Origin of the sequence: Thermomonas sp. (assembly GCF_046293095.1) — a bacterium.
Lineage (GTDB): Bacteria > Pseudomonadota > Gammaproteobacteria > Xanthomonadales > Xanthomonadaceae > Thermomonas.
Genome location: NZ_JBKBPN010000005.1, coordinates 112994 through 165916 on the forward strand (window position 1 = coordinate 112994; position 52923 = coordinate 165916).

The following is a 52923-nucleotide window of genomic DNA, read 5'->3' on the forward strand; positions in this document are numbered from 1 at the left end:
CGAGGCGCGGCTGGACGCGATCCGCCGCGCAGGTGGCAACCCGTTCCGCGACGAGCAGCTGCCGCAGGCAGTGATCGCACTCAAGCAGGGCGCCGGCCGGCTGATCCGCACCGAAACCGACCGTGGTGTCCTGGTGCTGTGCGATCCGCGGCTGGTCGGCAAGACCTATGGCCGCACCTTCCTCGAGTCCTTGCCGCCGCTGCCCAAGACCCGCGAACTCGCGGATGTGCAGGCGTTCTTCGCGGATAATTGAGCGATGAGACTGCTCGCGTTCGAAACCTCCACCGAAGCCTGCTCGGTCGCCATCTACGTCGATGGCGAGGTGCGCGAGCGCTTCGCCGTAGCACCGCGCCGGCACGCCGAGCTGTCGCTGCCGTGGGCCGAAGCAGTGCTGGCCGAAGCCGGCGTTGCGCGGTCGCAGCTGGACGCAATCGCGGTGGGGCGCGGGCCCGGGGCATTCACCGGCGTGCGGCTGGCCATCGCCATGGCGCAAGGGATCGCGCTGGCGCTGGATCGGCCGGTGGTACCGGTGTCCACTCTGGCGGCGCTGGCCCTGCAGGCCGGCGGCGAGCGCCGGCTGGCGGCCATCGATGCCCGGATGGGCGAGGTTTATCTGGGCGCGTTTGCACGCAGCGCGGACGGTCTGTCGGCGCTGTCGGAGGAGGTCGTGGTGAAGCCCGGCGCCGCGGACCTGCCGGCCGGCGACGGCTGGCACGGTGTCGGCACCGGCTTCGATGCCGCGGACGGCGCGCTGCGCCTGCGTTTGCAGGGGCGGTTGGTGGCGGTCGATGCCGCAGCGTTGCCGCATGCGGCGGACATCGCCCGGCTGGCCGCGCCGGTGTTCGCGGCGGGCGGTGGCATCGCGCCGGAGCGCGCCGAGCCGGCCTACCTCCGCAACGACGTGGCCCTCACCCTGGTCCAGCAGCGCGCGCTGCGCGGCGAGGTGCCGCCACGCCAACCGTGACTTTTGGCTATCCTGCCCCTGGGTTCCACTGACACGGGGGCAATGTGAAGGGTTGGATACTGCTGCTGGGGGCGGCGCTGGTCGCGCTGCCGGCATCCGCGGAGGACGTGTCGTTCAACGGCCGCACGTTGCAAGTGGCCGCCGATCAGGAGGCGCGCCCGATCCTGTCGATGACGGGTAGCCAGTACGTCCTTCCGCGCACGCAGGAGCAGCTGCTGGCGCGCGCGCCGGCCTGCCTGTCGGCGCAGGGCATCGCGGTGGCGTCCACGGATCCCGTGCAGGGCGTGGTGCAGGCCGAGGTGCTGACCCGCTTCCGCGCCAGCTTCGCCAACCGGATCCTGCGCAGCCAGCTGCGCCTGGACGTGGGCGAAGGGTTCTTCCAGTTGTCGGAGTCCGCGCTGGAAATCGCCGAGGATGGTGGCGATGGCGCGTTCGCCTATGCGCCGCTGACGCAGGGCGGCGGGATCTGGGAGAAAGGGCTGAGCGCGCTGATCCAGGCCGAGAACAAGGTGGTGGACTGCCTGTACCAATAAGCGCCGCGCGGGCCGCTTCAGCGGTCCACCAGCTCGCCGCCGGGCAGGAACTGCCAGGTGCGGGTGACGTGCAGGATGTCCGGGTCCTCGGCGGTGCGCGGCAGCGGCGCGAACGGCTCGGCCAGCCGGACGATGCGCAGCGCGGCCTCGTCCAGCATCGGCACGTGGCTGGGCCGCAGGATGCGGACGCTCTCCACGCTGCCGTCGCGGCGCACGCCCACGCTGATCACCACCACGCCGCCGATGCGGCGCCGGCGTGCTTCGTCCGGATAGTTCAGGTTGCCGACCCGCTCGACGCGGTCCACCCAGGTCCGCAGGTACTGCGCCCAGGCGTACTCCCGCGTGCTGGCGGACACGAACTTGCGCTTGGGCCGCTTGGCATATTCCACCGACCGCAGCTGGATTTCCGCGGCCAGCCGCGCCATCTCCATGTCGCGTTCGATCTTCTCCCGGCCCGGCGGCATCGGGTCCGGTGGCACGTCCGGGCGGGCCTGCGGCGTCGGCAGCGTGGTGGTGCCGGTGGTCGAGGCCACCACCCGCGCTTCGGGTGGCGGGCTGGGGGCGGGAGACTGGGCATGCAGCGGACGTGGCGCCAGGCCCTCGGTCGCTTGCGGCACCGGGCCGGCCTGGGGGGCGCCCGGCCGGCTGCTCTTGTCCTGCTCACCGCCGCCCTGGTTGTTGGCCTGGGCCAGGAAGTCGGCCTGTGCCGGGGTCAGCGGCGTCTGCGTGCGGGTCTGGATCACGTCCAGGGTCGGCAGCAGCGGGGCGGCGTCTTCAGGCGCGAAGCCCAGCCCGAACACCACCATGGCATGCACCAGAATCGACAGGACCACGGTGGCGCGCAGCCGGTCGGCCTCGCCGATCCGGGGCGGCATCGCGGCGGTGGGAGCGGCCGGCGCCGGCATCAGCGCCCGATGAGCGCCTCGATGCGCTCGAACAGGGTGCCGGCGATGTTCAAGCCGAACTGCGCGTCCAGCTCGCGGATGCAGGTGGGGCTGGTGACGTTGACCTCGGTGAGGTAATCGCCGATCACGTCCAGGCCGACGAACAGCATCCCGCGTCGCTTCATCTCCGGCCCGACCTGCGCCGCGATCCAGCGGTCGCGCTCGCTCAGCGGGCGGCCTTCGCCGCGACCGCCGGCGGCCAGATTGCCGCGGAACTCGTCGCCCTGTGGGATCCGCGCTAGGCAGTAGTCGACGGGCTCGCCGTCGACCAGCAGGATGCGCTTGTCGCCGTCCACGATCTCCGGCAGGTAGCGCTGGGCCAGGGCCAGGTGGCGGCCGCCCTCGGTCAGCGTCTCCAGGATCACATTCAGGTTCGCCTCCCCGGCGCGGGCGCGGAAGATCGAGCGCCCGCCCATGCCGTCCAGTGGTTTCAGTACCGCCTCACCGTGGGTTGCCACGAAGGCCTTGAGCGCGGCGGCATCGCGGCTGACCAGGGTCGGTGGACAGCACTGCGGGAACAGCATGGCCGCCAGTTTCTCGTTGAAATCGCGCAGGCCTTGCGGGTCGTTCACCACCCGCGCGCCCTGGGCCTGCGCCAGGCTCAGGATCTGTGTGTCGTGCAGGTAGTCGGCATCCACCGGGGGATCGGTGCGCATCAGCACCACCTGGCCGGGGCCGAACGACAACGTGCTCCAGTCGCCCAGGGTGTAGTGATCGCCTGCCACGTCGCGCACCTGCAGCGGCGCCACGGTGGCCACGGCGCGGCCGTCGCGCACCGCCAGCCCGCCCGGACGCACGTAGTGCAGGCGGTGGCCGCGGCGCTGGGCTTCCAGCAGCATGGCGAAGGTGGAGTCCTTGGCGATCTTGATGGGGCCGATCGGATCCATCACGACCACCACGTCAAGCGGGGCGGGTGGCGTCATCGGGGTCTCGGGATGGGGGATGCGCGGATGGTAGCAGGCGGCGTGGGTCCGGCTGCGGCGGTGCTTGACACATCGGGCGCGGGCTTGGATAAAGACAGTCCGCAACGCGCGCAGACGCGGCGGTTGGCAATCGCGCAAGGGGATGACATGGCGCAGCAGGATGAATCCGGCCCCGGGCTCCAGGGCTTGAGGGTGATGGTGATCGACGATTCCAGGACGATCCGCCGCACGGCGGAAACCCTGCTGGCGCGCGAAGGGTGCGAGGTCGTCACCGCGACCGACGGCTTCGAAGCCCTGTCGAAGATTGCCGACCATGCGCCGCAGATCATCTTCGTGGACATCATGATGCCGCGCCTGGATGGCTACCAGACCTGCGCGCTGATCAAGAACAACCAGACCTTCAAAAACGTGCCGGTGATCATGCTTTCGTCGAAAGATGGTTTGTTCGACAAGGCGCGAGGCCGTATCGTCGGGTCCGAGCAATACCTGACCAAGCCCTTCACCCGCGAAGAGTTGCTTGGCGCCATCCGCACGTACGTCAACAACGCCTGACCGGGGGGTAGGGCACCAATGGCACGCATTCTGCTGATCGAGGATTCGCCGACCGAGGCTGCGGCCATGGCCCAGCTGCTGGAGCGCAACGGTCACCAGGTGACCACGTCCGCCAATGCCGAGGACGGTATCGCCAGCTGCAAGCGCGACAAGCCCGACCTGGTGCTGATGGACATCATCCTGCCGGGCATGAACGGCTTCCAGGCGACCCGTGCGCTGACCCGCGACGCCGAGACCCGCCACATCCCGATCCTGATCATCAGCACCAAGGGGCAGGAGACGGATCGGGTGTGGGGCATGCGTCAGGGCGCCAAGGACTACATCGTCAAGCCGCCGCGCGAGAGCGAGCTGATGGCACGCATCGACGCGCTGATCGGGCACTGAGCATGAGCAAGCGGGGCAAGCACAAGCACAAGTTCCGGCCGCAGCCGGTGGCGGCACAGCCGGCCGTGCCCGTCGGGCCTGATGTGGACAGCACCGATGACGCCGGCCAGCCGCCGCTGGCCGAGGCCGAGGTTGCGCTCTCCGGCCATGGCGCGCAGGAAGAGAGCGATCCGGCTGCCGCCGGTGCCGAGCTTCAGCCGGCATATGGCGATGAGGCTGCGCCGGTGAACGGGCGCGTGCCCGCGGCGGACTGGCGCCCCGCGCCCGCAGGGCTGGATAGCCGTTCGCCGTTCCTGGTTCTGGCCGATTACGAGCAGCGCAGCCTGGCGCACGTGGCCGGCCTGCCCGAGCAGCTGGATGCGCCCGGCCTGTGGCGTGGCGTCGCCTACCGCATCGGCCGGCACCGGCTGGCATCCGGCTTCGACGAAGTGGTGGAAATCCTGCCGATGCCGGCGCTGACCCACATCCCCGGCGCACTGCCGTGGCTGTTGGGCGTGGCCAACATCCGCGGTGCGCTGCTGCCGGTGGTCGATCTCAAGCAGTTCCTCGAGGGCGAGCGCACGGTGATGCACGAGCGCCAGCGCGTGCTGGTGGTGCGCCAGCCAGGTGGTGATGTCGCTGTCACCATCGATGAGCTCTACGGCCAGCGCAGTTTCGTCGATGAACAGGGCATCGAGGCCGCCGCGGTGGCGGATGGCCGCTATGCCCATTTCATCGATCGCGCCTACCGCATGAACGGGCAGGACTGGGGGGTGTTCAGCCTCGACCGCCTGGCCCGTACCCCCGAATTCCGACAAGCCGCCGCCTAACCCGCGGAACTCCGAAGTAAGCCGAGGTCGCACGTTATGAGCAAATTGATGGATTCCGCCGCCGGCAAGGGCCGCAATCTCAGCACCAACTTCTGGATCTGGCTGCTGGTCGCCTCGCTGGTGGTGTTTGCGGGCAACACCCTCTACGCCACCACCAAGGCCTCGCGTCTGGGTGGCGCCAGCTCTGCGGCTTCGCGGTTGCAGCTGAATTCGCAGCGTCTGGCCAACCAGGGCCGCGAGGCCATCGACGGCAACGTGCAGGCGTTCGAGTCGTTCAAGGCGACCAAGGAAGAAATCGACGGCGACATCAAGTGGCTGAACGACCGCTTTGGTGACTCCCCGGATGTGGCGGGGCCGATCGCCACCGTCACCGCGACCTGGGCCCCGCTGGCCAAGCGGGCTGATGAGGTGCTGGGATCGCAACAGGCGGTGCTGGCGCTGGCTGGCCGGGCCGACAGCTTCACCGCCAAGGTGCCGCAGCTGCAGGCCCAGCTGTATGAAGTGCTGCGCGGTCTGGTGTCGGGAGGAGCCAATTCGGCGCAGGTGAGCGCCGCGTTGCAGCAGGCCAATATCAGTTCGCGTATGGCGCAGCGCATCGCCGAGCTTCGTGCCGGCGGCGATGGCGCGCAGGTGGCCGCCAATGCGCTGGGCCGCGATGCGGCGGTGTTCGACCGCCAGATGAGCGCGCTGCTGAATGGCAGCAGTGACATCGCCAAGGTCAGTGCCGCCGGCGCGATTGGCCCGTTGAACCAGGCCAACGAACTCTGGCAAGGCATGAAGAAGGACCTTGACGCCATCGTGGGCGATTCGCGCAGGCTGATCGGCGCGCAGGCCTCCGCCTCCGCGCTGGCGACCGGGTCCGACAAGCTGCTGGCGGACAGCGAAAGCCTGTTCGCTTCCTTCACCCAGTTCGGCTCGCTGAAGGACACCAGCATCATCGGCGGCGTGTGGGTGAGCATCCTGTCCGGCGCGCTGGCGCTCTTCTCGGTGGCTGGCCTGCTTTGGGCCCTGAACCGCGCCCAGCGCATCCGCTACCAGACCACGAAGGAACTGAACGACCGCAACCAGGAGGCGATCATGCGCCTGCTGGACGAGATGGGTTCGCTTGCGGAGGGCGACCTGACCGTGAAGGCGACCGTGACCGAGGACATGACCGGTGCGATCGCGGACTCGATCAATTTCGCCGTGGAGCAGTTGCGCACCCTGGTGACCACGATCAACGACACCTCGGTACAGGTCGCGGCCAGCGCGCAGGAAACCCAGGCCACTGCCATGCATCTGGCCGAGGCCGCCGAACACCAGGCGCAGGAAATCAACGCCGCCACCGACCGCATCAACGAGATCGCGTCCAGCATTAACCAGGTGTCGCGCAACTCCGCCGATTCGGCCGAGGTGGCGCGCCGCTCGGTGCAGATCGCGACCAACGGCGCTGGCGTGGTGCGGCAGACGATTGCCGGCATGGACAGCATCCGCGACCAGATCCAGGAAACCTCCAAGCGCATCAAGCGCCTGGGCGAAAGCTCGCAGGAAATCGGCTCGATCGTGGAACTGATCAACGACATTTCCGAGCAGACCAACATCCTGGCGCTGAACGCGGCCATCCAGGCGGCCTCGGCCGGTGAGGCGGGCCGCGGCTTCGCGGTGGTGGCCGACGAAGTGCAGCGCCTCGCGGAACGCTCGTCGAACGCGACCAAGCGCATCGAATCGCTGGTGCAGACGATTCAGGCCGATACCAACGAAGCGGTGTCGTCGATGGAACAGACCACCTCGGAAGTGGTCGCGGGTGCGCGCCTAGCCGAGGACGCGGGTACCGCGCTGGGCGAGATCGAAAAGGTGTCGTCCGATCTGTCGGGCCTGATTGAAGGCATCTCGGTGGCGGCACAGGAGCAGTCCGCCGCGGCCTCCAACATCACCCACGCGATGAACACCATCCAGTCGATCACCGCGCAGACCTCGCAGGGCGCCAGCCAGACCGCCGAGTCGATCGGCAATCTGGCCCAGCTTGCCGCCGACCTGCGCCGTTCGGTCGCCGACTTCAAGCTGCCCGCCTGACGCCGGACTGAGACAGGGATCGGGATGAACAACACCCTCCAGGCCAGCCCCGCATCGCCGGGCCCCACCGGAGCCGCGGCATGACCACCGCGCTGCGCGATGCCATCGACCATACCGCGCTCGGCTGGGTGAAGCCGGAGATCGACGAAGCCCTGCGCCAGGCGCGGATCGAGCTCGAGGCCTTCGCCGAAGCTTCCGGCGAGACGGCCTCGATGACTACCTGCATGGGGCACTTGCACCAGGTGCAGGGCACTTTGCAGATGCTGGAATTGCAGGCACCGGCAATGGTCGCCGGCGAGATGGAGCAGCTGGCGGGCGCCTTGCGCGACGGCGCCACGGGCGATCGTGACGAGGCGCTCGCCGTGCTGATGCGTGGCGTGGTGCAACTGCCCGACTACCTGGAGCGGCTGCAGGGCGGCCATCGCGACATCCCTATCGTGCTGCTGCCGCTGATCAACGAGCTGCGTGCCGCGCGCGGTGCCGTAGCGCTGGGACAGGAAGCGCTGCCGCGCCTGCTGGAGGCGCCCACGGACGCCGAACTGGAACACGCCCGCGGCAGCCTGGCCGGCCGCAACCGCGCGCTGCTGGACACCGTGTCCACCGCGATCAAGGAAGACCTGCTCAAGGTCAAGGATGCGCTGGACCTGTATCTGCGTGGCAGCCGTGACAACGTGCAGGCGCTGCAGGCACAGGCCGAGGCGCTGGGCCGCATCGGCGACACGCTGGGCATGCTGGGGCTGGAAAGTGCGCGTGCGGTGGTGCAGGAGCAGCGACGCATCGTCCACGACATCGCCCTTGGTGCCAGGCCATTGGCCGATGGCGACCTGCTGGAGGTCGCCGGCGCGCTGCTCTACATCGATCATTCCCTGGACGATCAGGTTGCCCAGCTTGGCAGTGCCGGCACCGACGCCGATGGCCTGCATGCCCAGGAATCGCGCAAGGTCATGGAGGCGCTGACCCGCGCCGCCATCGCCAATTTCGCCGAGGTTCGCAACGCTTTCGTCGCCTTCGTCGAGACCGACTGGAACCACGCCGTGCTTGAACCGGTGCCGCGCCTGCTGGCCGAAGTGGCCGGAGCGATGCGGATCCTGGAACGCCCGGAGCCGGCTGCCTATCTGGAAGCCTTGCGCCGCTACAGCCAGGTCGAACTGATCGACCGCGCGCAAGTGCCCGGCGGGCACCAGCTGGATACCCTGGCCGATGCATTGGCCAGCATGGAGTACTTCCTCGAGACCCTGCATGATCCGCACGGGCAGCGTCTGGACCTGCTCGAAAAGACGCGCGCCAGCCTGGAGGCATTGCGCTACTGGCCACTGCCGGAAGAAGCGCCCGCCACCCCGGCGGCCGTGACGCCGGCGGAGGATGCCGCGGACGAGGCCAGCGCGAACGAACCGCAGGACATGCTGGTTGCCGAGGAGCCGCCGCCCGCTCCGGTGGTCGAGCCGTTGGCCATCCACGCGATGCAGCCCGTCGCGGCGGTGCAGGCCGGGTTCGAGTCGGCAGGCGACGAGATCGACGACGAGATCCGCGAGATCTTCCTAGAGGAGTTCGAGGAAGAGATCGGCAACCTCGATGGCCTGCTGCCTGCCTGGAAGCTGGCGCCGGACGATGCCGAAGCGCTGCGGCCCATCCGCCGGGTATTCCACACCCTGAAAGGCAGCGGTCGGCTGGTGGGTGCGAAAGTGCTGGGCGAGTTCGCCTGGCACGTCGAGAACATGCTCAATCGGGTCCTGGATGGCTCGCGCCCGGCCAGCCCGGCCGTGGTGGCCTTCGTGGGGCATGCCCGCGGCGTCCTGCCCAGGCTGCATGCTGCCTTGCGCGGGGATGGGACGATCGACATCGACTTCCCTGCGATGCAGGCGGTAGCCGATCGCCTGGCTGCGGGCGAGGACGTGATGCTGGCGGCCCTGCCCACGGCTGCTGCCGAGGCCGCGACGTCGGACTCGAAGCCGGCGGCGGATGCCGCCATGCCGGAAGCGGCGGGCGAGCCCGTGGCCGAGGAAGAAACCCGGGCAATCACGGTCGATCCGCTCCTGCTGGAGATCCTGGGAACCGAAGTTGCGGGGCACCTGGACACCGTGGACGCCTGGCTGGCGCGTGCGGCCACGGGCGAGGCAGAGGTCGACGACGCGCTTTTGCGTGCGTTCCATACCCTCAATGGCGCATTCGCGATGAGCGAGGTGCCCACGGTGACCGCCTTCACCGCGCCTGCGGAAGGCTACGTCAAGCGTCTGCTGGCTGCGCGGGCGCTGGTGGGTGCGGAGGGCGTCGCGGCGTTGTCGGCAGTGGCCGAAGCGGTGCGCGTTTCCACGCGCGCCTTGCAGGAGAGCCCGTCGCAGGTCCCGGTGTTCAATGCGCTGTCGGCGCGGATGGCAGCCTTGCGCGACTCCCTGCCGGAGGCCAATCTCCCGTTCGTGGGTGGCCCTGCCCACCCTGCGGATGCAGAGGAAACTGCCGAAGCCGAGCGTCTTGCCGCCGAACAGGCCGAAGCCGAGCGTCTTGCCGCCGAGCAGGCCGAAGCCGAGCGTCTTGCCGCCGAGCAGGCCGAGGCCGAGCGCCTGGCCGCCGAACAGGCCGAAGCCGAGCGCCTGGCCGCCGAACAGGCCGAAGCCGAGCGCCTGGCCGCCGAGCAGGCCGAAGCCGAGCGCCTGGCCGCCGAGCAGGCCGAAGCCGAGCGTCTGGCTGCCGAACAGGCCGAAGCCGAGCGTCTGGCCGCCGAGCATGCCGAAGCCGAACGCCTGGCTGCCGAACAGGCCAAAGCCGAACGCCTGGCCGCCGAACAGACCGAAGCCGAACGCCTGGCTGCCGAACAGGCCGAAGCCGAACGCCTGGCTGCCGAGCAGGCCGAAGCCGAACGCCTGGCTGCCGAGCAGGCCGAAGCCGAGCGTCTGGCCGCTGAACAGGCCGAAGCCGAACGCCTGGCCGCCGAGCAGGCCGAAGCCGAACGCCTGGCCGCCGAACAGGCCGAAGCCGAGCGTCTGGCCGCTGAACAGGCCGAAGCCGAACGCCTGGCCGCTAAACAGGCCGAAGCCGAACGCCTGGCCGCCGAGCAGGCCGAACGTGAAGCGGCCTTGCTGGAAGCCGAACGCCAGGCTGCCGAGCGGGCCGAGGCTGAGCGCTTGGCCGCCGAGCAGGCCGCCGCGCAGGAGGCGGCAAGGCGGGAGGCGGAACGCCAGGAAGCCGAACGTATCGCCGCTGCCCGCGCCGAGGCCGAGCGCCTCGAGGCCGAGCGTGCAGCCGCCCGCCGCGCGCAGGCCGAACGCGAGGAAGCCGAGCGGCGTGCCGCCGAGGCCGCGGCCATTGCCCGCGCGCGCGAGCAGGCGGCACTGGCAGCCCTGCAGGCCACGGCCAGTGCAGCCGAAGATCCGGACGAAGCGCTGGACACCAGCGATCTCGACCTCGAACTGGTGGACATCTTCATCGAAGAAGCCGGGGATTTGCTGGATCATGCGGATGGCCTGCTTGCGCAGTTGCGCGAGACGCCGGACGACAACGAACTGGTGGTGGGCCTGCAGCGTGACCTGCACACCCTCAAGGGCGGTGCGCGCATGGCCGGCATGATGCCGGCGGGCGAGCTTGGTCACGCCATGGAAACCCTGCTGGAAGCCGTTGCCGACCACAAGATCGAGTTTGGCGATGACGGCGTGCCCCTGCTGGAGCGCGGCTTCGACCGCCTGCACGGCATGATCACCCGCATCGCCGCACGTCGCGCCATCGGCATGCCGTTGGGGCTGATCGAGGAATTCAACGCCCGCGCCGAACGGCGTGCGCCGGCGGCAGACGCGGCGGCTCCCGCCGGCTCCGCGCCGGTGCCCGCGGTTCAGCTCAAGCCACTGTCCGCGCCGATCACCCAGGCGGGCTTCATCGACGATGACGACATCGGCATGCGCGCGCCGCAGGAACAGGTGCGTATCCGCGCCGACCTGCTGGACCGGCTGGTGAACTACGCGGGCGAGGTGGCCATCTACCGCGCCCGCCTGGAGCAGCAGCTGGCCGCGTTCCGCAGCACTGCGGCGGAAATGGAGCAGACCAATCTGCGTCTGCGCGACCAGCTGCGTCGCCTGGACGCCGAGACGGAAGCGCAGATCATCGCCCGCTTCCAGCGCGAGAACGACACCGGCGACGAAGCCTTCGATCCGCTCGAGCTCGACCGCTTCAGCACCCTGCAGCAGCTCTCCCGTGCGCTGGCCGAGTCGGCCGCCGACCTGCAGAGCCTGCATGGGTCGATGGACGAGCTGACCCGCCAGTACGAAACCCTGCTCACCCAGCAGTCACGGGTGAGCTCGGAGCTGCAGGAAGGCCTCATGCGCACCCGCATGCTGCCGTTCGATTCGCTGGTGCCGCGCCTGCGCCGGGTCATCCGCCAAGCTGCGGCCGAGACCGGCAAGCAGGCCCAGCTGCGGCTGGATGGGGCACAGGGCGAACTGGACCGCAACGTGCTGGAGCGCATGACCGCGCCGCTGGAGCACATGCTGCGCAATGCGATCGCGCATGGCCTGGAGACACCGGAGGCGCGCCGCGCCGCCGGCAAGCCCGAGGAGGGCAGCATCCGCGTGGCGGTGCGCCGCGAGGGGTCGGAAGTCGTGCTGCAGATCGCCGACGACGGCGCCGGCCTGAACCGGGCGGCGATCCGTGCGCGCGGCATCGAGCGTGGCCTGATCGCCGCGGATGCCCAGCTGACCGACAGCGAGCTGGACCAGCTGATCATGCAGCCGGGCTTCTCCACCGCCGAGACCGTCAGCCGTCTGGCCGGTCGTGGCGTTGGCATGGACGTGGTGGCCAGCGAAGTGCGCCAGCTCGGCGGCACCATCGACATCGCCTCGCGTCCCGGCCAGGGCACCACCTTCACCCTGCGCCTGCCGCAGACGCTGGCGGTCACCCAGGCAGTGTTCGTCAAGATCGGCGAGACCGAATACGCGGTGCCGATCGCCTCGGTGCGCGGCGTGGGCCGCATTTCCCGCGAAGAGCTGGCCCAGGCCGGTGCCACCTATCGCTACGGCGGCGAAGACTACGCGCTGCATGATCTCGGCCTGCTGGTGGGCACCGCGCCCGCCAAGGCGGAAGGGGCCCTGCAGATGCCGCTGCTGCTGGTCGGTTCGGGCGAGCTGCGCGCAGCAGTGGCGATCGACCAGGTGGTCGGCAGCCGCGAGATCGTGGTCAAGACCGGTGGCCCGCAGCTGGCCTCCGTGCCGGGCATCTTCGGCGCCACCATCATGGGTGACGGCCGCGTGGTCGTGATTCTGGACGTTGCCCCGCTGGTGCGTCGGCAGGCGATGGTGGCGGCGCAGGGCGGCGATGCCGTGGCGCAACCGCAGGTGGAACAGCGCCGCGTGCCGGTGGTCATGGTGGTCGATGACTCGGTCACCATGCGCAAGGTCACCGGCCGCGTGCTGGAGCGCAACGGCCTGGAAGTCGCCACCGCGAAGGATGGCCTGGACGCGCTGGAGCGCATGGCCGACCTCGTCCCCGACCTGATGCTGCTGGACATCGAGATGCCGCGCATGGACGGTTACGAGCTGGCGACCGCCATGAAGGCGGACCCGCGCCTGCGCGACGTGCCGATCGTGATGATCACCTCGCGTACCGGCGAGAAACATCGCCAGCGCGCGTTCGAGATCGGCGTCGAACGTTACCTCGGCAAGCCCTACCAGGAAGCCGAGCTGATGCGCCAGGTGTTCGAGCTGCTTGGGCTGGAGCACGTGGACGCCGGGCTCGAGGAATGAGCATCCGGCGCGTGCTGGTGCTGGCGCGCGCGGGCGCCGCGCGCGAGCGTACCGAAGCCGCGCTGCGGCAGGCTGGGGCCGAACTGGTGGCGGTGCTGGATCCCGTCGTGGCCGAGCCGGAGCAGGTGCGCGCGCAGGCGCCCGACGCCGTGCTGGTCGTGCTGGACACGGCGGTGGAGCTGGCGCTGGAAAAATTCGATGCCGTGCTGGCCGACCCCGGCCTGCAGGTCCTGTTCGACGACGTCGAGGTGGCGGCACGCCGCGAGGGATGGGAGGCCGCGCGTTGGGCACGTCATCTGGCCGCCAAACTGCAGGGCCACCATGAAGTGCTGCCGGCGCCGCCCGCGCGCGCCACTGGGGCGGATTTCGCTCAGGAAATGCAGGCCTTGACGCTGGAGATGGCGTCGATGCCGCCGGTAGCCCCGGCGGTTGCGGCCTCGGCGCACGCGGTGCCGGAAGGTGCCGTCGTGGTGGCCGCCGGCATCGGCGGGCCGGACGCTGTGCGCCAGTTGCTGGGCGAGCTGCCTGAGACGTTTCCGCGGCCGGTCTTGCTGCGCCAGCGCATCGACGGTGGGCAATACGACCGGCTGGTGCGGCAGATGCAGCGGGCGACGCGGCTGCCGGTGGTGCTGGCACAGTCAGGCGAACCCGTGCGGCGCGGCCATGTCCACGTGATGCCGGATGGTCTTGATGTCGCGCAGGCGCCTGCCGGCCTGCATTTCGTCGAGACCGGCGCAGACCCGGGCTTCGCCGCGCTGCGCCCGGCCGACAGCGCGATGCTGCTGCTCAGCGGCGCGCCCCTGGCGCTGGTCGACGTGGCCCTGGCCATGCGCCTGGCCGGTGGGTTGGCGCTGGGCCAGGCCGAGCAGCACTGCTTCGATCCGGCCGCCAGCCGCGCGCTGGTGGCCCGAGGTGGCGAGGCGCTGAGCCTGGCCGGAATTTCCCATCAATTGCTGCAACGCTGGTCAGCCTGAGGTTCCCCATGTCCGACATCGCATACGTCATCCGCGGCGTGCTCATCCAGGTGGCCGAGACGCGCCTGCTGCTGCCCAACGCGACTATCGCGGAAGTGCTGTCCTACGCGCCCCCGGAACCGGTGGAAAACGCCCCGGCGTGGCTGCTGGGCAGGATCCGCTGGCGCGGTTGGCAGCTGCCGCTGCTGTCGTTCTCGCGGTTTGCGGGCCTGGCCGATGAACAGGGCGGGCTGGGCAGCAAGGTGATCGTGTTGAAGGCACTGGGTGGCAATCCCAAGCGGCCTTACTTCGCCCTGTTGACCCAGGGCTTCCCGCGTCTGGTCACGGTGACGGAAGCCACGTTGGCCACGCTGGACGACGAAGGCGAATTGCCGCAGGGCGTGCTGGCCCGCGTGCGCCTGGGCGAGAACGATGCGGTGGTGCCGGACCTGGCGGCGCTGGAGCAGCAGCTGCACGCGGCATTGGCCGCGGCGGCCTGATGCCATTCAGCCCAGGTCGCCGGCAAGCGCCTGCAGGGCGCTGATCGCGGCGATGCCCGCGGTTTCGGTGCGCAGGACGCGCGGCCCCAGCCGCAGGCCTTCATAGCCGGCTGCCAGCAGTTGCTCGTGGTCGCGCGGCGACCAGCCGCCTTCCGGGCCGATGGCCAGCATGCAGGCACCCGGAGGATTGCCTTGCAGCGACGCCAGCGTGTGCGTCGCGACAGGGTCCAGCAAAAAGCCGCGGCCCTCACGCAGTGCGGCACCCCGGCCCAGCGGCTGCGGCGGCAGCACCTCTGGCACCACCGCGCGCCCGCTCTGCTCGCAGGCCGCTACCACTACCTCGCGCCAGTGCGCAAGGCGCTTTTCGGCGCGTGCGGCGTCCAGCTTCACTTCGCTGCGCTCGCTGTCCACCGGCACGATCCGGGCCACGCCCAGTTCGGTGGCCTTCTGCAGGATCCAGTCCATTTTTTCGCCGCGGGCGATGCCCTGCAGCAGGCTGATCCGCAGCGGTGATTCGTTCTTCACCGGCCGCGCAGCCAGAATCTCCGCACGTGCTTCGCGCTTGCCTGCGGCGACCAGGCGGGCGTCGTAGTCGTGGCCATCCCCGTTGAACAGCACGCAGGCATCGCCCGGCTGCAGGCGCAGCACGCGCACCAGGTGCCCGGCGACATCCTCGGGCAGGGGGATTTCATTGCCAGGTGCCAGCGGTAGGGCGACGTAGCTGCGGGTCAGGCGCATGGCAGGGCTTCCTCCAGCGCGGCGGCAGTGGCCGTGGCCAGCACGTCCAGCTGCGCGTCGTCGATGCAATAGGGCGGCATCCAGTACAGCACGTCGCCCAGTGGGCGCAGCAGCGCGCCGGCGTCCAGCGCCGCGCGGTACATGCGCAGGCCGCGGCGGCCGGCGATCTCCACCGCGTGGCCATCCTCGGCGCTGGCCGTGTCCGGATGCAGCTCGATCGCGACCACCATGCCGGTCTGGCGCACCTCCGCCACCGCCGGATGGTCAACGAAGCCGGCGGCGCGCGCGGCCATCTTCGCCGCGGTGTCGCGGTTGCGGGCCAGCACGTCGTCCTGCTGGAGGATGTCCAGCGAGGCCAGCGCCGCCGCGCAGGCCAGCGGATTGCCGCTGTAGCTGTGCGAATGCAGGAAGGCGCGCTCGCGCGAGTCGTCGAGGAAGCCGTCGTAGATCGCCTGCGTGGCCAGCACCGCGCATAGCGGCAGGAAGCCGCCGGTCAGGCCCTTCGACAGGCACAGCAGATCGGGCTGGATGCCGCCACCCGGCGCCTGCTCGCAGGCGAACAGGGTGCCGGTGCGGCCGAAACCGACCGCGATCTCGTCGGCGATCAGCAGCACGCCGTGGGCGTCGCAGAGGTCGCGCACGCGGCGCAGGTAGGCGGGATGGTGCATGCGCATCCCGCCCGCGCACTGCAGCAGCGGCTCCAGGATCAGCGCGCAGACCTCGCCGGGATGCGCCTCCAGCATGGCGGCCAACGCATCGGCCGCAGCATGGGCGCAGGCCTCGGCCGCGGCGGCGTCGGGCGCACCGAACGCGTCGGGCGAGGGCGCAAACAGGGCTTCCAGCAGCAGCGGTGCATACACCCGCCGGTACAGCGGGATGTCGCCTACCGACAGTGCGCCCAGGGTTTCGCCGTGGTAGCTGCCGGTCAGGGCGATGAAGCGGGTGCGCCGGTGCTCGCCGCGGTTGTAGAACCAGTGGAACGCCATCTTCAGCGCCACCTCCACGCCGGACGAGCCGTTGTCGGCATAGAACACCTTGGCCAGCGGCGCGCGACCGGCCTCGCGCGGGGCGACCGCCAGCAGGCGCTCGGCCAGCTCCACCGCGGGGGCGTGCGAGAACCCGGCCAGGATGACCTGCTCCAGCCGGTGCGCCTGCCGGCCGATGGCATCGGCGATGCGGGGCTCGGCGTGCCCGTGCAGGTTGGTCCACCAACTGCTGACCCCGTCCAGCACGCGGCGGCCGTCCATGCCCACCAACCAGGCGCCTTCGCCGCGCGCGACCGGGAACAACGGCAGGGCGCCGGGATGCTCGCGCATCTGCGTGCAGGGGTGCCAGAGCACTGCCAGGTCGCGCGCGCGCCAGGTATCGGCCGCGGCTATCATGGGCTCGTGAACGCTCTTCATCCCGCCATTATCGCCGCCGGAGCGCCCGCATGAGCCGCCCGCTGCCCATCATCCACGGCATCACCGAGCATGATGCCGGCCCCTATCGGATGGAGCGGCTGGACCTGGAGTTCAGCAACGGCGAGCGCCGACTGTACGAGCGCCTGCATGGGCGTGGCCATGGTGCGGTGGCGGTGGTGCCGATGCTGGATGCCGACACGGTGCTGCTGGTCCGCGAGTACGCGGCCGGCGTGCACCGCTACGAGCTGGGCCTGGTGAAGGGGCGGATCGACGCCGGCGAAACGCCGGAGCAAGCGGCCAACCGCGAGCTGATGGAAGAGGCCGGCTACGGCGCCCGCGACGTGCGCGTGCTGCGCACCCTCACCCTGGCGCCCACCTACATGAGCCATCAGACCCACGTGGTGCTGGCGCGCGACCTGTACCCGCAGCGCCTGCCCGGCGACGAGCCGGAGGCGCTGGAGGTGGTGCCGTGGAAGCTGGCAGAGCTGGGCCAGCTGATCCTGCGCGAGGAGTTCTCCGAGGGCCGCAGCATCGCCGCCCTGTTCCTCGTGCGCGAATGGCTGGAGCAGAAGCCCCATGGATGACGCCCTGCGCAACGGCGTGATCGCCATCGCGCGGCGCGCGGCTGACGCGATCCTGGCGGTGTACGACAGCGCGTCCTTCGAAGAGGACGCCGCAGTGCGGCATAAGGATGACCATTCGCCGCTGACCGAGGCCGACCTGGCCGCGCACCGCTGCATCGTCGCGGGTTTACGCAGCCTCACCCCGGGCATCCCGGTGCTGTCGGAGGAGTCGCGTGACGCGGACATCGCCGAGCGCCGCGCGTGGCGTCGGCTGTGGGTGGTCGATCCGCTGGACGGCACCCGTGAGTTCGTCAAGCGCAACGGCGAATTCACGATCAACATCGCTCTGGTCGAGGACGGCGTGGCCACCTTCGGCGTGATCCAGCAGCCGGTGACCGGTGCGCTGTGGCACGGCGCCCCCGGCCGCGGTGCGTTCCGCCGCGAGGGCGACGCCGACCGCCCGATCCATGCGCGCATTCCCGCCGCCTCGCCGCTGCGGGTGGCGGCCAGTCGTTCGCATCGCGATGGGCGGACCCAGGCGCTGCTGGACGCGCTGCCTGCGCACGAAACCCTGGCCTGCGGCTCGTCGCTGAAATTCTGCCGGATCGCCGAGGGCGAGATCGACCTGTATCCCCGCTTCGGCCCGACCAGCGAGTGGGACACCGCCGCCGGCCAGGCCATTCTGGAGGCCGCCGGGGGCGCGGTGCTGGACCCGCGCGGCCGGCCGTTCCGCTACAACCAGCGCGCGGGCCTGCTCAACGGCGATTTCATCGCCTTGGGCGACCCGGCCTTGCGCGCGGTACTGCCGGCATGAGCGCAGTCGAGCCCCTGCTGGCGATCATGGCACGCCTGCGCGACCCCGACGCCGGCTGCCCATGGGACCTCGAACAGACGTTCGCCACCATCGCGCCTTACACCATCGAGGAGGCCTACGAAGTTGCCGATGCGATCGACCGCGGCGACCTGGACGACCTGAAGGACGAGCTGGGCGACCTGCTGCTGCAGGTGGTCTTCCACGCGCGCATGGCGGAGGAGGCGGGTGCGTTCGCGTTCGCTGACGTGGTGGCCGCGATCTGCGACAAGATGGTGCGCCGGCATCCGCATGTCTTTGCCGCACCGGGACGTGCCAATGCCGCGGGCGGCAGGATGCCGGGAGCGGCCGGTGAAGCGCGCGCGGACGACAGCGCCGAGGTGTTGCGCAACTGGGACGCCATCAAACGCGCCGAGCGCGCCGCCAAGGGAGAGGCCGATACCTCAGCGTTGGCCGGGATTTCACGGGGGCTGCCGGAGTGGCTGCGCGCGGTGAAGCTGCAGCACAAGGCGGCCAAGGTCGGCTTCGACTGGCCCGGCCCGGCGCCGGTGATCGCCAAACTGCATGAGGAGATCGAGGAGGTCCGCGCGGAGTTCGACGCGGTGGCCGCCAACCCCACCGATGCGGCCGCGCAGGACCGCCTGGAGGAGGAGCTTGGCGACGTGCTGTTCGTCTGCGCCAATCTTGCCCGCCATGCCCGGGTGGACGTGGGCACTGCGCTGCGCCGCGCCAACGCCAAGTTCGAGGCGCGCTTCCGCACGATGGAGGCGCTGGCCGCCGCCGACGGTGGGCTGGCAGGCAAGCCGCTGGAGGTACAGGATCGTTATTGGGAACAGGCCAAGGCGTTGGAGAAAGAGGGCAAGCGATGAGCCAACGGTTTTCCAGCTTCCGCGAGTTCTATCCCTATTACCTCGGCGAGCACCGCAACCGCACCTGCCGGCGCCTGCATTTCGTCGGCACCAGTTTCGCGATCGGCTTCATGGTGCTGGCAATCAGGAGCGGCAACCCGTGGTGGTGGCTGGCCGCGCTGGGATCGGGCTATGCATTCGCGTGGGTCGGGCACTTTTTCTTCGAAAAAAACCGGCCTGCCACCTTCCGGCATCCGTTCTATTCCTTCGCCGGCGACTGGGTGATGTACCGCGACATCCTGATCGGGCGGATCCCGTTCTAGCGGCGCCCGCCGGCGCGCGGCCGGCTCATTCCATGAAGATCAGCCATGCCGCCGCCACAATCAGCGCGAACCCTGCCCAATGGTTCCACTTCAGCGGCTGGCCCAGGTACCAGAACGAGAATGCGGCGAACACCAGCAGGGTAATGACCTCCTGCATGCCCTTGAGCTGGGCGGCGCTGTAGAGGTTGCTGCCCATCCGGTTGGCCGGGATCATGAACAGGTACTCGAAGAACGCGATGCCCCAGCTGGCCAGGATGACCTTGGGCAGCGCCACGTCCTTGTGTTTGAGATGGCCGTACCAGGCGAAGGTCATGAAGATGTTCGAACACACCAGAAGCAGCGGCGGCAGGAAACGATCAAGGGGCATGGCGATGCGTGGACGGGGGACGGGAAGGCGGCTAGCTTAGCTCCTTCACGCGGCATCAACCTGCCGGCCGGCATCTTCGTATCCGTTGGATGCAAGAGGTCAAGCGCACATGCGCGCACAAGAGCAGGCCGGTCTGGTCCTCATCGTCGAGGACAACCGCAATATTTCCGAGATGGTGGGCGAGTACCTGGAAGGCCGAGGCTTCGAGGTGGATTACGCCGCGGATGGACTGGATGGCTACCGGCTGGCGGCCGAGAACCCCTACGATGCCATCGTGCTGGACCTGATGCTGCCGCGCCTGGACGGCATCGAAGTCTGCCGGCGCCTGCGGGACGAGGCGCGCAAGGCCACCCCGATCCTGATGCTCACCGCCCGCGACACCCTGGATGACAAGCTGACCGGGCTGTCGTCCGGTGCCGATGACTACCTCACCAAGCCGTTTGCCATCCGGGAATTGGAGGCGCGGCTGCACGCATTGATCCGCCGCGATCGCCGCCAGGTGGGGGCCGAGGTCCTGCAGGTCGCCGACCTGGTGCTGGATCCGGACTCGCTGCGCGTCACCCGGGCCGGGGTCGAGCTGCAGCTGTCGCCGATCGCCCTGCGTCTGCTGACGATCCTGATGCGGGAATCGCCGCGGGTGGTCAGCCGGCAGGAGATCGAGCGCGAGATCTGGGGCGACGAGCTGCCGGATTCGGACACGCTGCGCAGCCACCTCTACAACCTGCGCAAGGTGGTGGACAAACCGTTCGGCCGGCCGCTGCTGCACACCGTGCAGAGCGCGGGCTACCGGGTCGCGGATGTCGGCGCCTGAGGCGCTGGCCAGATCGATGTCCACGCCCCGTCACGCCCAAGCCGCCGGCACCTCCGCCCCTCCCGCCGGCGCCACGTCCCGCGAGCGGGACTTCACCCGCGACGCCAACCATGAGCTGCGCACGCCGTTGACGGTGATCCGGGTGGCCAGCGACCTGATCGCCCACGACGACGGATTGTCGGTGGCTTCGCGGCGCTCGCTGGCACGTATCCAGAGTGCGGTGGCCAGTATGGAGGCCGTCATTGACGCGCTCTTTCTGCTGGCGCGCAGTGAGCAGGTCGCGCTGGAATGCGAGGAGGTGGTGGTGCGCGATGTGGTCGAGCGGGAGTTGGCGAGCCTGCAACCGCTGCTGCGCCGCAAACAGCTTGCGCTGCACGTCGACATCGAGGCTGAGCCCGTGCTGCACGCCCCGCCGCGGGTCCTGCCGGTGATGTTGGGCCACCTGTTGGCCAATGCGGTGCGCTTCACCGATGCGGGCGGCGTCTCGGTGCGCCTGCGCAAGGATGCCCTGGAGGTGGAAGACACCGGCATCGGCATGGATGCGGCAACGTTGGCGCGCGCCTTCGAGCCGTTCTACCGGGGGCAGGGCGAGCAGTACGTGGGGCCCGGGTTGGGGTTGTCCATCGCCCATCGCCTGGGCCAGCGCTGCGGCTGGACGCTGCGGCTGGAGAGCACGCCGGGCCAAGGGACGCGGGCGACCATCCTGTTCGGACAGGGGTTGGACCGGGACTGACGACACGGGTGCGCGGCGGGCTGGGCCGGCTAGCATCCGCGGCAGTCAACCGAACGTATGCCCGTGCGTTCCCACCCGTTACCCCTTCGCGAACCATGCCCGCATGAGCCAGCCCCGTCGTTCCCGTGCCTCCTTCCCTTTGCGCAAGGCCGGCCTGGCCTTGGCCGCCATCGCGGTGCTTGCCGCCGGCGCCTACTTCTGGAGCAAGCGCGGTGCTGCCGATGCCGCCGGCGCCTATCGCACCGAAACAGTGCAGCGCGGCGACATCCGTGTGGCGATCTCCGCCACCGGCACGCTCAGCGCCATCACCACGGTCACCGTCGGCAGCCAGATCTCGGGTCAGGTCACCGATGTGCTGGTCGATTTCAACTCACCGGTGAAGAAGGGTGACGTGTTGGCACGGATTGATCCCTCCACCTACCGGGCCCAGCTGGAACAGGGCAACGCCCAGATCGCCAGTGCCCAGGCCCAACTGCGCCAGGCGCAGGCCGCCCTGCGCAACGCGACGCTGGACTTCCAGCGCAAGCAGGAACTGGCGGGCCAGAAGCTGATCGCCCGCAGCGACCTCGACCTCGCGCGCGCGGCGCTGGACCAGGCCAACGCCCAGGTCAATGCCGCGCAGGCGCAGATCCGCCAGCAGACGGCATCGCTGAAGAACACCCAGGTCAACATCGAACGCACGGTGATCCGCTCGCCCGTGGACGGCGTGGTGCTGACCCGCAAGATCGAACCGGGCCAGACGGTGGCGGCCAGCCTGCAGGCGCCGGAGCTGTTCACCATCGCCGAAGACCTGTCGAAGATGAAGATCGAACTGGCGGTGGACGAGTCCGATATCGGCCAGGTCAAGCCCGGCCAGGCCGTCAGCTTCACTGCGGATGCCTTCCCCGATCGCCAGTTCAAGGGTGTGGTGGAGCAGGTGCGGCTGGCCGCGACCACCACCAACAATGTGGTGACCTACCCGGTGGTGGTCACCGTGGACAACAGTGATGGCACCCTCCTGCCGGGCCTGACCGTGAACGCCGAGATCGAGGTCAGCAAGCGTCCGGGCGTGCTCAAGGTGGGCAACGCGGCTCTGCGGTTCAAGCCGGCCGAGGGCTCGGCGCTGGCGGAACTGCAGCCGCAGGGGGCGTCTGCGGGCGGCCAGGGCAGCGGCCGTGGCGCCGGAATGAGCGATGACCTGCGCCAGCTGGCCGCGACGCTGGGCTTGAATCCCTCCCAGCAGGCCGCCTTCGACAAGGCGCTGGAGGAGATGCAGCAGCGCCAGGCGGAGCGCGCCGCGCAAATGCAGGCCGCGGCCAAGCAGCAGGGCCAGGGGGGCGGCAGCCGGCTGTTCGGCGGCGGCATGCGCTTTGGCGGACCAAGTGGTGGCGGCGGCGACGCCAGCATGATGGCGCAGATTCGCGCGCGCATGCGCGACCGGATAAACCAGCAGTTCGCCCCCTTCGTGGCCACCCTGGATGAGGCCCAGCGCGGCAAATGGAATGCCGGCCTGGATGCCCAGCTCAGCGCCAAGCGGGTGACCGTCTTCAAGCTGGTCGATGGCAAGCCGCGTCCAATCGTGCTGAAGGTCGGCGCCACCGACGGAAGCAGCACCGAGATCTCCGGGCGCGACATCAAGGAAGGCGACCTGATCGTCTCGGGCGAGCGCTCGCCCGCGGAGAGCAAGTGATGGCGGAGACCGATGCGGTGCCGGTCATCCTTGCGCGCGGCCTTGGCAAGGTCTATTCGCCGGGAACCGAGGCCGAGGTGGTGGCGCTGCGCGGCGTGGACCTGCGTATTGAGCGCGGCGAATTCGTGGCGATCATGGGGCCGTCCGGCTCCGGAAAATCGACCCTGATGAACCTGCTCGGCTGCCTGGACACCCCCACCTCCGGCAGTTACGAGTGCGATGGCGTGGACGTGTCCACCCTGGACGCCGAAGCGCTGGCCGCGTTGCGTCGGGACAAGATCGGCTTCGTGTTCCAGGGCTTCCACCTGCTGCCGCGCATGGACGCCACCGACAACGTGGCGATGCCGATGGGCTATGCGCGGATCGCGCCGGCCGAGCGTCGCCGCCGCGCACTGGCAGCGCTGGAATCGGTGGGGCTGGCATCGCGCGCCGGCCATTTCCCCAACGAACTGTCGGGCGGCCAACAGCAGCGCGTGGCGATTGCCCGCGCGCTGGTCAACCATCCGCCCATCCTGCTGGCCGATGAACCCACCGGTGCGCTGGACAGCAAGACCGGCGAGGAGATCCTGGCCCTGTTCAAGCGTCTGCGCGACGACGGCCATACCGTCATCCTGATCACCCACGACGCCCACGTGGCGGCACACGCCGACCGCACCTACGTGATGCACGACGGCGAACTGCACGCCCAGACCGACGCGGAGGCCGCATGAGTTTCCTCGACATCCTGCGCACCGCGTTCTTCGCGCTTCGCGGCAATTGGATGCGCAGCGCGCTGACCTCGCTGGGTGTGATCATCGGCATTGCCGCGGTCATCGTCATGGTCTCCATCGGCCAGGGCACCCAGGCCGAGATCGACAAACTGGTGTCCGGCCTGGGCTCACAGCGGCTGGACATCGGCAGCGCCGGCGGCATAGGCCCGGGTGGCGCGCGGGTTGCACAGGGCAGCCGCTGGACGTTGAGCGAAAGTGACGTCGAGGCCATCCGCAACGAAGTCCCCGAGGTCCGCTATGTCGCCGGCTCGCTGCGCGGCGGCACCCAGGTGGTGTTTGCCGAGAACAACGCCTCCACCCAGTGGCAGGGCGTGCAGCCGGACTGGTTTGCGATCAACGATTGGCAGGTGGCCAAGGGCCCGGGGTTCGATGCCGGCGATTATGGCGGCGGCGCCAAGCCGGTGATCCTGGGCGAGACCGTGCGCAAGGCGCTGTTCGGCGACGAGGACGGGATCGGTCAGACCGTGCGCCTGGGACGCGTGCCGTTCACCGTGGTGGGCGTGCTGGCGTCAAAGGGGCAGGGCGGTTTTGGCCAGGACCAGGACGACATCGTGGTCGTGCCACTGGAAACTGCACGTCGCCGGCTGTCTACCTCGCAAGGCATGCCGCCCGGCGCCGTGCAGTCAATTGCCGTGGGGGTGGACGACGCCAAGCACCTGGATGCCGCGCAGGCCTCTATTGAGGATTTGCTGCGCCAGCGGCACAAGATTCAGCCGGGCGCGGACGATGACTTCGTGGTGCGCAACATCAGCCAGATCGTCGCCACCCGTACCGCCACCACCAACCTAATGTCCAAGTTGCTGGGCGCGGTGGCCGGCATCTGCCTGGTCATCGGCGGCATCGGCATCATGAACATCATGCTGGTCTCGGTGACCGAGCGCATTCGTGAAATCGGCTTGCGCATGGCGGTGGGCGCGGGGCCGTCCGACGTGCGCCGGCAGTTCCTGGCCGAGGCCATGCTGATCTCCCTGATTGGCGGTGTCATCGGCATCGCCATCGGCGTGGTTGGGGCGCTGGTTGTCAGCAAAATCGGCGACCTGCCGGTGCAGCTGAACGCCAAGGTCGTGCTGCTGGCCGCCACGTTTTCCATCTGCACGGGCCTGTTCTTCGGTTATTACCCGGCGCGCAAGGCGTCGCTGCTGGACCCGATCGAGGCGCTGCGCGCGCAGTGACGGTGCGGCCGCCGGTCAGCCCCGATGGGCGCGCGGCCGGCGGCATCACGGGCGAGACAGGGGGCGTGTGGCAAAATGAACCACCCGCCATTGCGCCCTGGTCCGTTTATGCCCGCAACTGCTCCCGCCCTGCCTGCTTGCCGCCGAGGCGCTCGGCATGGCTGATCTTTACGGTCACCTCCCTCGCGGCCCGGCCGGGGTCCTGCGCGCCGCCAGATGGTCGATGCTGGGCCTGCGCGCCGCCTGGCTGCATGAATCCTCGTTCCGCCTCGAGGTCTGCCTGTTCCTTGTCCTTGGCCCGTTGGGCTGGTGGCTGGGGCAGACGCCGGTGGAGCGCGTGCTGCTGGTGGGCAGCTGCCTGCTGGTGATGGCGATGGAGCTGATGAATTCCTCGATGGAAGCGATCATCGAGCGCTACGGTGCCGAACACCATGAATTGGCCGGACGCGCCAAGGACATGGGCTCGGCCGCCGTGTTCGTGCTGATGATGAACGTGGTGCTGGTGTGGGCGGCCCTGCTGCTGCCGCGCTGGCTGTGACCCGCGCCTCGCGCGACTCCGACGAGTAGTCCATGGACCTGAGTTTCCTTGCTTCCCCCGACGCCTGGCTCACCCTGGTGACGCTGAGCGCGCTGGAAATCGTGCTGGGCATCGATAACCTGGTGTTCATCTCGATCGCGGTCAGTCGCCTGCCCGAGCATCGCAAGCCCGCTGCGCGCAAGCTGGGCATCGCGGTGGCCTGCATCACCCGCATCCTGCTGCTGGTGACCCTGGCGCATCTGGCGCGGATGTCGCAGGACCTGTTCCTGCTGTTCGGCATGGGCATCTCGATCCGCGACCTGGTGTTGATCCTGGGCGGGGTGTTCCTCTTGGTGAAGGGCGTGCAGGAGGTGCGCGACATGATCACCGGTGGCGAGGACGAGGACCCGCGCACCACCCAGGCGTCCGCCGTGTTCGGCATGGTGATCGCGCAGATCGCGGTGATCGACATCGTGTTCTCGCTGGATTCGGTGATCACCGCGGTGGGTATTGCCCAGCACATCCCGATCATGGTGTTCGCGATTCTGGCGGCGGTGGCGATCATGCTGCTGGCGGCCAACCCGCTGGGCCGCTTCATCGATGCCAACCCCACCGTGAAGATGCTGGCGCTGGCGTTCATCCTGCTGGTCGGGGTGGTGCTGGTGCTGGACGGCCTGGACGTGCACGTGCCCAAGCCCTACATCTACTTCGCGATGGGCTTCTCGGTGCTGGTCGAGTGGCTCAACCTGCTGATGCGGCGCAAGGCTGCGGCGCGCCACGTGCCGGGTGCCGGCGAATGGTGATTTTCCTTTCCTGATCCTGTTTGGAGCCGCGACTGCATGCCTGTCTTGCACCAGATCGACCCCATCGCCGTGGCTCTGGGGCCCCTGAAGATCCACTGGTACGGGTTGATGTACCTGCTCGGCTTCGCCGTGGCCTGGTGGCTGGGGCGACGTCGCGTGCGCGCTGGCCGCCTGCCAGGCGTGGATGACAACGGCTTCGGCGACCTGATGTTCTACGCCATGCTGGGCGTGGTGCTGGGCGGTCGCATCGGTTACATCCTGTTCTACGACCTGGGCGCGTTCCTGCACGATCCGGTCCTGCTGTTCCGGGTGTGGGAAGGCGGGATGAGCTTCCACGGTGGCCTGCTGGGTGTGCTGGCGGCGATCGCCTGGTGGTCGCGCCGGCACCGCATGCATTTCTTCGATACCGTCGATTTCATCGCCCCGCTGGTGCCGGCCGGGCTTGGCTTCGGTCGGATCGGCAACTACATCGGCGGTGAACTCTGGGGCAAGCCCACCCGCGGCACCATGTTCGATGGCTGGGGCGTGGTGTTCCCGCGTTCGCTGCCGGAGCCTTTTGCTTCGATGGATGCGGCCACCTTGAGGGCGCAGTTCGACGCCGGCCTGCTGGATGCCTTCGCGCGCCATCCTTCGCAGCTCTACCAGGCCACGCTGGAAGGGTTGGTGATGTTCTGCGTGCTGGTCTGGTACTCGCGCAAGCCGCGGCCGCGCTACGCGGTGTCCGGCCTGTTCGCGCTGCTGTACGGCTGCTTCCGCTTCCTGGTCGAGTTCGTCCGCGAGCCCGACGCGCAGCTTGGCTACCTGGCGTTTGGATGGCTCACGATGGGCCAGCTGCTCAGCATGCCGCTGGTGCTGCTGGGCCTGTTCTGGCTGTGGCGTTCGCGCAGTGCGCCGACCCTGATGCCGGAGGCGCGCTGATGCGCCAGTATCTCGACCTGCTTGGTCATGTGCTGGCGCACGGCACCGACAAGTCCGACCGCACCGGCACCGGCACCCGCAGCGTGTTCGGCTGGCAGATGCGCTTCGATCTGCGCGAAGGCTTCCCGCTGGTCACCACCAAGAAGCTGCACCTGCGGTCGATCGTGCACGAGCTGCTGTGGTTCCTGCAGGGCAGCACCAACATCGCCTACCTCAAGGACAACAAGGTCTCGATCTGGGACGAATGGGCGGATGCGGATGGCGAGCTGGGGCCCGTTTACGGCAAGCAGTGGCGCAGTTGGGAAGGTGCGGACGGGCAGACCCACGACCAGATCCGCTGGGTGGTGGACGAGATCCGCCGCAATCCCGACTCGCGCCGCCTGATCGTCTCCGCCTGGAATGTGGCCGACCTGCCGCGGATGGCACTGCAACCCTGCCATACCCTGTTCCAGTTCTACGTGGCGGATGGCCGCCTGAGCTGCCAGCTGTACCAGCGCAGCGGCGACATCTTCCTGGGCGTGCCGTTCAACATCGCCAGTTACGCGCTGCTGACCCACATGGTGGCGCAGGCCTGCGGGCTGGGCGTTGGCGATTTCGTGCACACGCTAGGTGACGCGCACCTGTACGCGAACCACTTCGAACAGGCGCGCGAGCAGCTGGCGCGCACGCCACGCGCGCTGCCGGTACTGAAGCTCAATCCGGACGTGCGGGACCTCTTCGGATTCCGCTACGAGGACATCGCGATCGAGGGCTATGACCCGTGGCCGGCGATCAAGGCGCCGGTGGCGGTGTGAGCCGGCGATGCCTGGTGCCGCCATGCGCCTTTCGCTGATCGCCGCGCTGGACCGCCAGCATGCCATCGGCCGCGGCAATGCCTTGCCCTGGCACTTGCCGGGCGACCTGCAGCACTTCAAGGCGCTGACGCTGGGCAAGCCGGTGCTGATGGGACGGCGTACCGCGGAATCGCTGGGGCGCGCGCTGCCCAAGCGTCGCAACCTGGTGCTGACCCGCAGTGGCGCCGTGCCGTTCGCCGGCATGCAGGCGGTCGCCTCGCTGGAGGAAGCCATCGCACTGGTGGCCGCCGAGGGCGGTGAGGAGTTGTGCGTGATCGGCGGCGGCCAGGTGTATGCGCTGGCCCTGCCGCGCGCCACCCACCTGCATCTCACCCACGTGGACACGGTGGTGGACGGCGCGGATGCTTTCTTCCCGCGCTTCGATCCCGCGGAGTGGCGGGAAACAGCGCGCACCGTGCATCCGGCAGACGCTGCACACGCCTTCGCGTTTACCTGCGTGGATTACGAGCGCGCCTGACCCTGCTGCGGTGCGCCGTCCGGGCGTCGCTGTCCCTGCGCCTGCTTGTGTGGCTTGGGGCCGCGCTGCTTTGGCGCCGGCGCCGGCACGTCGCGGCCCGGCACCTGCACCAACTGGAATTCATCGCCGTCCAGGCGCAGCGCAGTCAGCTTGCCGCTCCACACGGCACCCGTGTCGATGGCATGCACGCCGTGGCCGATGAACAGGCCCAGCGTGCTCCAGTGCCCGCACACGATCTTCAGGTCACGCGGGGCATGGCCCGGCACCGAGAACCACGGGTACAGGCCGGGGGGCTGCGAGCCGGGTGGACCCTTGTATTCGAAGGCGATACGGCCGCGCGGGCTGCAATAGCGCATGCGGGTGAGGATATTGATGATTGCACGGTCGCGCTCGATGCCCTGCAGCCGCGGCGACCAGTCCGGACCGTCGCCATACATGTTCTTCAGCAGCTTGCGGTAGCCCTCGCCATGCAGGCGGGCCTCCACCTCGCGGGCGTGCTTCTCGGCCAGCTGGGTGGTCCATTTCGGCGCCAGCCCGGCGTGCACCATCATCCAGCCCAGCTTGCGGTCCACGTGCGCCAGCTTGCGGCCGCGCAGCCAGGCCAGCAGCTCCGGCGCATCGGGCGCGAACAGCACGCCCTGCAGGTCGGGGTTCACCCGCCGCTGTTCGTCCGGCGTGCGCTCGGCCACGGCCAACAACGACAGGTCATGGTTGCCCAGCACCACCTGGCTGACCTCGCGCAGGGAGTGCACCAGGCGCAATGTCTCGATCGATTGGCCGCCGCGGTTCACCAGGTCGCCGCAGAACCACAGCCGGTCAACTGCCGGATCGAAGCGGAGCTTCTCCAGCAGCCGCTGGGTGACGTCGTAGCAACCCTGCAGGTCGCCGATTGCCCAGACGGCCATCCGTCCTCCTTCAGTGCAGGGTGCGCGGAACGGACAACGTGAAGGCCGGGATCGGCGCCGCGAAGCGGGTGCCATCGTCGGCCAGCATGTCGTAGCTGCCGCGCATGGTGCCGATGTCGGTTTCCAGCACTGCGCCGGAGGTGTACTCGAAGCCCTCGCCCGGGCGCAGCCACGGCTGCTCGCCCACCACGCCCTCGCCGACGACCTCGCGGACGTTGCCGTTGCCGTCGGTGATCAGCCAGTGCCGGCCCAGCAGGCGCGCGGGCACTTTGCCCTGGTTGCGGATATGGATGGTGTAGGCGAAGACGTAGCGGCCTTCCTCCGGGGCCGACTGGTCGTCCAGGAAGCGGGCATCGACGTCGATGTCGAAGTGGTAATCGTTGCTGCTCATGCGGACATTCTAGGGAATCTCCGAACAATGCGGAGATTTACCTTGACTACGGATGGCCGACCAGGCATTGATCGCGCAAGCGATGGCTGCGTGTACGCCGCGTCCGGACATGTGCCGGGCGCGGCGTGGGCTGACAACGCCAAGATGGCGTTGTTCAGCTCTTTCCTGGCGGGCACGGGCGCGCTGCGGCCGTCGTCCGCGCCGCGTGCTTCAGCCTGCGGCGAGCAGGTTCGCCAGGCGAACGAACCCGGCCACCTCGACCTGTTCCGCGCGGGCGTCCGGGCGCAGGCCGGCGGCTTCGATCGCGGCGGTATCCGCCACGCCCTGCAGCGCGTTGCGCAGGGTCTTGCGGCGCTGCCCGAAGGCCGCGCGGACCACGTTGGCGAAGGTTGCGCGATCCGCCACCTCGATGCGCTCGGCCGGCTTCGGCGCCAGCCGGACCACGGCGGAATCCACCTTCGGCGCGGGCCGGAATGCGCCGGGCGGCACCACGAACAGCGGCGTCACCGCGCAGTAGGCCTGCAGCATCACCGACAGGCGCCCGTAGACCTTGCTGCCCGGCCCGGCGGCCATGCGCTCCACCACTTCCTTCTGCAGCATGAAGTGCATGTCGCGGATCGCGGCGGCATGGTCCAGCGCGTGGAACAGGATCGGCGAGGACAGGTTGTAGGGCAGGTTGCCGGCCAGCCGGATCTGCCCGCGGGCATCGCCAGCGCGGGCCGCCAGCGCGGTGAAATCCACGCCCAGCACGTCGCCTTCGATCAGGTGCAGCGTGCCGTGCTGGCGCGCCGCGGCCTGCAGGGGCGCGTGCAGGTCGCGGTCGAACTCGATCGCGGTGACTTCGCCGTGCCGCTTCAGCAGCGGGAAGGTCAACGCGCCTTGGCCGGGGCCGATCTCCACCAGCACGTCGCCGGGCCTGGGGTCGATCGCCTGCACGATCTTCTCGATCACGCCCTTGTCGTGCAGGAAGTTCTGGCCAAGGTGCTTCTTGGCCGGTTCGGTGAAGCCGGTGGTCATAGCAGGCGGGTTCCGAGGGGGACGTCGCGGTCGGGCACGCACAGGGCCACCGCGCCGTCGGCGTCATGGAAGCCCGTCACCAGGCATTCCGACATGAGCGGGCCGATCTGTTTGGGCGGGAAGTTGACCACCGCCACGACCAGGCGCCCGACCAGATCCTCCGGGCGATAGTGCGCGGTGATCTGTGCGCTGGACTTGCGCACGCCCAGCGCCGGGCCGAAATCGACGTGCAGCACATAGGCGGACTTGCGGGCCTGCGGGAAGGGTTCGGCAGCCACCACGCGACCGACGCGAAGCTCTACCTTCAGGAAGTCGTCGACATCGATGATATCCATCACGCGGTCGCCCCCCGGCGGGCCAGCGTCGCGGCGCAGTGGATGGCGGCGAACAGGCTGGACGGATCGGCAACGCCCTGGCCGGCCAGATCGAGCGCGGTGCCGTGATCCACGGCTACACGCGGAAACGGCAGGCCCAGGGTGATGTTCACCGCGTGGGCGAAGTCCGCGTGCTTGAGCACCGGCAGGCCTTGGTCGTGATACATCGCCAGCACCGCGTCGAATCCGCGCAGCTTGTCGGGCAGGAAGGCGGTATCGGCCGGCAGCGGTCCGATCAGGCGCATCCCGGCAGCGCGCAGTTGCGCCAGGGTGGGGATGAGGATATCCAGCTCCTCGCGCCCCAGGTGGCCGTCTTCGCCGGCGTGCGGGTTCAGGCCGAGCACGGCGATCACCGGCTCGGCGATGCCAAACTGCGTGCGCAACGCCATTTCGACGATGCGCAGGCTGCGCGCCAGCGCGTCCGGGGTGATCGCATCGGGCACTGCCCGCAGCGGCAGGTGCACGGTTTGCAGGGCCACCCGCATGTGCGGATTGGCCAGCATCATCACCACATCGCAGCCGGTCAGCGCGGCCAGCAGCCCGGTGGTGCCGGTGAAGGGAATGCCCCCGTCGTTGATGGCAGCCTTGTGCACCGGGCCGGTGACCAGGCCATCGCAGTGGCCGGCAAGACAGGCGTGCGTGGCACGGGTCAGGGCTTCGACCACGGATGCGGCATTGGCCGGTGCTGGGGTGCCGAACGTAGCGGTCACCGGATGCGGGATATCGATGATTTCCAGGCTGCGCGGCGTGGCGGCAGGCTGGCCAGGGGCATGCAGATCAAGGGGCAGGCCCAGCCGCTCGGCGGCACGGCGCAGGGTGGCGGCATCGCCGTGGACGACCAGCTGCGCCGGCCATGCCTGCTGGGCCGCGCGCACCACCAGCTCGGGGCCAATGCCCGCGGGTTCGCCCGGAACCAAGGCCAGCCGCGGGTGCATCAGCCGGTCAGGGGGTACCCAGGAAACGGCCCGCCGCGCTGGCGTCCTGCATTTCGCGGGTGGGTGCGGTCTTGCGCTGCTGCTTGGGCGTTTCCTGCAGCAACGGCGTGGTGGAATTGCCCTGCGCGTCGCGCACGTCCACGTAGGCCTCGCCGCGCATCTCGCGTAGGAAGCGGTTCCATTCGTCTTCCAGTTTGCGGCGGCCGATCGTTTCGCGGATCTGGGCGCGCAGGTTCTCGTCGCCGGCCGCGATCTCGCGGCTGCCACTGCGCTGCACGATCACCCAGCCCTGGTCGGTTCTGAACGGCGCCGAGGTTTGGCCATCGGCCAGCGCAGCGACCTGCATGCCAAAGGCGGTGCCATAGGTGTCCGCGCCGAACCAGCCCAGATCACCGCCGCGGCGGCGGGTGGTGGTGTCGTCCGAAGACTCCGCGGCCAGTTTGGCGAAATCAGCGCCGCCGGCCAGCCGCGCCGCCAGCGTGTCGATCTTGGCCTTGGCGGCCGCATCGTCGGTTTTATCGTCCACTTTCACCAGGATCTGGCGGGCCGAGAACTGGGTGACCTTATCGCCGCTGCCAGGGGCGACGGTACGGGTGTCGACCAGCTGCACCAGCTGGAAGCCGCTGGGCCCGCGGATCGGTCCGATCATCTGGCCGGGCTGCAGCTGCTGGATGGCGGCCGCAAAGCTGGGGGGGATTTCGTTGAGGCTGCGCCAGCCCAGATCACCGCTCTCCAGCGCGTTGGGACTGTCGGAATAGCGCACCGCCGCGGCGGCGAAGGTCATCTCACCGCGGTCGATCAGGCCCTTGATGCCCTCGATTTTTTTCTGCGCGGTGGCGATTTGCTCCGGGCTTGCGCCTTCAGGCGTGGCGACCAGGATATGGGCCAGGTGGAACTGTTGCGCGGCCGTCGCCGAGGCGGTGGCCATGGCGGCCTCCACTTCGGACTCGCTGACGTTGATGCGGCCCTGTGCGAAGCTCTGCCGCAGCTTCTGGGTGATGATCTCGTCGCGCAGGCTGTCACGGAATTCCTGGAAGCTCATGCCATCCTGTGCCAACCGCGCCCGCAGCTGATCCACGCTCATGCCGTTCTGCTGGGCCACGCCCTGTACAGCGCGCTCCAGGTCCTGATCGCTTGCGGTGATCCCGGCTTCGGTGGCGCGGGCGACCTGCAGGCGCAGCAGGATCAGGCGTTCCAGCACCTGTCGTTCCAGCACCTCGTCCGGCGGCAGCTGGTTCTCCCGGCCGGCATACTGGGCGCGGATGTTGGCGATGGCGCGATCGAGTTCGCTGCGCAGGATCACGTCATCGTTCACCACCGCGGCGATGCGGTCGACGGGCTGTGGTGCGGCGGCGTCTTGGGCGGACACCCCGCCGGCAAGCAGCAGGATCGGCAGCAGTGCCAATTGCAGGAGGCGGATGGATCGCATGCGGAGCTTGGGCATCATGGAAGGGTGTTTGCGTTGTCGGGCGTGGAAGGCTGGCCCGTTGCAGTCTGCGGCGGCACCAGATACAGGTCGTCCCGATTGTAGCCGAGGATGGACCGGCGCAAGACGCGGCGGGCGTCTTGGCCGGCGCCGCCAAGGCCCTTGAGCTCGATTTCGAACAGCAGCGCATTGTCCAGATCGCCGGCGCGGTTACGCACGTAACGGCGCGCCACCAGACGCATGGCCACGCAGCAGCTGTCCCACTGGACGCCGGCAAGGTTCTCCAGTGGCTTGCTGTCGCGCAGCGAGTAATAGCTGCGCCCGACCACGCTCCAGCTGGCATTCAGCGGATACAGGAAAGACACGTCCAGCTGCTCCAGCAGTGCGCGGCGATAGCGGTAGGACAGGTTGAACACCCCGTCGTCGGGCAACAGGTAGCGCGCGCGCAGACTGGCCAGATCGGTGCGCTTGAATTTCGGGTCGCGCTGGTAGGAGCTGCCGATCGTCCAGCGGTCGGTTGGGGCGTAGTTGACATCGGCAACCCAGGCCGAGCCGCCCTGTTCCGTGATCGGTTCGCCCGGCAGCCGCACCCGCGATTCCTTCAGGTAGCGGATCTGGCCAAGGCTTGCGGAAAAGCGCTCGAACCCGTCGGACTGGCGGATCAGCCGGGTGCTGACGGCCAGCGTCAGCTGGTTGGCGTCGGCCTGGCGGTCGGCGCCGGAATAGCGGTTGTCGCGGAACAGCTGGCTCCAGCTGAAGGTCAGCGGTTGGGTGTCGAATACCGGCATGTCGTCCTGGTTGGCATAGGGCACGTTCAGGTAGAACAGTCGGGGTTCGATCGACTGCAGGTAGCGCTTGCCCTTGACGGTGGTTTCGCGGTCGAAGAACAGCCCGCTGTCGACACTGAAGATGGATTGCCCACGCGATGGCGACGTGCCGCCCAACGTCTGCCCCAGCGTCCGGTCCAGCGAATAGCCTGTGTAGCGCCAGGCCAGCGTGGGGCGCAGGAACCAGGCGTCCCCTTCCAGCGGCATTCCCACCCAGGGGCGCAGGTCCAGCCGCGCGCCTGCGGCGTACACGGGGTGATGGAACCGCACCGCCTCCGCATCGATCCCCGCACGCAGTCGGCTGCCGACGCCTTGCTCCCAGGTCGCGAAGACGCGTGGCAGGCGGTCATACGGCAGCACCGCCTCGCTCAGCGTGTAGTCGGCAAGCTGCCAGTGGTCGGCGGTGACGCCGGCGGTCCAGCTGCGGCCACGGCCGTAGAGGCCCAGCGTGCTGTAGTTGGTGGCGCGGGACAGGCCATCGATGCTGCTGCTGAAGTCCTCGTAATAGCGCGGATCGCTGATCCAGCTCAGGCTGGCACGCGCCTGCCAACTCCCCGACAGGTTGTGGAAGCCTTCAAAACGGGCGGAGCCGCGGCTGCGGTCGCGCAGATTGTCATGTGGCATCCACGCCGCATCCAGGATGCCCCGGCCATCCTCCACCAGGTAGCGGAACTGGCCGCCAAGCAGCCCGCCGCGCTTGCTCATCCAGCGCGGATTGAGGGTGGCGTCGAAATTGGGCGCCAGGTTCAGGTAGATGGGCTGCCGCCAGTCGAAGCCGTTGCGGCTGGAACTGGAGAGCGATGGATACAGCAGGCCGGTGCGCCGGCGGTCGTCGGTGGGGAACATGAACCAGGGGATGTAAAGCACCGGCACCGTCCCCATCCGCAGGCTGGCGCCGTGGGCAACCGCCATGCCGGTTTCGGTGTCGATATCGATGCTGCGCGCCTCCAGTTCCCACTTGCGCGCCTCCGGTGGGCAGGTGGAGTAGGTGGCGCCGTGCAGGCTGCCGTTGTCGCCGGTCATGGTCAGGCTCTGCGCCCGGCCGTTGCCGCGGCGTGACAGCAGCTGGTACTGCAGGTCCTCGATCCGATGGGTGTCGGCATCCTGGTCGCCCTCGGCGCGAGCGGCGCGCAGGCGCAGACCGTTGGCCTGGAAGCGCACGCTGCCTTCAGCCGCGTACTTGCCGTTTTCCTTGTCGAAAGTCAGCTGGTCGGCGCCCATGAACTGGTTGCCGCGGCGCATGGTCACGTTGCCCTGGAAGACCGGGTTGGCATCCGTGCCCGAGAGCATGTCGCCCTCGATATCGGTGGGATTCTTGCCCAGCGGCGCGATGTTCAGGCCCTGCGGTGCCAGGTTTGCATCGGCGAAGGGCGGAACCACGTCGCCGATCGGACACAGCCGCCAGTTCTGCGGGCCGTCGTCGGCGGCGTGTGCAGGCAGGCAAAGCGCGATACACAGGGGCAGCGGAAGCAGACGCAGGACAGGACGCACGGGCGATCCGGGATGCAGAAGCGGATGGCTAGCTTGCCGGAAGCGGCCAGCAGCGGCAAACGCGGCGCATTGGCGGGTTCGTGTTGGCTTCAGGCGTGGTGCGCTACATGCGCAGGACGTCGACGTGCGCCACGCAGCATTCGGCAAGGGCGGTGAGGTCGTAGCCGCCTTCCAGCAGCGAGACGATCCGGCCGCCGGCGTGGCGCTCCGCCAGTGCCACCAGCTCGCCGGTCAGCCAAGCGTAGTCGGCTGCTTCCAGCAGCCATCCCGCCAGCGGGTCCAGCCGGTGGCCGTCGAATCCGGCCGAGACCAGCAGCAGCTGCGGCCGGAACGCCTCCACCGCCGGCAGCAGCTCGTCGCGCCAGGCGGTGCGGAAGACAGGGCCGTCGGTGCCTTTGGGCAGAGGCACGTTGAAGATGTTGCCGCACCCGGTCTCGTTGCGTGCGCCCGATTCGGGGTAAAGCGGCCATTGGTGTGTGCTGGCGAAGCAGACGCGCGCGTCGCGTTCGAAGATGGCCTGCGTGCCGTTGCCGTGGTGGACATCGAAATCGACGATCGCCACCCGCTCGAGGCCGTGCCCGTCGATGGCTTGGCGCGCCGCGACCGCGATGTTGTTGAACAGGCAGAAGCCCATCGCTGCGGAGACGGTGGCGTGGTGGCCCGGCGGGCGCACCGCGCAGAACGCCCGCCGGGTGCGGCCGGACAGCACGGCATCCACGGCTGCCACGCCGGCGCCTGCGGCGCGCAATGCGGCTTCGGCCGAATGCGGCGACAGCACGGTGTCGGGATCGAGCAGGTGCAGCGCGGTGGGCTGGGTTTCCAGCACCGCTTCCAGCAGCCGCGGGTCGTGCACGCGCAGCAGCTGGCCGCGGGTGGCGGCGGGAGCCTGCTGCCAGTCGAGGTCGGGATGCGCTGCTTCCAGCGCATGCAGCACCGTGCGCAGGCGCGCCGGGCGCTCGGCATGGTCGGGGCCGGTGTCGTGCGCCAGGCAGGCGGCATGGGTGTAGACGTGCATCACCGGCCGGGCCTCCGCGGAACGCCTACTTGCGGCGTTCGTGCTTCCAGAGCACTTCACCGTGGCCGTCGGCTCGGGCCAGCACGCGGGCCAGCACGAACAGCAGGTCCGACAGCCGGTTCAGGTAACGCACCGGCTGCGGTCGCACCTCCTCCAGCCGTGACAGGGTAACAGCGACGCGCTCGGCTCGACGGACCACCGTGCGGGCGATGTGGCAGCGGGCCGCGGCCTCGCCGCCGCCCGGCAGAATGAATTCCTGCAGCGGCGGCAGGTCGTCGTTGAAGCGGTCCAGCGCGGTTTCCAGCGCCTCGATGTCGGCGTCGAAGATCGCCGCGTGTCCCGGAATGCAGAGTTCGCCGCCGAGATCGAACAGCTGGTGCTGGATGCGCACCAGCAGCTCGCGCACGTCGTCAGGCATCGAGGTCGCCAGCAGCAGGCCGAGGCAGGAGTTGGCTTCGTCAACCGTACCGTAGGCCTCGACCCGGGCCGAATCCTTGCCGGTGCGCGAGCCGTCGCCCAGGCCGGTGCTGCCGTCGTCGCCGGTGCGCGTGTAGATCTTGCTGAGGCGGTTGCCCATCAGGCCGTCTGCGCGCGCAGGGCCGGCACCTGCCGGCGCAGCAGCTCGAAGCCGCCGAACAGCAGGGCCGCGTAGACCAGGGTGCCGAGCACGGTCCACTGGAAGAAGGGGATGCCGGCGACCAGTGCGGCCACCAGGCCCGCGCCGTTGCGCGGGTACAGGCCGCCGAAGGCCCATACGCCGGCATTGGTCAGCACGAAGAACAGCAGCGAGCCGGCCAGCGAATAGGCCAGCACGCGGCCGGCCCCGACCTTGCCGCGCAGGCCGAAGCCCAGCACGGTGGACAGCGCGATGCAGGCGTACACCAGCAGGTAGCCGGCGCTGGCGAAATAGCTCCAGTAGATGCCGCCGTTGACCAGGCCCAGCACCAGGTCGGAGGCGAACATGGCCACCAGTGGCACCACCAGCGCCCACTGGCGCTTGGCGAAATACGCGCCGCCGAACAGCGCCACCGCCTCGATTGGCGAGAAGTTGGGCGGATGCGGCAGGACCCGGCTCAGCGCGGCGGCGAAGATCAGCACGGCCAGCAGCAGCGGGCCGGCGGGAAGCGATGAAGCGGGGCGATTCATGGGCATGCGGACGGGCGGACTGCGGAGCCGTTAGCATAACGCAATGTCCACGCACGCCCCCGCCCACGGCCCCGCGCACGACGTCCTGATCGTCGGCGGCGGACTGGTCGGCGCCAGCCTCGCCATCGCCCTCGATGCGCAGGGTCTGGACGTCGGCCTCGTCGAAGCCGCGCCCGCCGACGCCCTGCCGCCCGTGTTCGACCAGCGCAACCTCAGCTTCGCCGAGGCCACCCTCAACGCGCTGCAGGCGCTGGGCGTGCTGCCGCTGCTGCGCGCGCCCACCGGGCCGATCCGGCGCATCCACATCACCCGCAGCGGCGACTTCGGCCGCATCCGGCTGGACGCCGCAGCCTACGGGCGCGAGGTGTTCGGCCGGGTGGTCGTGGCGCGCGATTTCGGCGAGGCGCTGGAGGCGCGGTTGGCGCAGCTCCGGCACCTCACCCGCTACCGGCCTGCGCGCTTCGTAGGGCTGGAGGCGGGCGATGCCGGCCTGCGCCACGTGCGGGTCGCCGATGCTGCGGGCGAACGGGTGCTGCGCGTGCGGCTGCTGGTCGCCGCCGACGGTGCCCGCAGCACGGTGCGTGAGGCGCTGGGCATCGGCGCCGACGCGCACGATTACGGCCAGACCCTGTTCGTGGCGCGCCTGCGCACGCAGCACGCGCCCGACGGCACCGCCTACGAGCGCCTGACCGACCACGGCCCGACCGCGCTGCTGCCCCGTGGCGACGGCCACTACGGGCTGGTCCACGGCGTGCCCTGCGGTAAAGCCGAGGCGGTGGCCGCGCTGGACGACGCGGCCTTCCTCGCCCGCGTGCAGGCCGCCTTCGGCTGGCGCGCCGGGCGCTTCGTCGCCGTCGGCCCGCGCAGCGCCTACCCGATGCAGCGGGCCATCGCGGATGCACTGGTGGCCCCGCGTGCGGTCCTGGTGGGCAACGCGGCGCAGGCCATCCACCCGCTGGGCGCACAGGGCTTCAACCTCGGGTTGCGCGACGCGCTGACGCTGGCCGAGTGCATCGCCGCGCAGCCGGGGGACCCCGGCGCCGAGGCGGTGCTGCGGACCCACGCCGCCCGCCGCGCGGAGGATCGCCGCCGCACCGTGGCCTTCTCCGACGGGTTGGCCCGGCTGACCGCCAACGACGCACCGCTGCTGCGCCCGCTGCGCAGCGCCGGTCTGGTCGCCGGCGATGCGATGGGCTGGCTGCAGGGCTGGCTGGTGGGCGGTGCGATGGGGTACCGCGGCGACGTGCCGGCGCTGTGCCGGCGGGTGGCCGCATGAGCCGCCGTGGCGCGCTGGACGCGGTGGTGGTGGGCGGTGGCGTGGTCGGCGCCACGGCCGCGCTGGCGCTGGCGGGCGAAGGCCTGCAGGTGGCGCTGATGGAGGCGCGTGCGCCGACGCCTTGGCAGCGCGGCGAGCGCGACCTGCGCGTCTACGCGTTCGCGCCGGATAACGCCGCGCTGCTCCGCGACCTCGGCGTCTGGCCGGCGATCGCCGACGCCCGCGTGCAGCCCTACCGCGGCATGCGCGTCTGGGATGCTGCCGGTGGCGCGCCGCTGGCGTTTGATGCGGATGCGCTGGGCGAGCCGCAGCTGGGCTGGATCGTGGAGAACGGCCTGCTGGTGGATGCGCTCTGGCGCGCGCTGCCGGCGGCCGGCGTGCGCGTCGAGTGCCCGGCCAAGGTGGCCACGCTAGCGCAGGATGCCGCAGGCGTGCGCCTGGGGCTGGACGACGGCCGCATGCTGGAAGCGCGGCTGGCTATCGCCGCGGACGGCGGGCACTCCGCCCTGCGCGCGCTGGCCGGTATCGACGCGCCCGTGCACGACTACCATCAGCGCGGCGTGGTGGCCTTCGTGGCCAGCCAGGCGCCGCACCGCGACACCTGCTGGCAGCGCTTCCTGCCCACCGGCCCGGTTGCGCTGCTGCCGTTCGCCGCGGACGGCGATGCCACCTTGGACGGACATCTGGGTTCCATCGTGTGGACCCTGCCGGACGCCGAAGCGCAGCGCCTGCTGGACGCGCCGCCGGCGCAGTTCGAGCGCGCACTGTCGGCTGCCTTCGGCGGCGAGCTGGGCGGGTTCACGCTGCAGTCGGCGCGCGCCGCGTTCCCACTGCGCCGCCAGCTGGCGGCCGCGCAGGTGGCTGGCCGGGTGCTGCTGGCGGGCGACGCCGCGCACGTCATGCATCCGTTGGCCGGGCAGGGCGTGAACCACGGCCTGCGCGACGTGGCCGCGCTGCGTGCCAGGGTGCGCGATGCGCAGGCGAAAGGCGGCGACATCGCGTCACCGGCCCGGCTGGCACGCTGGGCGCGCGCGCGTCGCAGCGGCAATGCCGTCGGCGCGTACGCGTTCGAGACGATCAACCGCGCCTTCAGCAACGACGCGCTGCTGCCGACGCTGCTGCGCGGCCACGCGCTGGGCATGGCCGGTCGCCTGCCGCCGCTGGTGCGCGCCTTGTGGCGGCACGCCGCGGGGGCCTGAGCGCCCGCGCGATCCTCGCCGCACGCAGCGGCATGTTGGACATGGCGTGCGTGCCCACGGACGGGGTGCTTACGACCCCGGGGTGCGTGGCGTCGCGAAGACAGTGATTTCCTCGCGGTCGTGGTAGAGCTGTTTGGCGCGGATGGACAGCGGACGCCCCGCCTGCTCGGCGAACTGCGCCAGGCACAGCTGCGTTTCCTGCCAGCGCTTCTTCATCGGCAACTTGAGGTTGAAGATCGCGTGCCGGCACCAGCCCTCGCGAAACCAGGTGGCCATCCGTTCGGCCACCCGCCGCGGCTGCTCCACCATGTCGCAGACCATCCAGTCCAGCGGGTGCGGCGGCTGCCAGGAGAAACCATCGGCACGCAGATGCTGCACCATGCCGGTGTCCAGCACGTGCTGGCGCAGCGGGCCGTTGTCGATGGCGGTCACCCGCAGGCGGTGCCGGGTCAGCACCCAGGTCCAGCCGCCGGGCGCGGCGCCCAGGTCGGCGGCCACCATGCCTTCCTTCAACAGGCGCGCGCGTTCCTCGTCGGTGAGCAGCACCAGCAGTGCCTCCTCCAGCTTCAGCGCGGAGCGCGACGGGGCGTCCTTGTGCATCCGCAGCCGCGGCACGCCCAGCGGCCACGGCGCGCTGTCGGCGGGGAGGCTGGTGGCGAGCAGCGCGTGGTCGCCGGCCACGAAGAACACGTGCAGGCGCGGCAGGCGGCGGTTGTCCTGCGCGCTCAGCAGGCGCGCCTGGCGCAGGGCCGGGCGCAACGCGTTGCCCAGGCTGCGCGCGAGTCCTGCCAGCGGCTTGCCGGCATCGCTGTCGGGATGTTCCATCACCAGCTCGCCGTAGAGCGGCGCCTGGCTGGCGGTGCGGGCCGCCGGCAGCGCCGCCAGCATCGGGGCGATGCGGTCAGCCGGGTCCAGGCCACGCAGCTCGGCGACCAGCCGCAGCTTCTGCCGCGCGAACACCAGCGTGGAAAAGGGGAGCGCACGGTTGAGTGCGTCGGCGTCGTCGCAGACGAACACCACGTAGCCACTGTCGCGCTCCGTGCGCGCATAGCCTGCGATGCCGGCACGCCCGGCGCGGTCGGTCAGTTCGCCGGCCAGCTCCGGTTCGAAGCCCTGGCGGCAGTAGCCCAGCAACCCGTCAATAATTCGGCCCGCCCAGTTCGCCATACGCCTTCAGGACCGCGCAGGCGGCATCGCGCTGCACGTCGCGCACGACCTCGATGCCGCGCTTGGCGAGTTCGCCCACCCAGTCTGCCGGCAGCGGGCCTTCGTCGAATTCGGTCAGTGCCATCACGTCCTCGGCGCGCGCACCGATCAGCAGGCGGTCGATGCCGGCCCACAGGGTGGCGCCGTAGCACTGGCAGCAGGGCTGCGCCGAGGTGGCCAGGGTGATCGGGCCGCCGATGGCATTGAGCCGGAACTGCTGCAGGCGCTGCTGCGCCAGCATGTAGGCCATCATCTCGGCGTGCGCCACCGAGCAGCTCTGGCGCACCACCCGGTTCACGCCCACCGCCACCAGCTGGTGCTGCGGGCTGAATACCGCGGCACCGAACGGCCCGCCGCTCTGGCGCTCCACGTTGTGGCGGGACAGTTCGATGGCCAGTGCCACCTTGGCCTCGTCGGTGGAGAAGTCGCGGCCTGCGACGTCGAGTTCCATCACCCAGACAGGCAGGGTGAGATGCAGCTGCGCGGGCAGGGGCATCGGCATCGCTCAGCCCTTCTGCGACCAGGTGTCGCGCAGGGTCACGCTGCGGTTGAACACCGGCTTGCCCGGCGCATGGTCGTAGCGGTCGGCCACGAAGTAACCCAGGCGTTCGAACTGGAAGCCCTGTTCCGGTGCGGCCTGCGCAGCGGCCGGTTCCACGTAGCCGGTGACCACGCGGCGCGATTCGGGGTTGAGGTAGTCGCGGTAGGTCTTGCCCTCCTCGTCGGTGTCGGGATTGGGCACCGTGAACAGGCGATCGTACAGGCGCACTTCCGCGGCGACTGCGTGTTTTGCGCTGACCCAGTGGATGGTGCCCTTCACCTTGCGGTTGGCGCCGGCCATGCCGGGCCGCGAGTCGGGGTCCAGCGTGCAGCGCAGCTCGACGATGCGGCCGGCCTCGTCCTTCACGACTTCGTCGCAGCGCATGATGCCGGCGCCGCGCAGGCGCACGTCGCCGCCCACGGTCAGGCGCTTGAAGCCCGGCGGCGGCACTTCCTCGAAGTCCTCGCGCTCGATCCACAGCTCGCGTGAGAACGGGATGCCGCGCTCGCCCTGCGCCGGGTCCTTCGGGTGGTTGGAGAAGGTCAGCGTTTCATCAAAGCCGGCATCGAGATTGGTCAGCACGACCTTCAGCGGGTCGATCACCGCCATCCGGCGCGGCGCGTGCGCATCTAGATCGTCGCGCAGCGCGCCCTCGAGGATGGAAATGTCCAGCAGCGAGTTCTGCTTGCTGATGCCCACGCGCTCCACCATCAGCTTCAACGCCGATGGCGTGTAGCCGCGGCGTCGGATGCCCTGCAAGGTTGGCATCCGCGGGTCGTCCCAGCCATCCACCAGCTTGTCTTCCACCATCGCCAGCAGCTTGCGCTTGCTCATCACCAGGTAGTTGAAGTTCAGGCGCGAGAACTCGATCTGGCGCGGCTTGCCGGCTTCCTTCGGCAAGCCCTTGGCCAGCAGCGGTTCCAGCAGGTCGGGGTTGCCGGCCAGGTCCACCTTGTCCACGCACCAGTCGTACAGGGGGCGGTGGTCCTCGAACTCCAGCGTGCACAGCGAGTGGGTGATGCCTTCGATCGCATCGCTCAGTGAGTGGGCGTAGTCGTACATCGGGTAGATCGGCCACGCGTTGCCGGTGTTCTGGTGCTCGACGTGCTTGATCCGGTACAGCGCCGGGTCGCGCAGGTTGATGTTGCCGCTGGCCATGTCGATCTTGGCGCGCAGGGTGCGCGCGCCGTCTGCGAACTCGCCCGCGCGCATGCGGCGGAACAGGTCGAGGTTCTCCTCCACGCTGCGGTCGCGGTAGGGCGAGTTGCGGCCGGGCTCGGTCAGCGTGCCGCGATAGGCGCGCACTTCGTCGGCGCTGAGGTCGCAGACGAAGGCGTCGCCCTGCTGGATCAGTTTTTCCGCGGCCAGGTAGAACACCTCGAAATAATCCGAGGCGTGGCGCAGGCTGGCCCAGTCAAAGCCCAGCCAGCGCACGTCGTCCTGGATGGCGCGCACGTACTCGGGGTCTTCCTTGGCCGGGTTGGTGTCGTCCAGGCGCAGGTTGCAGGTGCCGCCGAACTCGGCGGCAACGCCGAAGTCCAGGCAGATCGCCTTGGCATGGCCGATGTGCAGGTAGCCGTTGGGCTCCGGCGGGAAGCGGGTGCGGATGGCGGCGTGCCTGCCGCTGGCCAGGTCGTCGCGGATGATCTGGCGGATGAAGTCGGTGCGGACGGAGGCGTCGGCGGCGGGCGGGGTGGCGTTCGAGGACACGGCGTGGGGATTCCTGGTTAGGGAATCTCCGAACAATTCGGAGATTTCCGTCGGCCATGGATGGCCGACCACGCCTCCATCGCGCAAACGGTGGCTGCGTGTGAGCCGAGCCCGGACAGGTGCCGGGCTCGGCGTGGGCTGACAACGCCAGGATGGCATTGTTCAGACCTTGCTTGGCCGACTAGTTTATCCGAGCCCCGCCGCGGCACGGGTTTCGCAGCGAACCGGTGGGGGTTACCCTGCCGCGACAGGAGAGCCCATGCGCACCGTGTACGACGCCGCGAACGTGATCGACGCCCATCTGGTGCGGCAGGCGCTGGAGGCCGAGGGCATCCCTGCGTTCGTGCGCGGCGAGGCGCTGACCGGTGGCATCGGCGAGTTGGGCGTGTTCGGGCTGGTGGCGGTAATGGTGCCCGATGCGGCGTGGCCGCAGGCGCGTGACATCGTGGCGGCGCTGGCCTTGGGCGAAGCGGAACCGTTGGCGGAAGACGACGACCTGCCCGGCGCGCAGCCTGCATGAGCGGCGTACAGCCGCAACGCGCCGCCGGCCTGCAGCTGCTTGCCGGCGCGACGATCATTGGCACCAACGGCCTGATGGTGCGGCTGGCGGCCATGCCGCCCACCGCGGTGGCGTTCTGGCGGATGCTGCTGGCCGGCGTGCTGCTGGCCGTCCTGGTCACCCTGCGGTACGGCTGGCAGCCCCTGCCGCGCGCGGCGTGGCGCTGGCTGGCGGTGCCGGTGCTGGCGTTCGCGGTGGACCTGTGGATGTGGCACAAGAGCATCCTGCTGGTGGGTCCCGGCCTGGCCACCCTGCTGGCCAACGCGCAGGTGTTCTTCATGGCGCTGGCCGGCGTGCTGCTGTTCCGCGAGCGGCTGGGCCCGCGGTTCGTGGTCGGGGTGCTGCTGGCGTTCTTCGGCCTCTGGCTGCTGCTGGGGGGCGACTGGGCCACGCTGCCGCCGCGCTACCGCTGGGGCGTCTGGCTGGGGCTGGCGACCGGACTGGCCTACGCCGCCTACAACGTCGGCATCAAGCGCACGCAGGCGCTGGCTGGCGCCGGTCGGGCGCGGGTGCCGGTGGAGCAGGTGCTGTGCCTGGCGGCGTTCGGCAGCGCGCTGTGCCTGGGCTTGATCGGTTGGGCCGAGGGCGAGGTGTTCCAGCCTCCGTCCTTGCATGCCTGGGGCCTGCTGCTGGTGCTGGCCGCGGTGGGCCATTGCCTCAGCTGGGTGCTGATCTCGCGGGCGATGGGCGTGCTGCCGGTGGCGCTGGCCGGGCTGTTGCTGCTGGCGCAGCCCATCGTCGCCTATCTGCTGGACGCGGCGCTGTTCGATGTGCCGGTGTCGCCGCGGCAATGGCTGGGCCTGCTGGCCAGCCTGGCCGGGATCTTCGTGGCCGGCACCCGCGGCCGTGCCCCGCTGCCGGCGCAGGAGCCCTGAGCGCGGCGCCTACAGGCGCGTGATGGCGCAGGCATAGACCAGTTCGCAGGCCCCGCCGCCACTGTCGTCGCGGCGCAGCGAGCTTTGCCAGTGCCAGCGCCCGGCGTCGATGCGCACCAGCCAGCCGTCGATGCGCACGTGCTGCCCGGCCTCGATGGAAGCGAGCGCTGCGGCCACCCGGGCATCGGCCGGCACGATGTGCATGTTCGCGCTGCTGCGCACGATCTCGTCGAGCGGAATCGGCGGATCGCCCTGCCAGCGGTAGTGGTACCAGCGCCCGCCCTGGCGGATGGCCAGCCGCGCCAGCACGGCCTCGTCGGCCATGCGGCCCCAGCCCAGCGCAAGGTCGGTGGGCGAGTAGGTGGCTTCAATGCCGGTGCGGTAGTCCTCGCGGCCCAGCACCCGGGCCGCCACGCTGAAACCCGCCAGCGGGCTGAGCCGGGCGCCTGCCACGTCGGGCAGGGCCAGGCCGCCAGGGGTGGGGGTCTGCAGCGGTGGCGCGCCGTCGGCCACCTGCGGCGGCAGCGGGCAGGCGCGCAGTGCGGCCACGGTTGCCGGGTCCGGAACGGGCAGTGTCCGGTGGGGATGGGCCAGCCACCACGCCAGCGCCAGGCAGCCCACGATGGCCAGGATCAGCCCGCTGCGCGTCCGCATGGCGGCTCCGGTGGGTCAGGGTTGCGCCAATTGTGCCTGCGCGCGGGCGCCGATGACCTCCGCCAGCTCGTGCAGGAAGGCATCCAGCGCCGAGGACTTGCGCCATACCAGGGCGATGCGGCGGCTGGGCGCCGGGTCGGCGAAGCGCACCAGCCGGATGCCCGCCGGCTGCACGATGGGCTCGTGCACCGACAGCGCCGGCAGCAGGGTCACGCCGACGCCGGCGGCCACCATCTGTCGCAGCGTCTCCAGGCTGGTGGCGCGGAACCCCGACTTTTCGTGCGCACCCGACAGCCGGCACACGTCCAGCGCCTGGTCGCGCAGGCAGTGGCCGTCCTCCAGCAGCAGCAGGGTCTCGTTGGTCAAAGTGTCGATGCGCAGACGCTTCGCCCGCGCCAGCGGGTGCTGCTCCGGCGCCGCCAGCAGGAAGGGCTCTTCGAACAGGAATTCGGCGTGCAGTTGGTCATCGTGCACCGGCAGCGCCAGCAGTGCGGCGTCCAGCTTGCCGTCGCGCAGGCGCTGCAACAGCACGTCGCTCTTCTCCTCCACCAGCAGCAGCTCCAGCCGCGGGAAGCGGGCGTGCAGCGCGGGCACGGCGTGCGGCAGCAGGTAGGGGCCAAGGGTGGGGAAGACGCCCAGCCGCAGCGTGCCCGAGGCCGGGTCGTGCGCGCGGCGCGCGGCGGCTTTCATCTCCTCCACCTCGGCCACGATGCGGCGCGCGCGCTGCACCGCGTCCTGGCCGGCCGCGGTGAGCATCACCTTGCGCGGTGCGCGCTCCACCAGGGGCACGCCCAGTTCGTCTTCCAGCTTGCGGATCTGGGTGGACAGGGTGGGCTGGCTGACGAAGCAGGCATCCGCGGCCTTGCCGAAGTGGCGCAGATCGGCGAGGGCGACGAGGTATTTCAGATCGCGCAGATTCATGCCGGAGCCCCCTTCAGCTCGATGGTGTTGCCGTCCGGATCGTCGAGGTACAGCGAGGGGCCGTCGCCCTCGGCGCCGAAGTTGCGGGTGGCCGGGCCGTGCGGCGCCAGGCCGTGCGCGGCGAGGTGGGCGACCAGCGCCGCTTCGTCGAACGGCGCGACGCGCAGGCACAGGTGGTCCAGATTGCGGGCGCTCGCGCCTGCCGCCGCGCCGCCGCGCAGGCCCAGCGGGCCGTCCACCGCGACCAGGTCGATCATCGAGGCGCCGGCATGCAGGTGGCGCAGGCCCAGGTCGTCGCGGCGGCGCGCGACCTCGCAGCCCAGCACCGCGCGGTAGAACGCCTCGCTGCGGTCGAGGTCGCGCACCCGCAGCACCACGTGGTCGAGCCGCTGCACGGCGAACGGTGGCAGCGGCGCGGCCATCGCTCAGGCCGCCTGGGCGACGTCCGCCGGGGCGGAGTGGCGGATCAGGAAGTCGAAGGCCGACAGCGCGGCGGTCGAGCCGGCACCCATCGCCACCACGATCTGCTTGAACGGCTCGGTGGTGGCATCGCCGGCGGCGAACACGCCCGGCACGCTGGTGTGGCCGCGGTCGTCGATCACGATCTCGCCGCGCGGGGAGAGCGCCACCGCGCCCTGCAGCCATTCGGTGTTGGGCAGCAGGCCGATCTGCACGAACACGCCGGCCAGCGGGAGCTCCTGCGTTTCGCCGCTGGTGCGGTCGGTGAAGCGTAGCCCGGTCAGCTTGCTGCCGTCACCCAGCATCTCGGTGGTCTGTGCGTTCAGGTGCACGGTGACGTTGGGCAGGCTATGCAGCTTGCGCTGCAGCACCTCGTCGGCGCGCAGCTTGCCGTCGAACTCCAGCACGGTGACATGGTCCACCACGCCGGCCAGATCGATCGCAGCCTCGATGCCGGAGTTGCCACCGCCGATCACCGCCACGCGCTTGCCCTTGAACAGCGGGCCGTCGCAGTGCGGGCAGTAGGTGACGCCCTTGGTGCGGTATTCGGCTTCACCGGGCACGCCGGTCTGCCGCCAGCGCGCGCCTGGCGCCAGGATCACTGCTTTGGCGCGCAGGGTGGCGCCGCTTTCCAGTTCGATCCCGGCCAGCCCGCTGGCGGCGGTGGCCGGGTGCAGGGCCTTGGCGCGCTGCGCGGTGATGATGTCCACGCCGTAGCTGCGCACGTGCGACTCCAGCGAGGCGGCCAGTTTCGGGCCTTCGGTGTATTCCACCGACGGCAGGTTCTCGATCCCCATCGTGTCCAGCACTTGGCCGCCGAAGCGCTCGGTCACGATGCCGGTGTGGATGCCTTTGCGCGCAGCGTAGATCGCTGCCGCGGCGCCGGCCGGGCCGCCGCCGACGATCAGCACGTCGTAAGGCTCGCGGTCCTTCAGCGCCTCGGCGGCGCGCGCGGCGGCGCCGGTATCGAGCTTGGCGAGGATCTGCTCGATGCTCATGCGCCCGGCGTCGAATTCCTCGCCGTTGAGGTAGACCGTGGGCACCGAGAGAATCTGCTTGGCCTCGACCTCCGCCTGGAACAGCGCGCCGTCGATGGCGACATGCTTGATGCGCGGATTCAGCACGCTCATCGCATTCAGCGCCTGCACCGTGTCCGGGCAGCTCTGGCAGTGCAGCGACATGAAGGTTTCGAAGGCGTAGTCGCCCGGCAGGTCGCGGACCTGCTGCGCCAGCGCCTCGTCGATCTTCACCGGGTGCCCGCCCACCTGCAGCAGCGCCAGCACCAGCGAGGTGAACTCGTGGCCCAGCGGGATGCCGGCGAAGCCCACCTGCACGTCGCTGCCCGCGCGTCGGATCAGGAATGACGGCTTGCGGGCGTCGTTACCGGCCACGCGGGTGATCTTCGGCGACAGCGCGGCGATCTCGCCCAGCAGCTCGTCGAGCTCACGCGAGGCTGGGGAATCATCCAGCGAGGCGACCAGTTCGATCGGCTGCTGCAGCTTCTCCAGGTAGGCGGAAAGCTGGGTTTTGAGGGCGTCATCCAACATGGCGGTCTCCAAGGAACTTCCGAATCGGGGGCAGGGGGCGCCATTCCGCGCGGGGCGCGGGGCGGTCGGGGCGAAAGGGCTGCGGGGAGGCGACGGCGGCCGTCGGCTCCACGCAGCCCTCTCCGGAAGGAGAGGGTGCGTGGGATGCGGTGGATCAGATCTTGCCGACCAGGTCCAGCGACGGGGCGATGGTCTTGGCGCCTTCCTTCCACTTGGCCGGGCACACTTCGTTCGGGTGCGCGGCCACGTACTGGGCGGCCTTCAGCTTGCGTAGGGTCTCGCTGACGTCGCGGGCGATAGCGTTGTCATGGACCTCCATCGTCTTGATGGTGCCGTTCGGATCGATGATGAAGGTGCCGCGCAGGGCCAGGCCCTCTTCTTCGATGTGCACGCCGAAGGCGCGGGTCAGATGATGGGTGGGGTCGCCAACCAGCGGGAACTGCGCCTTGCCGACGGCCGGCGAGGTCTCGTGCCACACCTTGTGGGAGAAGTGGGTGTCGGTGGTAATGACATAGACCTCGGCGCCGGCCTTCTGGAACTCGGCGTAGTGCTCGGCGGCGTCTTCAATCTCGGTCGGGCAGTTGAAGGTGAAGGCGGCCGGCATGAAGATCAGGACCGACCACTTGCCCTGCAGGTCCTTGTCGGTGACTTCGATGAACTGGCCGTTCCTGTAGGCGTTGGCCTTGAACGGCTGGACTTGGGTATTGATCAGGGACATGGGTGTTCCTCCGTAGGGGTGGGTGGATGATTTTGCAACGGGGCCATCATAGGTCGCGCCAATCAATTATAGAAATTGATTATTAATATCTAATCAATAGATTAAGGCTATAAAGGAGGTGAGCGGCAGCGCCATTGCGCCACGGCACGACCCGTCTACCATCCCCGCATGACCAATGCCTCCTCCCGCGTCGCCGGCCTGCTGGCCGAGGCGCGCCTCGCGATCGACCCCGTCGATGCCGACCTGCTGCTGGCGCACGTGCTGGACAAGCCGCGAACATGGCTGTTTGTCCATGCCGAGGACGCGGTAGCCCCGGCCGATGCCCACCGGTTCCGGACACTGCTGGCCCGACGCATCGCCGGCGAGCCGGTGGCCTACCTGACCGGCGCGCGCGGGTTCTGGACGCTGGATCTTGCGGTGACGCCGGCCACCCTGGTGCCGCGCCCGGAGACCGAGCTGCTGGTAGAACTGGCGCTGGCACGACTGCCTGACGAGGCGCCCGTGCGCGTCGCCGATCTGGGCACCGGCAGCGGTGCGATCGCGTTGGCCATTGCCAGGGAGCGGCCGCGCGCGGAAGTGGTGGCCACCGATGCCAGCCGTGCGGCGCTGGACGTGGCACGCGGCAACGCGCAGCGCAACGGGCTCGGCAACGTGGTGTTCCGTCCCGGCAGTTGGTGGGAGCCGCTGGGCGACGAGGTGTTCGATCTCATCGCCAGCAACCCGCCCTACATCGCCGAGGGCGACCCGCACCTGGAGCAGGGCGACCTGCGGTTCGAGCCGTCGATGGCACTGTCCTCCGGCGCGGACGGACTGGACGCGATCCGCACCCTTGCGGACGGCGCCCCCGCGCACCTGCGGCCGAGGGGCTGGCTGCTGCTGGAGCACGGTTGGGACCAGGGGCCCGCGGTGCGGGCCTTGCTGGCCGCGGCCGGCTTCGAGGCCGTGGCGACCCACCGCGATCTCGAACAGCGCGACCGGGTGACGCTGGGCCGTCGGCCCTGACGGCGCGTCGTCACGGCGCCGGCTGGGCGGCCTTTTACAATGGGGGCTCGATCCGCCAAGAGGACGCCCCATGCGCACGCTGTACCCGGACATCGCCCCGTACCAGACCGGCACCCTGCAGGTCGATGGCCGCCACACCCTGTACTGGGAGCAGTGCGGCAACCCCGACGGCAAGCCGGTGGTGCTGCTGCACGGCGGGCCGGGCGCCGGCTGCAGTGACAAGATGCGCTGCTTCCACGACCCGGCGAAGTACCGCATCGTGCTGTTCGACCAGCGCGGGGCCGGCCGCAGCACGCCACACGCGGACCTGGTGGACAACACCACCTGGGATCTGGTGGCCGACATCGAGAAGCTCCGCGAGCATCTGGGGATCGCGCGCTGGCAGGTGTTTGGCGGCAGCTGGGGCTCCACGCTGGCGCTGGCCTATGCCGAGGCCCACCCGCAGCGGGTCACCGAGCTGGTGCTGCGCGGCATCTTCATGCTGCGCCGCTGGGAGCTGGACTGGTTCTACCAGGAAGGCGCCTCGCGCCTGTTCCCGGATGCGTGGCGGCATTACCTGGCAGTCATCCCCGAAGCGGAGCGTGGCGACCTGATCGCCGCCTTCCACCGCCGCCTGACCTCGGACGACCCGCAGGTGCGGCTGGACGCGGCGCGGGCCTGGAGCATCTGGGAGGGTGCCACCAGCTACCTGCGGATCCCGGACGACTACGCCGACACCCACGGCGATGCGGCGTTCGCGCTGGCGTTCGCGCGGATCGAGAACCACTACTTCGTCAATGGCGGCTTCTTCGAGGTCGAGGACCAGCTGCTGCGCGACGTGCACCGCATCCACGACATCCCCGGCGTGATCGTGCACGGCCGCTACGACGTGGTCTGCCCCATCCAGAACGCGTTCGATCTGCACGCCGCGTGGCCGGGCTCCGAGCTGGTGGTCAGCCCGACCTCCGGCCACTCCGCGTTCGAGGCGGAGAACGTGGACGCGCTGGTGCGGGCGACCGACCGCTTCGCCGGCTGACCGTCAGGCCGCCGGGCTGCCGTCCGGGTTGTGGTCGATCATCCACAGCCCGGCCCACAGTTTGAGGTCAAGCTCGAACCCTTCGGCGCGCTTGCGCATCAGCCAGGCCGGTGCCTCGGCGCGCGGAACCGCGTGGACGAGGATGTTTTCGTCGTCCACGCCGCCGCCTTCGCCAACCCGGGTCAGATCGCGCGCACGGACGAAGGCGATGCGCTCGTTGCTCATGCCGGAACTGGTGGGGCCGGTCAGCAGAACCTCCACCCGCCCCGGCGACCAGCCGGTCTCCTCGATCAGTTCGCGCCGCGCGGCGTCCGCCAGGGTGTCCTCGGCGTGGTCGTCACCGACCAGCCCGGCCGGCATCTCGATGGTGCGTGCGCCCAGCGGGATGCGGTACTGCTCGACGAACAGGACTTCGTCCGCCGGCGTCACCGCGATCACGATCACCGCCATGCCCTGGCCGTGGGTGCGTTCGCAGGATTCCCAATGGCCGATCCGCACCAGCCGCAGCCACTGGCCTTCGTAGAGGGTCTGTTTGAGGTTGCTCATGCGCCGATGCTAGCGCAGGCGGGCGATGGTCTTTGGTTCGCGGTGCAGCGCGGCCCCGGCGAAGGTTCGCCGCTTAGGCTCCGCATCCGGCTTCGATGCGCGGCCGCACGCCATCCAGGGCGTGCTCGAATCCCCGTCGGGGCCGCGCTGCACCGCTCGAAAAGGAGTTGGGGGTGCGAGTGAAGGCAGAAGCACCCGCAAGGCATCGCGATTGAGTCGCGCCCCTACAGCCCCGCCGCGTCCGCCAGCCGCTTGCGCGTCATCGGCCCGAAGTTCACCCAGTCGGCCAGCGACGCCAGCTCGCCGGCATCGCCGCCCGTGCGGGCGAAGCCGCCCTCCGGCAGCGGCGCGTCCAGCGCGATGGTGGTCAGCCGCCGCCACAGCAGGGCGTGCTCGCGCTGTTCGCGCAGCCGCGTCGCCAGCGTGGCGGCCCCGCGCAGGCGCAGGAAAGGCACTTCGTCGATGCGTTCCAGCAGCGCGTCCAGCGTGCCGAAGTGGGCCAGCAGCACCGCTGCCGATTTGGGGCCGATACCGGTGACGCCGGGGATGTTGTCCACCGCGTCGCCGGTGAGCGCCAGGTAGTCGGCGATCTGGTGCGCATGCACGCCATGCCGCGCCTTCACGCCGTCCGCGCCCCAGCGCTGGCCCTTGGCGAAGTCGTACTGCTCGTCGCCTGCGTGCAGCAGCTGCGACAGATCCTTGTCCGCCGACACGATCACGCTGCGGAAACCCTGGCTGCGCGCGCGGTGCACGGCGCTGCCGATCAGGTCGTCCGCCTCGTAATCGGTGTGCGCCAGCGTGCGCAGACCCAGCGCTTGGCACAGCGCCTTGCACCACGCGAACTGGCGGCGCAGCTCCGGCGGCGCCGGGTCGCGGTTGGCCTTGTAGGCCGGGTACAGCGCGTTGCGAAAACAGGAGTCCAGCGCTTCGTCGAAGGCCACGGCGATGTGCTGCGGACGCTCGCGCTCCAGCAGCTCCAGCAGGAACCGCGCAAAGCCGTGCACCGCGTTGGTGGGCCAGCCGTCGGCGTCGTGGAACTCGTCCGGCATCGAATGCCAGGCGCGGAACACGTAC

55 protein-coding genes (2 of these 55 only partly in view) are annotated in these 52923 nt (G+C 69.7%); 30 read left to right on the plus strand and 25 right to left on the minus strand.

Going from position 1 to position 52923, the window contains the following annotated elements:
• The 3 genes in view from ACK4SG_RS10395 to ACK4SG_RS10405 are tightly spaced (at most 44 nt apart) and all read left to right on the plus strand, a layout consistent with a single transcriptional unit that may run on beyond the window.
• A protein-coding gene (locus tag ACK4SG_RS10395) for an ATP-dependent DNA helicase (RefSeq protein ID WP_409601767.1) crosses the window boundary here: on the plus strand, positions 1-253 show its 3' end. It extends 1745 nt beyond the left edge of the window; the window shows 253 of its 1998 coding nt (coding positions 1746-1998); its start codon lies beyond the left edge, outside the window; its stop codon occupies positions 251-253.
• A gap of 3 nt (positions 254-256) precedes the next feature.
• On the plus strand, positions 257-964 hold the full coding sequence (gene tsaB, locus ACK4SG_RS10400; protein WP_409601679.1) for a tRNA (adenosine(37)-N6)-threonylcarbamoyltransferase complex dimerization subunit type 1 TsaB: 708 nt from the start codon (positions 257-259) through the stop codon (positions 962-964).
• Positions 965-1008: 44 nt separating this feature from the next.
• Positions 1009-1497 carry a hypothetical protein gene (locus tag ACK4SG_RS10405; protein ID WP_409601680.1) on the plus strand — a complete coding sequence of 163 codons (489 nt, stop codon included), beginning with the start codon at positions 1009-1011 and terminating at the stop codon, positions 1495-1497.
• Positions 1498-1514: 17 nt separating this feature from the next.
• On the opposite strand, the gene ACK4SG_RS10410 is transcribed toward ACK4SG_RS10405, so the two are convergent.
• Together ACK4SG_RS10410 and gshB are read right to left on the minus strand one after the other, a co-directional pair.
• A complete protein-coding gene (locus tag ACK4SG_RS10410; protein WP_409601681.1) occupies positions 1515-2402 on the minus strand; it encodes a TonB family protein in 888 nt (295 codons plus the stop codon).
• Entirely contained in the window at positions 2402-3364 is a 963-nt protein-coding gene (gene gshB, locus ACK4SG_RS10415; RefSeq protein ID WP_409601682.1) for a glutathione synthase, read from the minus strand. Before gshB ends, ACK4SG_RS10410 begins: the two co-directional genes overlap by 1 nt.
• A 147-nt stretch (positions 3365-3511) precedes the next feature.
• Here gshB and ACK4SG_RS10420 point away from each other — a divergent pair, with 147 nt between their 5' ends.
• The 7 genes from ACK4SG_RS10420 (at position 3512) to ACK4SG_RS10450 (ending at position 14337) form a co-directional block, all read left to right on the plus strand.
• Positions 3512-3916 carry a PleD family two-component system response regulator gene (locus ACK4SG_RS10420; RefSeq protein WP_409601768.1) on the plus strand — a complete coding sequence of 135 codons (405 nt, stop codon included), beginning with the start codon at positions 3512-3514 and terminating at the stop codon, positions 3914-3916.
• A gap of 18 nt (positions 3917-3934) precedes the next feature.
• The gene (locus ACK4SG_RS10425) at positions 3935-4300 is read left to right on the plus strand and encodes a response regulator transcription factor (protein ID WP_409601683.1); all 366 of its coding nucleotides are present in this window, start codon (positions 3935-3937) and stop codon (positions 4298-4300) included.
• A 272-nt stretch (positions 4301-4572) separates the two neighbouring features.
• A complete protein-coding gene (locus ACK4SG_RS10430) occupies positions 4573-5109 on the plus strand; it encodes a chemotaxis protein CheW (RefSeq protein WP_409601769.1) in 537 nt (178 codons plus the stop codon).
• A 36-nt stretch (positions 5110-5145) separates the two neighbouring features.
• Positions 5146-7161, plus strand: a complete 2016-nt coding sequence (locus ACK4SG_RS10435; RefSeq protein ID WP_409601684.1) for a methyl-accepting chemotaxis protein — start codon at positions 5146-5148, stop codon at positions 7159-7161.
• 80 nt (positions 7162-7241) lie between these two features.
• Positions 7242-12884: an Hpt domain-containing protein gene (locus tag ACK4SG_RS10440; RefSeq protein WP_409601685.1), complete on the plus strand. Its 5643-nt coding sequence runs from the start codon at positions 7242-7244 to the stop codon at positions 12882-12884.
• Positions 12881-13858 (plus strand): chemotaxis protein CheB, encoded by a 978-nt coding sequence (locus tag ACK4SG_RS10445; RefSeq protein ID WP_409601686.1) that lies wholly within the window; start codon positions 12881-12883, stop codon positions 13856-13858. The genes ACK4SG_RS10440 and ACK4SG_RS10445 overlap by 4 nt, the downstream gene beginning before the upstream one ends.
• Positions 13859-13866: 8 nt before the next feature.
• Positions 13867-14337 carry a chemotaxis protein CheW gene (locus ACK4SG_RS10450; protein ID WP_409601687.1) on the plus strand — a complete coding sequence of 157 codons (471 nt, stop codon included), beginning with the start codon at positions 13867-13869 and terminating at the stop codon, positions 14335-14337.
• A 6-nt stretch (positions 14338-14343) separates the two neighbouring features.
• Here the strand turns inward: ACK4SG_RS10450 and ACK4SG_RS10455 are convergent, their stop codons facing one another.
• The gene (locus ACK4SG_RS10455; RefSeq protein ID WP_409601688.1) at positions 14344-15075 is read right to left on the minus strand and encodes a 16S rRNA (uracil(1498)-N(3))-methyltransferase; all 732 of its coding nucleotides are present in this window, start codon (positions 15073-15075) and stop codon (positions 14344-14346) included.
• Entirely contained in the window at positions 15066-16478 is a 1413-nt protein-coding gene (gene bioA / locus ACK4SG_RS10460; RefSeq protein WP_409601689.1) for an adenosylmethionine--8-amino-7-oxononanoate transaminase, read from the minus strand. Before bioA ends, ACK4SG_RS10455 begins: the two co-directional genes overlap by 10 nt.
• 29 nt (positions 16479-16507) lie before the next feature.
• Between bioA and nudE the strand changes: the two genes are divergently transcribed.
• Genes nudE through ACK4SG_RS10480 form a run of 4 tightly spaced genes read left to right on the plus strand, consistent with a single transcriptional unit; the run spans position 16508 to position 19023 of the window.
• Positions 16508-17062 (plus strand): ADP compounds hydrolase NudE, encoded by a 555-nt coding sequence (gene nudE, locus ACK4SG_RS10465; RefSeq protein ID WP_409601690.1) that lies wholly within the window; start codon positions 16508-16510, stop codon positions 17060-17062.
• Positions 17055-17855: a 3'(2'),5'-bisphosphate nucleotidase CysQ gene (cysQ, locus tag ACK4SG_RS10470; protein WP_409601691.1), complete on the plus strand. Its 801-nt coding sequence runs from the start codon at positions 17055-17057 to the stop codon at positions 17853-17855. Before nudE ends, cysQ begins: the two co-directional genes overlap by 8 nt.
• Positions 17852-18721, plus strand: coding sequence for a nucleoside triphosphate pyrophosphohydrolase (mazG, locus tag ACK4SG_RS10475; RefSeq protein WP_409601692.1), 870 nt, complete (start codon positions 17852-17854; stop codon positions 18719-18721). The genes cysQ and mazG overlap by 4 nt, the downstream gene beginning before the upstream one ends.
• Positions 18718-19023: an Mpo1-like protein gene (locus tag ACK4SG_RS10480; protein ID WP_409601693.1), complete on the plus strand. Its 306-nt coding sequence runs from the start codon at positions 18718-18720 to the stop codon at positions 19021-19023. Before mazG ends, ACK4SG_RS10480 begins: the two co-directional genes overlap by 4 nt.
• A gap of 25 nt (positions 19024-19048) precedes the next feature.
• Here ACK4SG_RS10480 and ACK4SG_RS10485 read toward each other — a convergent pair whose 3' ends face one another.
• Positions 19049-19390 carry a DMT family protein gene (locus tag ACK4SG_RS10485; protein WP_409601694.1) on the minus strand — a complete coding sequence of 114 codons (342 nt, stop codon included), beginning with the start codon at positions 19388-19390 and terminating at the stop codon, positions 19049-19051.
• A gap of 109 nt (positions 19391-19499) precedes the next feature.
• Between ACK4SG_RS10485 and ACK4SG_RS10490 the strand changes: the two genes are divergently transcribed.
• The 10 genes from ACK4SG_RS10490 to ACK4SG_RS10535 all read left to right on the plus strand — a co-directional run bounded on the left by ACK4SG_RS10490 (position 19500) and on the right by ACK4SG_RS10535 (position 28094).
• Positions 19500-20201 carry a response regulator transcription factor gene (locus ACK4SG_RS10490; RefSeq protein WP_409601695.1) on the plus strand — a complete coding sequence of 234 codons (702 nt, stop codon included), beginning with the start codon at positions 19500-19502 and terminating at the stop codon, positions 20199-20201.
• Positions 20202-20217: 16 nt separating this feature from the next.
• Complete coding sequence (locus tag ACK4SG_RS10495) at positions 20218-20934, plus strand: sensor histidine kinase (protein WP_409601696.1); 717 nt, start codon at positions 20218-20220, stop codon at positions 20932-20934.
• Between the two features lie 103 nt (positions 20935-21037).
• A complete protein-coding gene (locus ACK4SG_RS10500; RefSeq protein ID WP_409601697.1) occupies positions 21038-22603 on the plus strand; it encodes an efflux RND transporter periplasmic adaptor subunit in 1566 nt (521 codons plus the stop codon).
• On the plus strand, positions 22603-23313 hold the full coding sequence (locus tag ACK4SG_RS10505; protein WP_409601698.1) for an ABC transporter ATP-binding protein: 711 nt from the start codon (positions 22603-22605) through the stop codon (positions 23311-23313). The genes ACK4SG_RS10500 and ACK4SG_RS10505 overlap by 1 nt, the downstream gene beginning before the upstream one ends.
• A complete protein-coding gene (locus ACK4SG_RS10510) occupies positions 23310-24545 on the plus strand; it encodes an ABC transporter permease (protein ID WP_409601699.1) in 1236 nt (411 codons plus the stop codon). Before ACK4SG_RS10505 ends, ACK4SG_RS10510 begins: the two co-directional genes overlap by 4 nt.
• A gap of 157 nt (positions 24546-24702) precedes the next feature.
• On the plus strand, positions 24703-25083 hold the full coding sequence (locus tag ACK4SG_RS10515; protein WP_409601700.1) for a diacylglycerol kinase: 381 nt from the start codon (positions 24703-24705) through the stop codon (positions 25081-25083).
• 32 nt (positions 25084-25115) lie between these two features.
• On the plus strand, positions 25116-25865 hold the full coding sequence (locus ACK4SG_RS10520; RefSeq protein ID WP_409601701.1) for a TerC family protein: 750 nt from the start codon (positions 25116-25118) through the stop codon (positions 25863-25865).
• A gap of 36 nt (positions 25866-25901) precedes the next feature.
• Positions 25902-26783 (plus strand): prolipoprotein diacylglyceryl transferase, encoded by an 882-nt coding sequence (lgt, locus tag ACK4SG_RS10525; RefSeq protein WP_409601702.1) that lies wholly within the window; start codon positions 25902-25904, stop codon positions 26781-26783.
• Entirely contained in the window at positions 26783-27577 is a 795-nt protein-coding gene (locus ACK4SG_RS10530; RefSeq protein WP_409601703.1) for a thymidylate synthase, read from the plus strand. The genes lgt and ACK4SG_RS10530 overlap by 1 nt, the downstream gene beginning before the upstream one ends.
• Positions 27578-27599: 22 nt before the next feature.
• Positions 27600-28094, plus strand: a complete 495-nt coding sequence (locus ACK4SG_RS10535; RefSeq protein ID WP_409601704.1) for a dihydrofolate reductase — start codon at positions 27600-27602, stop codon at positions 28092-28094.
• Here the strand turns inward: ACK4SG_RS10535 and ACK4SG_RS10540 are convergent.
• The 10 genes from ACK4SG_RS10540 to ACK4SG_RS10585 form a co-directional block, all read right to left on the minus strand.
• Positions 28079-28999 (minus strand): symmetrical bis(5'-nucleosyl)-tetraphosphatase, encoded by a 921-nt coding sequence (locus ACK4SG_RS10540; RefSeq protein WP_409601705.1) that lies wholly within the window; start codon positions 28997-28999, stop codon positions 28079-28081. The two genes, ACK4SG_RS10535 and ACK4SG_RS10540, sit on opposite strands and share 16 nt — an antisense overlap.
• Positions 29000-29009: 10 nt before the next feature.
• Positions 29010-29390 (minus strand): Co2+/Mg2+ efflux protein ApaG, encoded by a 381-nt coding sequence (apaG, locus tag ACK4SG_RS10545; RefSeq protein WP_409601706.1) that lies wholly within the window; start codon positions 29388-29390, stop codon positions 29010-29012.
• A gap of 210 nt (positions 29391-29600) precedes the next feature.
• Complete coding sequence (gene rsmA, locus ACK4SG_RS10550) at positions 29601-30407, minus strand: 16S rRNA (adenine(1518)-N(6)/adenine(1519)-N(6))-dimethyltransferase RsmA (RefSeq protein ID WP_409601707.1); 807 nt, start codon at positions 30405-30407, stop codon at positions 29601-29603.
• On the minus strand, positions 30404-30742 hold the full coding sequence (locus ACK4SG_RS10555) for a tRNA-binding protein (RefSeq protein ID WP_409601708.1): 339 nt from the start codon (positions 30740-30742) through the stop codon (positions 30404-30406). The genes rsmA and ACK4SG_RS10555 overlap by 4 nt, the downstream gene beginning before the upstream one ends.
• The gene (gene pdxA / locus ACK4SG_RS10560; RefSeq protein ID WP_409601770.1) at positions 30742-31719 is read right to left on the minus strand and encodes a 4-hydroxythreonine-4-phosphate dehydrogenase PdxA; all 978 of its coding nucleotides are present in this window, start codon (positions 31717-31719) and stop codon (positions 30742-30744) included. The genes ACK4SG_RS10555 and pdxA overlap by 1 nt, the downstream gene beginning before the upstream one ends.
• A gap of 4 nt (positions 31720-31723) precedes the next feature.
• Positions 31724-33145, minus strand: a complete 1422-nt coding sequence (locus ACK4SG_RS10565) for a peptidylprolyl isomerase (protein ID WP_409601709.1) — start codon at positions 33143-33145, stop codon at positions 31724-31726.
• Between the two features lie 14 nt (positions 33146-33159).
• Positions 33160-35460: an LPS assembly protein LptD gene (gene lptD / locus ACK4SG_RS10570; RefSeq protein WP_409601710.1), complete on the minus strand. Its 2301-nt coding sequence runs from the start codon at positions 35458-35460 to the stop codon at positions 33160-33162.
• Between the two features lie 103 nt (positions 35461-35563).
• Positions 35564-36475, minus strand: coding sequence for a histone deacetylase family protein (locus tag ACK4SG_RS10575; RefSeq protein ID WP_409601711.1), 912 nt, complete (start codon positions 36473-36475; stop codon positions 35564-35566).
• A 25-nt stretch (positions 36476-36500) separates the two neighbouring features.
• A complete protein-coding gene (locus tag ACK4SG_RS10580) occupies positions 36501-37052 on the minus strand; it encodes a cob(I)yrinic acid a,c-diamide adenosyltransferase (RefSeq protein ID WP_409601712.1) in 552 nt (183 codons plus the stop codon).
• A complete protein-coding gene (locus tag ACK4SG_RS10585; protein ID WP_409601713.1) occupies positions 37052-37621 on the minus strand; it encodes a DUF6580 family putative transport protein in 570 nt (189 codons plus the stop codon). The genes ACK4SG_RS10580 and ACK4SG_RS10585 overlap by 1 nt, the downstream gene beginning before the upstream one ends.
• Positions 37622-37664: 43 nt before the next feature.
• Between ACK4SG_RS10585 and ubiH the strand changes: the two genes are divergently transcribed.
• Positions 37665-38897 carry a 2-octaprenyl-6-methoxyphenyl hydroxylase gene (ubiH, locus tag ACK4SG_RS10590; RefSeq protein ID WP_409601714.1) on the plus strand — a complete coding sequence of 411 codons (1233 nt, stop codon included), beginning with the start codon at positions 37665-37667 and terminating at the stop codon, positions 38895-38897.
• Positions 38894-40096: an FAD-dependent monooxygenase gene (locus ACK4SG_RS10595; RefSeq protein ID WP_409601715.1), complete on the plus strand. Its 1203-nt coding sequence runs from the start codon at positions 38894-38896 to the stop codon at positions 40094-40096. The genes ubiH and ACK4SG_RS10595 overlap by 4 nt, the downstream gene beginning before the upstream one ends.
• A gap of 69 nt (positions 40097-40165) precedes the next feature.
• Here ACK4SG_RS10595 and rlmM read toward each other — a convergent pair whose 3' ends face one another.
• The 3 genes from rlmM to ACK4SG_RS10610 are packed head-to-tail and all read right to left on the minus strand — an operon-like array spanning position 40166 to position 43553.
• On the minus strand, positions 40166-41263 hold the full coding sequence (rlmM, locus tag ACK4SG_RS10600) for a 23S rRNA (cytidine(2498)-2'-O)-methyltransferase RlmM (protein WP_409601716.1): 1098 nt from the start codon (positions 41261-41263) through the stop codon (positions 40166-40168).
• Complete coding sequence (locus ACK4SG_RS10605) at positions 41235-41798, minus strand: nucleoside deaminase (protein WP_409601771.1); 564 nt, start codon at positions 41796-41798, stop codon at positions 41235-41237. The genes rlmM and ACK4SG_RS10605 overlap by 29 nt, the downstream gene beginning before the upstream one ends.
• A gap of 9 nt (positions 41799-41807) precedes the next feature.
• Positions 41808-43553, minus strand: a complete 1746-nt coding sequence (locus ACK4SG_RS10610; protein ID WP_409601717.1) for a glutamine--tRNA ligase/YqeY domain fusion protein — start codon at positions 43551-43553, stop codon at positions 41808-41810.
• Positions 43554-43812: 259 nt separating this feature from the next.
• Here ACK4SG_RS10610 and ACK4SG_RS10615 point away from each other — a divergent pair, with 259 nt between their 5' ends.
• Both ACK4SG_RS10615 and ACK4SG_RS10620 read left to right on the plus strand, forming a co-directional pair.
• Positions 43813-44073 (plus strand): DUF2007 domain-containing protein, encoded by a 261-nt coding sequence (locus tag ACK4SG_RS10615; RefSeq protein WP_409601718.1) that lies wholly within the window; start codon positions 43813-43815, stop codon positions 44071-44073.
• A complete protein-coding gene (locus ACK4SG_RS10620; RefSeq protein WP_409601719.1) occupies positions 44070-44987 on the plus strand; it encodes a DMT family transporter in 918 nt (305 codons plus the stop codon). The genes ACK4SG_RS10615 and ACK4SG_RS10620 overlap by 4 nt, the downstream gene beginning before the upstream one ends.
• Before the next feature lie 9 nt (positions 44988-44996).
• Here ACK4SG_RS10620 and ACK4SG_RS10625 read toward each other — a convergent pair whose 3' ends face one another.
• The 5 genes from ACK4SG_RS10625 to ahpC form a co-directional block, all read right to left on the minus strand.
• On the minus strand, positions 44997-45641 hold the full coding sequence (locus ACK4SG_RS10625; protein WP_409601720.1) for a hypothetical protein: 645 nt from the start codon (positions 45639-45641) through the stop codon (positions 44997-44999).
• A 15-nt stretch (positions 45642-45656) separates the two neighbouring features.
• Complete coding sequence (gene oxyR / locus ACK4SG_RS10630; protein ID WP_409601721.1) at positions 45657-46562, minus strand: DNA-binding transcriptional regulator OxyR; 906 nt, start codon at positions 46560-46562, stop codon at positions 45657-45659.
• Positions 46559-46984, minus strand: coding sequence for a VOC family protein (locus ACK4SG_RS10635; protein WP_409601722.1), 426 nt, complete (start codon positions 46982-46984; stop codon positions 46559-46561). The genes oxyR and ACK4SG_RS10635 overlap by 4 nt, the downstream gene beginning before the upstream one ends.
• A 3-nt stretch (positions 46985-46987) precedes the next feature.
• On the minus strand, positions 46988-48568 hold the full coding sequence (ahpF, locus tag ACK4SG_RS10640; RefSeq protein WP_409601723.1) for an alkyl hydroperoxide reductase subunit F: 1581 nt from the start codon (positions 48566-48568) through the stop codon (positions 46988-46990).
• A 154-nt stretch (positions 48569-48722) separates the two neighbouring features.
• Positions 48723-49286, minus strand: a complete 564-nt coding sequence (gene ahpC / locus ACK4SG_RS10645; RefSeq protein WP_409601724.1) for an alkyl hydroperoxide reductase subunit C — start codon at positions 49284-49286, stop codon at positions 48723-48725.
• Positions 49287-49454: 168 nt separating this feature from the next.
• Between ahpC and prmC the strand changes: the two genes are divergently transcribed.
• Together prmC and pip are read left to right on the plus strand one after the other, a co-directional pair.
• The gene (gene prmC, locus ACK4SG_RS10650; protein ID WP_409601725.1) at positions 49455-50288 is read left to right on the plus strand and encodes a peptide chain release factor N(5)-glutamine methyltransferase; all 834 of its coding nucleotides are present in this window, start codon (positions 49455-49457) and stop codon (positions 50286-50288) included.
• Between the two features lie 70 nt (positions 50289-50358).
• Positions 50359-51303, plus strand: coding sequence for a prolyl aminopeptidase (gene pip / locus ACK4SG_RS10655; RefSeq protein WP_409601726.1), 945 nt, complete (start codon positions 50359-50361; stop codon positions 51301-51303).
• 3 nt (positions 51304-51306) lie between these two features.
• Here pip and ACK4SG_RS10660 read toward each other — a convergent pair whose 3' ends face one another.
• On the minus strand, positions 51307-51849 hold the full coding sequence (locus tag ACK4SG_RS10660) for an NUDIX hydrolase (protein WP_409601727.1): 543 nt from the start codon (positions 51847-51849) through the stop codon (positions 51307-51309).
• A gap of 224 nt (positions 51850-52073) precedes the next feature.
• A protein-coding gene (locus tag ACK4SG_RS10665) for a 5'-3' exonuclease H3TH domain-containing protein (protein ID WP_409601728.1) crosses the window boundary here: on the minus strand, positions 52074-52923 show its 3' portion. 38 nt of this gene lie beyond the right edge of the window; the window shows 850 of its 888 coding nt (coding positions 39-888); its start codon lies beyond the right edge, outside the window; its stop codon occupies positions 52074-52076.

Bases quoted from the DNA above. Each gene is read 5' to 3' on its own strand.
- tsaB (WP_409601679.1), top strand. From the start codon at position 257: ATGAGACTGCTCGCGTTCGAAACCTCCACCGAAGCCTGCTCGGTCGCC.
- ACK4SG_RS10410 (WP_409601681.1), bottom strand. From the start codon at position 2,402: ATGCCGGCGCCGGCCGCTCCCACCGCCGCGATGCCGCCCCGGATCGGC.
- gshB (WP_409601682.1), bottom strand. From the start codon at position 3,364: ATGACGCCACCCGCCCCGCTTGACGTGGTGGTCGTGATGGATCCGATC.
- ACK4SG_RS10420 (WP_409601768.1), top strand. From the start codon at position 3,512: ATGGCGCAGCAGGATGAATCCGGCCCCGGGCTCCAGGGCTTGAGGGTG.
- ACK4SG_RS10425 (WP_409601683.1), top strand. From the start codon at position 3,935: ATGGCACGCATTCTGCTGATCGAGGATTCGCCGACCGAGGCTGCGGCC.
- ACK4SG_RS10435 (WP_409601684.1), top strand. From the start codon at position 5,146: ATGAGCAAATTGATGGATTCCGCCGCCGGCAAGGGCCGCAATCTCAGC.
- ACK4SG_RS10440 (WP_409601685.1), top strand. From the start codon at position 7,242: ATGACCACCGCGCTGCGCGATGCCATCGACCATACCGCGCTCGGCTGG.
- ACK4SG_RS10445 (WP_409601686.1), top strand. From the start codon at position 12,881: ATGAGCATCCGGCGCGTGCTGGTGCTGGCGCGCGCGGGCGCCGCGCGC.
- ACK4SG_RS10450 (WP_409601687.1), top strand. From the start codon at position 13,867: ATGTCCGACATCGCATACGTCATCCGCGGCGTGCTCATCCAGGTGGCC.
- ACK4SG_RS10455 (WP_409601688.1), bottom strand. From the start codon at position 15,075: ATGCGCCTGACCCGCAGCTACGTCGCCCTACCGCTGGCACCTGGCAAT.
- bioA (WP_409601689.1), bottom strand. From the start codon at position 16,478: ATGAAGAGCGTTCACGAGCCCATGATAGCCGCGGCCGATACCTGGCGC.
- nudE (WP_409601690.1), top strand. From the start codon at position 16,508: ATGAGCCGCCCGCTGCCCATCATCCACGGCATCACCGAGCATGATGCC.
- cysQ (WP_409601691.1), top strand. From the start codon at position 17,055: ATGGATGACGCCCTGCGCAACGGCGTGATCGCCATCGCGCGGCGCGCG.
- mazG (WP_409601692.1), top strand. From the start codon at position 17,852: ATGAGCGCAGTCGAGCCCCTGCTGGCGATCATGGCACGCCTGCGCGAC.
- ACK4SG_RS10480 (WP_409601693.1), top strand. From the start codon at position 18,718: ATGAGCCAACGGTTTTCCAGCTTCCGCGAGTTCTATCCCTATTACCTC.
- ACK4SG_RS10485 (WP_409601694.1), bottom strand. From the start codon at position 19,390: ATGCCCCTTGATCGTTTCCTGCCGCCGCTGCTTCTGGTGTGTTCGAAC.
- ACK4SG_RS10490 (WP_409601695.1), top strand. From the start codon at position 19,500: ATGCGCGCACAAGAGCAGGCCGGTCTGGTCCTCATCGTCGAGGACAAC.
- ACK4SG_RS10495 (WP_409601696.1), top strand. From the start codon at position 20,218: ATGTCCACGCCCCGTCACGCCCAAGCCGCCGGCACCTCCGCCCCTCCC.
- ACK4SG_RS10500 (WP_409601697.1), top strand. From the start codon at position 21,038: ATGAGCCAGCCCCGTCGTTCCCGTGCCTCCTTCCCTTTGCGCAAGGCC.
- ACK4SG_RS10505 (WP_409601698.1), top strand. From the start codon at position 22,603: ATGGCGGAGACCGATGCGGTGCCGGTCATCCTTGCGCGCGGCCTTGGC.
- ACK4SG_RS10510 (WP_409601699.1), top strand. From the start codon at position 23,310: ATGAGTTTCCTCGACATCCTGCGCACCGCGTTCTTCGCGCTTCGCGGC.
- ACK4SG_RS10515 (WP_409601700.1), top strand. From the start codon at position 24,703: ATGGCTGATCTTTACGGTCACCTCCCTCGCGGCCCGGCCGGGGTCCTG.
- ACK4SG_RS10520 (WP_409601701.1), top strand. From the start codon at position 25,116: ATGGACCTGAGTTTCCTTGCTTCCCCCGACGCCTGGCTCACCCTGGTG.
- lgt (WP_409601702.1), top strand. From the start codon at position 25,902: ATGCCTGTCTTGCACCAGATCGACCCCATCGCCGTGGCTCTGGGGCCC.
- ACK4SG_RS10530 (WP_409601703.1), top strand. From the start codon at position 26,783: ATGCGCCAGTATCTCGACCTGCTTGGTCATGTGCTGGCGCACGGCACC.
- ACK4SG_RS10535 (WP_409601704.1), top strand. From the start codon at position 27,600: ATGCGCCTTTCGCTGATCGCCGCGCTGGACCGCCAGCATGCCATCGGC.
- ACK4SG_RS10540 (WP_409601705.1), bottom strand. From the start codon at position 28,999: ATGGCCGTCTGGGCAATCGGCGACCTGCAGGGTTGCTACGACGTCACC.
- apaG (WP_409601706.1), bottom strand. From the start codon at position 29,390: ATGAGCAGCAACGATTACCACTTCGACATCGACGTCGATGCCCGCTTC.
- rsmA (WP_409601707.1), bottom strand. From the start codon at position 30,407: ATGACCACCGGCTTCACCGAACCGGCCAAGAAGCACCTTGGCCAGAAC.
- ACK4SG_RS10555 (WP_409601708.1), bottom strand. From the start codon at position 30,742: ATGGATATCATCGATGTCGACGACTTCCTGAAGGTAGAGCTTCGCGTC.
- ACK4SG_RS10565 (WP_409601709.1), bottom strand. From the start codon at position 33,145: ATGCGATCCATCCGCCTCCTGCAATTGGCACTGCTGCCGATCCTGCTG.
- ACK4SG_RS10575 (WP_409601711.1), bottom strand. From the start codon at position 36,475: ATGCACGTCTACACCCATGCCGCCTGCCTGGCGCACGACACCGGCCCC.
- ACK4SG_RS10580 (WP_409601712.1), bottom strand. From the start codon at position 37,052: ATGGGCAACCGCCTCAGCAAGATCTACACGCGCACCGGCGACGACGGC.
- ACK4SG_RS10585 (WP_409601713.1), bottom strand. From the start codon at position 37,621: ATGAATCGCCCCGCTTCATCGCTTCCCGCCGGCCCGCTGCTGCTGGCC.
- ubiH (WP_409601714.1), top strand. From the start codon at position 37,665: ATGTCCACGCACGCCCCCGCCCACGGCCCCGCGCACGACGTCCTGATC.
- ACK4SG_RS10595 (WP_409601715.1), top strand. From the start codon at position 38,894: ATGAGCCGCCGTGGCGCGCTGGACGCGGTGGTGGTGGGCGGTGGCGTG.
- rlmM (WP_409601716.1), bottom strand. From the start codon at position 41,263: ATGGCGAACTGGGCGGGCCGAATTATTGACGGGTTGCTGGGCTACTGC.
- ACK4SG_RS10605 (WP_409601771.1), bottom strand. From the start codon at position 41,798: ATGCCCCTGCCCGCGCAGCTGCATCTCACCCTGCCTGTCTGGGTGATG.
- ACK4SG_RS10615 (WP_409601718.1), top strand. From the start codon at position 43,813: ATGCGCACCGTGTACGACGCCGCGAACGTGATCGACGCCCATCTGGTG.
- ACK4SG_RS10620 (WP_409601719.1), top strand. From the start codon at position 44,070: ATGAGCGGCGTACAGCCGCAACGCGCCGCCGGCCTGCAGCTGCTTGCC.
- ACK4SG_RS10625 (WP_409601720.1), bottom strand. From the start codon at position 45,641: ATGCGGACGCGCAGCGGGCTGATCCTGGCCATCGTGGGCTGCCTGGCG.
- oxyR (WP_409601721.1), bottom strand. From the start codon at position 46,562: ATGAATCTGCGCGATCTGAAATACCTCGTCGCCCTCGCCGATCTGCGC.
- ACK4SG_RS10635 (WP_409601722.1), bottom strand. From the start codon at position 46,984: ATGGCCGCGCCGCTGCCACCGTTCGCCGTGCAGCGGCTCGACCACGTG.
- ahpF (WP_409601723.1), bottom strand. From the start codon at position 48,568: ATGTTGGATGACGCCCTCAAAACCCAGCTTTCCGCCTACCTGGAGAAG.
- ahpC (WP_409601724.1), bottom strand. From the start codon at position 49,286: ATGTCCCTGATCAATACCCAAGTCCAGCCGTTCAAGGCCAACGCCTAC.
- prmC (WP_409601725.1), top strand. From the start codon at position 49,455: ATGACCAATGCCTCCTCCCGCGTCGCCGGCCTGCTGGCCGAGGCGCGC.
- pip (WP_409601726.1), top strand. From the start codon at position 50,359: ATGCGCACGCTGTACCCGGACATCGCCCCGTACCAGACCGGCACCCTG.
- ACK4SG_RS10660 (WP_409601727.1), bottom strand. From the start codon at position 51,849: ATGAGCAACCTCAAACAGACCCTCTACGAAGGCCAGTGGCTGCGGCTG.